Genomic DNA, 57671 nt, shown 5'->3' with positions numbered 1-57671 from the left:
GAAACCGTTCCATGAAATGAAGGATCAATTTACTTCCCCAAATGATGATTGGTACCGATACGAGTAAACCGATGATCACGAGTAAGATGTTCCCGTGAGCCGCACCTGCGATGGCAAGTACATTATCGAGACCCATTACGATATCCGCCACGACGATTGTCCTCACAGCCTCTCTTAATGTTGTCCCAGCCTGGATGTCTGCTTCGCCACTATCTTCAGCCAACAAATTATACGCGATGTAAACAAGAAGGATGCCTCCGACTAACATAAGGTAAGGTATTTTTAATAAGTAAACGGCCACAATGGTTAGTACAACCCTTACGGCAATCGCTAAGCCTGTTCCTAATAAAATCGCTTTATTCCGTTGGTGCACGGGTAAGTTACGGCTTGCTAATGCAATGACGATGGCATTATCCCCGCCAAGAACGATGTCAATGGCAATAATTGATAAAAGTGCAATGATAAATTCCGATTCAAACAAAAAAGTAAGCCCCTTTCTAATATGAAAAAACACTTGACGTTGGCTTATAATCCACGTACAATCAACCAAAATAGCTATATGTACAAGGTCGTGAACGTTGAAATTATAAAATAGTTCTTCAATAGCGTCAAGCTAGGAAGTATCGGTTATCGGCCTATTTATGGTAAAAAAGTAAAAATGGTCATGCATTTTTATTTCATTCCTCACTTATTTATCATAGAATAGAAGTACAAGAAACTCCAACACTTTATTATTGATTCAGCAGCGTACAATATGGGAACACTATGCGAAAGAAGGTAAATTTTAACGTACAGGGGTTCAAAATCTCTTCCAGGTGAGCAATCTGGATCGAAGGGAGAGAAACACCATGGAAATAGAACGTGTAAATGAGTATACAATAAAGTTTTTCATAACTTATAGCGATATAGAGACAAGAGGATTCGATAAAGAGGAAATTTGGCAAAACCGGGAACGGGGAGAAGAGCTGTTCTGGGAGATGATGGATGAAGCACATCAACAGGAACAATTTTCATTAGAAGGTCCGCTTTGGATTCAGGTCCAGGCTTTGGATAAAGGACTTGAGATTCTGGTGACACGGGCTTCGTTATCACAGGATGGTTCGAAATTGGAGCTTCCGATCTCAGATGACAAGCAGGTCGATGTTCCAGTTGACGAAAACATTGAAAAGATGCTTGACCATCAATTTAATTCAGATGTTGATAATGATGATGCTTCTGAACAGGATGATGAAGATTACTTATCTTTCATGATCCGTTTCGATGACATCGAGGATCTCATATCATTAAGTCACGATATTAATTGTGAGTCATTTGAAGATATCCTTTATCATTATGAGAATAAGTACTATTTGTACGTGACTTTCTATGATTCGTTCAGTGAATCTGAACAGGATGATGTGTTGAGCAGATTGCTGGAATTTGGTGACGAAACAGATCTTACCATTCATCGGATCGAAGAGTATGGGAAAGTGATTCTTGCAGAAAATGCGCTCGAACAATTGAACGAGTATTTTCCTAAGAAGTAGTGGGACGCCGATCTTCGTCAAGAATTTCGGCGTTTTCGTTTTCAAATTTAAATAAAGTATAAATACTTTATTCAATATAAGCGCACAGCTGGTTGCTTCGGAAGCAATGCACCGCACGAAGGAAAAGTAATTGCTTTTTCGAGGAACTAAGGCTCAGCCTACGCTAGGGCTTAGCTTTGCCAATTTTTCTTCATACCATTACATTGCCAATCAATGCCACATTGAATTCAGAGGGATGTAACCATGTTCAAAAAGACATTGCAGCTTATGATGTTTTTAGCAATCCTGATAAGTATATTCGTCATCACGAAACCGTACTGGGAGAATTGGATTGTCGGGGCAAATTGGATTCTTGGTGCTTTAAGTATCTTTTTCTCATTCTCTGCACTTTTCATCGGGATTGTCATCTTTTTAGAAAATCGGCATCCGTCCCAGACACTGACCTGGTTCGTTGTTTTAGCCGCGTTTCCTCTAGTCGGTTTCTTTTTCTATATGATATTTGGCCGGAATTATCGTAAAAAGAAAATGTTCGATCAAAAAGCGCTCACTGATGAAGAGGCTTTTTCACGCTTTGAACAGAATCGTGCCCTTGATGATGACAATATGAAAATGATGGGGGATCATCAACGGTTGTTGTTCCAGTTAGCTCAAAGGTTAGGAAAGAGTCCGATTTCATTCAACACCGATACGAAGGTCCTTACAAATGGGAAAGAAACCTATACATGTATTCTTGAAGCCTTACGTAATGCGGAAGAACATATACATATGGAATATTATATTGTGCGTCATGATAATATCGGCAGACAGATTAAGACGATCCTGATGGAAAAAGCGAAACAGGGAGTCGAAGTCCGTTTCTTGTATGATGCAGTCGGAAGCTGGAAGCTCTCTCGCGACTATATTGATCAACTTCGAAAGGCAGGCGTGGAGGCTGTACCTTTTTTACCTGTTAAACTCCCTTTATTCAATAACAAGATCAACTATCGGAACCATCGGAAAATTGTCGTGATTGACGGGAATGTCGGTTTTGTCGGCGGACTTAACATCGGTGATGAGTACTTAGGTTTGAATCCCACTTACGGTTACTGGCGGGATACACATCTGATGGTAAAGGGAGAAGCGGTTAGAAGCTTACAGATCATCTTTCTGCAGGATTGGTATTCGATGACTGGAGAGACACTATTGGAGCCAAATTATCTTTCTCCCGAAATTCCGAGTGCACAAGTGTATGGTGGCGTACAGATGATTGCCGGCGGACCGGATCACCAGTGGGACATCATCAAAAAGTTGTTTTTCTCGATGATCATCTCCGCAAAGAAATCAATTTGGATCACATCGCCTTATTTCATACCTGATGAGGACATTCTGAATGCATTGAGAGTCGCTGCTTTAAGCGGAATCGATGTTCGGCTATTATTCCCTGCAAGACCGGATAAGAAGCTGCCATTCCATGCGTCTAGATCTTATTTTCCAAGTCTTCTTGAAGCAGGTGTGAAGATCTACGAATATCGAAAGGGCTTTTTGCACAGTAAGATCATCATCGTCGACAATGAACTAGCTTCAATCGGTACAGCAAATATGGATATGAGAAGTTTCCATTTGAATTTCGAAGTGAACGCCTTTTTATATCGTACAAAGAGTACCTTGAGGTTGGTGGATGACTATATCCAGGATCTTGAAGATTCGACACCACTTGTGCTTGAATCCTTCAACAATCGGGCATTTTACTATAAAATTCTCGAATCTACATCAAGGCTCTTATCTCCATTACTATGATGAATACACAGAATCTTTTTCTCCAGCGAGAAGGGTTCTGTTTTTTTATATGGAATACTATTGAGGTGCGAAAAAATTCAATAGATAGAGGTGATTCAATGCTTTTAGCGAATTCCAGCAACGGGCAGTGTATCAATCTGGCCGAAATCTGGAAAAAAGACGAATTGGAAAGGATGAGAGATTTGGATGCTTTCCAATGTCCTATCTGTAATAAGGATGTTATCCTTAAGCTTGGCACAAAAAGAATCTGGCACTTTTCACACGTAAGCGGCACGGCATGCGGGGTGGACATCGAACCAGAATCCACCTACCATTTGTTAGGGAAAAGACAATTGTATCAATGGTTATCCGCGCAAAACGTTACCCCCGAATTAGAGCGATACTTCCCCTTGTTGAGGCAACGCCCTGATCTATACCTCCCTGGCTTATCGACCGCGATCGAATATCAATGTGCGACAATCCCCATCGAGATTTTCAAAAAACGTAATCGTACCCTTCAAAATGCAGGAATCGATCCTATCTGGATATTGGGATCAAAAAGGATATCCAGAATCAAGAATACCAGCTTCTATTGGTTGGACGAACTTGCCTTTCAATCCTTACAATTCAACGATAGCTGCGATTTTTCACCTTATATTATGTATTACTGCCCTCTAAGCTTATCCTTTACGTTTCTTCATTCCATCGTTCCATATACCTCAAGGATGATTCTTGCCTGTAAAAAGACCATCTCATCTAATCAAATCGTCTATCCATTTCACACCAATGAACTCGACCCGCCTTATTTGAAAGACTGCCATACTGAATGGATTGAAAAAAGCGTAACGACCCGCCTTTATATCCATGTGAACAAAGACCCCTCTGTCATAATGATGAAGAAACACCTCGTGAATAAAGGGATACCAGTAAGTCTTTTTCCAGTCGAAGCTGGACTTCCCTCTAAACACCTTTTCTGGTTCAACTCGCCTGCCTATGTGTGGCAAACCTGCTTCCTGATCGAAATCCTCCATCCGATGTCAGTTGATTCCACTTTTTCATTCCGTCAAATCTTCCGAAACTTCATTAAAACAATAAAGTTTTATAAAATCAGCACCCGTCCTATCCTTGCAGATGAAAAGAGTCATATTTCTTATGCATTGATGGATTATTTGCAATGGTTATGTAAATTCGGTGTGTTGAAAAGGGTTGATGTGAATCACTTTATAAAAAAGAAGGACCTCCAATTCCCAGAATCGATCACTGATGTTAGAAAAACGATGAAACAGTATTTTAAAATTCAGGTATAAAAAACCTTATTGCTTGCTTTTTCATTAAGAAATCCACGAGACTCCTGCGAGAACAGCGAGCCAGGCGAGACCCCGCAACGATTCACGTCTTATGGTGAACGTCGAAGCCACCACATCCTGTGGAAGTGAGTGAGTAGGCTCGCGGTTCGCCTACGGAAAGGGAGTGGATTTTGGGAAAGTATATAAATAATCCTGGATTTATCTGAAAAACATAGGGAAGAAAGAAAGGAAATCTGAACTGTCCCTCGAATTTTATACAGATGTAGGGATTGTTTTTATTAGGAAACAACCTATCTATACCAGTAATTCTGTTAGAGGAAATAAGGAGGATTTTAAATGGCAGAACAAGCAGTGAAATCATTACCAAAAAGAGACGAAATTCCGGTTGAAGATACTTGGGATTTAGAAGATATTTTCGAAACGGATGACGTATGGGAAGAAGAATTCAAGCAGGTAAAAGAATTGATTCCTCGGATTGATCAATATCAGGGGAAACTGGGTGAATCGTCAGCGACCCTATATGAAGCCCTGCAGCTTCAAGATGAAATTACCAAACAGCTTGGAAAGTTGTATACATATGCGCATATGAGAAATGACCAGGATACAACGAATTCCTTTTATCAGGGCCTGAATGATCGTGTGGCGACATTAGCGACTGAAACAAGCAGTCACCTTTCTTATATCGTTCCTGAAATTCTTTCTTTAGACGAAAGTCAGATCAAATCCTTTGTGGAAGAAAATGATGACTTGAAGCTTTACGATCACTTTCTAGATGAAATCAACAGAAGCCGTCCGCATGTGTTGTCTCAAAAAGAGGAAGCGCTGCTCGCGGGTGTAAGTGAAGTGACGAACAATGCGAGTAATACGTTTGGCATGTTGAATAATGCCGACCTCAAGTTCCCGACAGTCAAAGATGAAAATGGGGAAGAGGTTGAACTTACGCACGGTCGTTATATCCGCTTCTTGGAAAGTGATGATCAGGAAGTCCGCAAGAATGCTTTCAAGGCGATGTATGGAACGTATGATAAATTCAAAAATACTTTCGCAAGTACACTAAGCGGAACAGTGAAAAAAGACAATTTCAATGCAAGAGTAAGGAAGTATGATTCTGCACGTCAAGCTGCACTTGATGCAAACAATATCCCTGAGACAGTCTACGACAATCTCGTGAAGACGGTGAATGACAATCTTCATCTGATGCACCGTTATGTGAAACTTCGTAAAAAGGCTCTAGGCTTGGATGAACTACACATGTATGATCTCTATACACCGATTGTGAAGGACGTGAAAATGGAGATCCCTTATAATGAGGCGAAAGACCTTGTCGTAAAGAGCCTATCGCCACTTGGGGAAGAATATGTCAATATCGTTAAAGAAGGCTATGAGAAACGATGGATAGATGTCCAGGAGAACGTTGGAAAGAGAAGCGGAGCATATTCTTCGGGAGCTTACGGGACGATGCCGTATATTCTTATGAATTGGCAGGACAACGTAAACAACCTGTTTACATTGACGCATGAAATCGGACACTCTGTTCACAGCTACTATACGCGCGAGACACAACCATATCCATATGCGAACTATTCAATTTTTGTTGCTGAAGTAGCTTCTACCTGTAATGAAGCATTGTTGAACGAATATATGCTCAACATTACAGATGACAAGAAGAAGAAATTATACTTGTTGAACCATCTTCTTGAAGGATTCCGAGGCACCGTTTTCCGCCAGACGATGTTCGCCGAGTTCGAACAATTGATCCATGAACGTGCAGCGGCTGGTGAAGCGCTGACACCTGATTTGTTTACGAAGCTCTATTATGAACTTAATGAAAAATACTTTGGCGAAGATATCATCATTGATGAAGAAATCGGACTTGAATGGGCAAGGATTCCTCACTTCTATTACAATTACTATGTATATCAATATGCGACTGGCTTCAGTGCAGCCGCCTCGCTTTCTAAACAGATTTTAGAGGAGGGTGCGCCAGCAGTCGAACGATATCTTGAATTCTTGAAGGCTGGTAGTTCTGATTATCCAATCGAAGTCTTGAAGAAGGCAGGAGTGGATATGACAAGCAGTAAACCAATCGAGGAAGCTCTATCAGTATTCGAATCCGTATTGAGTGAAATGGAAGAGTTACTTTTCGAAACAGAATAATTAATACCGGGCTGGCTGCGAGGTCAGCCCGTTTAAATTTTAAAGCCCTTGAATCGGTTGCGGCTGTTGATGCGGACTAGAATATAGAATATGGATATGAATAGCAGTGGTGTTGCTATGAATAAGGGGAAAATGTGGAGGAAGCCGAAAACGACGAGGACGAAACTAACCATGACACCAATGACTCCGAGCATTATCCTTAATTGCATGATATCACTCTCCTTACACTAAAGTTTATGAATGAAAAAATAAAACATGCTTTCCGAATGGAGGCAGGATGTGAGAAAGCGGAGCAGGATCATCCTAATACAATCAGAACAAATCGCACTGATCAAACGTGTTAAAGAATCAGAAACCTATTATGTCATCCCTGGCGGCGGGATAGAAGATGGTGAAACACCAGAGGAAGCCGCATGTAGAGAGGCGAAGGAGGAATTGGGCGTCGATGTCATGATTAAAGGATTGGTTCATACAGAAAAATGGAACGGTCTGCACTATTATTTTCTGGCTGAGATCAGTGGTGGTGAATTTGGAAAGGGCAGTGGGGCAGAGATGAATGGCAAGAATGAAGCGAAAGGGAAGTATATCCCAATGTGGGTTAATGTCACGGGATTAACAGAGCTTCCGCTGCGTCCAAAATCAATCATTGATAAAATACTCAGTTTACCTTAAAGAAAACTTGGCAACGCCAAGCCTTAGCGCAGGCTGAGCCTTAGTTCCTCGAAAAAGCAATCGCTTTTCCTTCGTGCGGTGTATTGCTTACGAAGCCACCAGCTTGTGTGCTTATATTGGTTTAGACTTTCTTTAAATGAAAAGGCCCTTTTCTTAAAGAATGTTGCTTTGGGGTCAATTTGTAATGAACCACCTTGTGCAAGTTGATTGGAGAGCAAGGTGCGAGACTCCAGCGGGATCAGCGTGCCTACTACCTGAATAATCTCCTCGCAAGGCATGCGACGAGGAATCTCGCTTCGCCAGGACTTTCTTGTAGACGCAGGATCACAAATGCTTAATTGATAAGGAGACTCCTGAGGTCGCAAGGCGACGAGTGGGCTCACCGCACGCCCCGCGGAAAGCGAGCATCCTGGAGCGGAAATCAACGACTTTTAAAGAAAACTTGGCTAGACCATGCCTTTTATAGGTCGAGCCTTAGTTGCCCTTATACTGAAGAAAGTATTTTATACTTTCTTTAAGTGCAAGAGCAACAAAGTTTGCGAAACCATTCAATGAAAAAGGGGCCTGACTTATGCGTCAGCCCCTTCAATATAACGCCAAAAGGTACCGTGTTTTACTGGAACTCTTTCAACCTTTTGTTGTAAAACAAGTTCTTTAAGTTGTTTTTCCACTTCACGTTCACTGAGATTATAAACTTCTGAAATTTCTTTTGTAGCCACGAATTGATACTTTTGTAAAAAATACTCCATTGGCGGTGGGGGACATTTTTTCGGTAACTCCCCGAGAAGTTCTTCTAAAATATGAACATAAATCTCATATGAATACATTCCAGTAATTTTTATGCCTTCGTCTGAAGTATCACTGAAAAAAACAAGCGATGGCAATTGGTTGACTTCCATTTCCTGTGTCGTTTTTACGTCACACTGGAACGCCTTTACTGCGCTTTCTGAATGAAGGTCCTTTTGGAACTCCTTCACATCGAGTCCAGCTTCGTCTGCACATTGCACCAATACATCCAATTTCGTGATATTTTGCTTTTGCAGAAATAATTCTTCTCTTAATTTTCTCAAGAAGCGTACACCGTTCGATTTTCCTTGTAATTCAGCAGCCTTTACTGCAATCGAAGCGATATAAGGAGTTTGAATCGGGTCTTCATACCATACATCTCCATCACAAGACATCCCGGAGCGATTAGCGGTGATTTCCCATTTCTTTGCAACATCTTCTTTCGTACAAATCCCATTCCGTCTCTGTATCGCAGAATTCCAATAATCGAGTGTACCCCCCATCAAATGTCTAAGGCGGATGTGATTTCCGAACTCGATCTGTAACTTCTTTATGACAGGTTCAAGGCCCCAGCATTCTGGACATAGAGGATCTACGAATGAGTATATTTCAATGGGGCGATTCTTATATGAAGTTGGTAATTCGCACTCACATTGGATAGCATTGTTTGCTTCTGTTGATTCTGTATTGTGCTTCGTCAATGGTTATTCTCCTTTCTATCGCTCTTATTCAGGATTGTTAACCATGTGATGGGCTGTCATCGTCAAGCGGCTGTAAATTTGTTCTTTATAAGGGCTTTCCAGGTTGACTTCTTCCATCGCTTCCTTCATACAGGAAAGCCACGCTTCCGCACGTCGAGTTGTGATTGGAAACGGCATATGTCTTGCCCTTAACATCGGATGGCCATGTTCTTCACTATATAAAGGCGGCCCTCCTAAAAACTGGGTTAAAAATTGTTTCTGTTTTCTTATCGTTTCAGTTAAATCATCTGGAAATATCTGAGCGAGATCCGGGTGAGCTTGTACGCGAGGATAGAATGCCTCCACAAGCTTATCAACCATCTCTTTACCGCCGATAGCTTCAAATGGTGTATAATTTGAATTCATAATTCGTTACCTGCCTTATTTTGTTCCAACTTGAAAAAGTATAATCACACTTTATTCTTAGCAAGAAGTTATTACTTATTTTAGCAATGCAATTATTGTTTCGGCAAACATTCTGATTTACAGTTCATTTGACCTTGTACCACGCGCTTGTATACGAAGCCTTAAATCACTGAGGGGGGTCTCGCTTAACTTGCTGTTCCACAGGCGTCTCGTATATTTCCACTCCATTAGCAACAAACTTTTAAAAAGCCCTAAAAAAAAGAAACCCATCCGGAAATGAGTTTCTTTGTACGCTCTGTAGGTATGCCACAAGTTTTATTCAACTTATCTCAGGCACGTTGATAATTGGACATTACTTTTCTGACATAATTTTTTGTTTCGGTGAACGGCGGGATACCATTATATCGATCGACATTCCCAGGACCAGCATTGTAAGCGGCAAGGGCATTCTGGATATTGCCGTCATAGCGATCAAGCATTTGTCTCAAATATTTCGCTCCACCCATGATGTTCTCTTCAGGATTATAAGGATTTCTGACACCAAGACCCTCAGCGGTTTTCGGCATCAGCTGCATTAATCCCATCGCACCTGCTGGACTTGTACTCAAGGCATTGAAACTCGATTCTTGTTTGATGATAGCTTCTATCAAGTTAGGATCAAGATTGTACTTCGCAGCTGCTTTGTTTATATATGTACGATACTGATTGTCCGTTGATATAGTCGGAGTCGTTTCCATCAGCGGATTCGTCATCATGACAGGTAAATTCAATCCCATCGGCTTCGTGTCGTTACCGCTTAAAACAGCATCCTGTTTAATGAATGACTGGAGTGCTTCCTCCAACATCTTACTCCATGCTGAATCGACAGAAGAAGTTTTCGGTCCAATATGAAATTGACTCAGTGATTGTAGTTCTATTAATGATCGGATCAATTGACTGTTCAAACGTCATCCCTACTTTCATAAGCTATCTTCATCATAGCAAAGGGCATTCCCATAAACAACGAATTTTGACAAAAATTTCATATCACATTAATTCGCAATCATGTTGCTCTTGAAAGCCATTGATTTCCGCTCCAGGATGCTCGCTTTCCGCGGGGCGTACGGTGAGCCCGCAGGAGTCTCGCACCTTGCTCTCCAATAAACTTGCACAAGGTGAGTTTTTAAAAATGACTCAAAAGCAACAATCGAGCCTTAAAGATTTAATCCATAGATTCGGCTCAACCGCGTTTACGATTGAAGAAGCGCTCGATTTTATTCAGCGTGTTTCGTTGTGGAATGTTGTACGTTTCAAGAAGGTTGTGGAATTCTTGTTCGCCAGTCTTGCGATCAGCGACTTCGTATTCCAACTCAAAATCTTCTGTCCCAAGATAAGTGGAATGATCAAATACAAGTAAACCAGATTTATACGTTCTTTCAACTCTTGAAGTGACAAGAGACCCTAAGCATTTTAACTTGTTAGATTCGATTCCGAATGTTTCTTCAAGTAAATCCAGCATCTCACTTGAAGCTACTCTATGACCATTTATTAAGTCTAAGGCATTTGCTTCTGATAGTACTTCATGCGATTCAAGCAGTCCGTCATCATGAGGTCGTTTCAGAGTGAATGTATAGGTGTTCTTTTTATAACGGATACGGAGTGCACATCCTTTGTCTTTTAACGAAAAATCCTCAGTATCAAAATAATGATTCGTTTGCTCGATAAAAGAATCATCCGATATAGAGAAAGCAGAGATTAGAGCATTGAATTCTTCTTCAGTAACGAGATTCTTAAGTTCAATTTCGATTTCTTGTTTCATAATATGGATCACCTCATATGTCAATCATTTCCGTGTCATTATCTCATATGAGGATACGGGCTACAATTTTAATTTGAGATTTAAAATATGATACACTTAATAAGGAGTTTAAAAGACCAACAAAGCATATCGATTCATTTTTAGGAGGACCAATATGACTACAAGATTAGAAGTGACATCAAGTGAAATTTTTGAAGATAAGGTCGAGTTTGTGTGCAATAGCGAAAACCTGTCAGGGGAGGTTAGCCTGGCGCCTTCCGGACAAGTACTCGTGGACTCTGATTCTTTATCTTTCATTTATATATTGGAAACGACGGATAGCTTCATTTACGTTTCATTTCCAAAAGAACAATGGAATGGATTGAAAACAGTGATTACGGAAGAGAAAGATGCTTTTCTGAAATTATCTAACCATGAACTTCTAAATTTAAAAGGATTAAAAGGGGAATTAGAGTATTTGATCGAAAACATTTCTGGAAATGCAAATTACGGTAACGAAATGATGAAAAGTGTAGAGGAGATCTTTCAACCGATCAGTGGTTGATATAGAGAGCTTCCGAAAAAATAGATTCGGTGGTGGTTGGATGGAATGGGATGTTTTCTTGAATCCTTACAAACAAGCAGTTGATGAACTGAAGGTGAAACTGAAGGGGGTGCGGGATCAATATCTCATTGAGAATAAGCACTCTCCAATCGAGTTTGTCACTGGCAGAGTCAAACCTGTTGCAAGTATTATCGATAAAACGAAACGGAAGAACATTCCGCTGGATGACATTGAAACGGAAATCCAGGATATTGCAGGGATCAGGATCATGTGCCAGTTTGTAGATGATATCGAAACAGTCATCAATATGCTGAAGAAGCGTAAAGATCTTGAAGTAATTGAAGAAAGGGACTATGTCAATCATAAAAAGCCGAGTGGGTATCGTTCCTTCCACGTCGTCATATCCTATCCTGTACAAACTGTAGGCGGTGAAAAGAAACTCTTAGTTGAGGTCCAAATCCGGACACTTGCTATGAATTTTTGGGCGACAATAGAGCATTCTTTAAATTATAAATATGCAGGGGCGATCCCTACGAATATCGAAGAACGCCTTCAGCGTGCGGCAGAAGCTGCTTTCAGGCTGGATGAGGAAATGTCTCTTATAAAAGGGGAAATACAAGAGGCGCAAAAGATTTTCGAGCAAAAAGAACAACGATGATATACATAAAAAATGAATTTTGAAGGTAAGGAAGCGATGGTTAATGAATTTTTCGATAATCTCAAAAGGTGACGAGAAATCAGCTAAACTTGAAAAAAGGATCAAATCTTATTTACAAGACTTTGATTTGAAATGGAATGAGAAAGAGCCTGATATCGTTATTTCCATTGGTGGGGATGGCACACTTCTTCATGCGTTCCATCATTACATCGAACGTGTCGATCAGACTGCGTTCGTTGGTGTACATACAGGACATCTCGGTTTCTATGCGGATTGGACACCGAGCGAAGTGGAAAAGCTCGTTATCCATATTGCGAAAACACCTTTCCAAATCGTTGAATATCCTTTGCTTGAAGTGACTGTCCGTTATTTAGACGATGATAAGGAAAGCCGCTATTTGGCGATGAATGAATGTACAGTAAAAAGTGTAGATGGTTCACTGGTCATGAATGTTGAAATCAAAGGTGAAGAATTCGAAACCTTCAGAGGGGATGGGTTGTGCATCTCTACGCCTTCGGGGAGTACGGCATACAATAAAGCCCTCGGCGGAGCCATCATCCATCCTTCGCTTCCTTCGCTACAGTTGGCGGAAATGGCTTCGATCAACAACAGAGTGTTCCGAACAGTCGGCTCTCCGCTTGTTTTACCTCAGCACCATACATGCATGTTGAAACCGGTTAACGATGTTGATTTTCACATAACCATCGACCATCTTTTCTTATTGCATGAAAAAGTGAAGTCGATCCAGTGCCGAGTAGCTGAAGAGAAAGTAAGATTTGCGCGATTCCGACCGTTCCCATTCTGGAAACGTGTACGAGAATCATTCGTCAAAGAATGAATTTATAGGTAAAATTGTTAACCATTAGAGGAGAAGGTACTTCATGAAACCATTGCAATTCACCTGGACCGTTGGGAAAACTTCCAGCGGTAAACTCCTCAGGGAGTATCTTTTGCAAGAAAAATTCATATCAAGGCAGGCGCTCACTGACATCAAGTATGCCGGTGGCGCTCTTTTTGTAAACGATCAACCGGTCACAGTCCGTTATCAGCTGCAAGAAAATGATCAAGTAACGGTGTCCTTTCCTCCTGAAGAGGTAAGCGAGTCGATGGAACCAGTTGAAATTCCGTTGTCGGTCTTATTTGAGGATGAGCATTTTCTGGCTGTTGACAAGCAGGCGGGTATGCCGACAATTCCTTCTATGTTCAGGAACACGGACTCCCTGGCTCAAGCTGTCCTTTTCTACTATCAACAAGAAGGGATTTCCTCGACGATACATGCTGTCAATCGGCTAGATCGGGATACATCCGGTATTGTCATGTTCGCGAAACATCGCTATGGACATTCCTTATTATCCAGACTGCAAAAAAGTGGAGAGATGGACCGTACCTATCTCGCTCTAAGTCATGGTGTTCCAGTGGAAGCAAATGGAACGATGGAGAAACCGATCGGACGAAAAGAGGGGAGCATCATCGAGCGCTGTGTAAGAGAAGATGGGCAGCAGGCGAAAACGCATTTCGAAGTATTACAGTCTTTTGAAGAATTTGCGTTGGTGTGTTTGAAACTGGAGACAGGACGGACCCATCAGATACGGGTGCATATGGCTTCCATTGGTCACCCGTTATTAGGCGATGATCTTTATGGAGGGAATCATGCTTTGATTGGAAGGCAGGCGCTTCATAGTCAATACCTGCAATTCTATCACCCGTTCTTGGAAAAAAAGATAGAGGTTGAAGCACCGGTCCCTGATGATATGGCAAGGTTGATAGAGAACGAAACCTAATATGAACGTTTAGGTCTCTTTTACTAAGTTGCACGATTCCTGTCCAAAGTTGCACGATTCCTCACCCGAATATGCAGAATTCCAAAATGATGATCTCAAAGACGCGAAAGACATAGCCTGCGCTAAGGCTTGGCTTAGCCAAGTTTTCTTTATGACAAAACATAGTTAAATCTAAAAAGAAGTCTAAAACGCTAAAATAATCTCTAAAATACGCTCCTCAATCCTCAAACGTCCTGAACTTTTCCGCCACATATGGCATCGTGGATGGTACAGAAATCGTCTGGTCCTCAGGATATCGATAGGCAGTGAGTGCGCCACCGAAGACGCATCCCGTATCGATGTTGATCGTATTTCCGATCCGTCTTGGTTCCGGAACCGGAGTATGGCCGTACACGATGATTCGCTCCCCCTGATAGTTTTGAGCCCAGTCTCTGCGGACAGGCATTCCATTCTCATGTTTTTCTCCAGTTATATCGCCATATAACACAAATGTCTTCACCCGTTTATGTGTTTGTCCGATATAATCCTCACGGATCCCTGCATGAGCAACAATCAGCTTTGTGTCATCAAGCTGAAGGTAGAGCGGGGATTCCTCAAACAAGTCCTTGAACATTCTTGAAATCTCCACTTTTTCTTGCTGTTTCAAAGCTTTGAATTCAGCAACCGTAGTCTCGAGACCATGCCTGACCTGGACATCTCTTCCTTGAAAATAACGATAAAGCTTATCGCAATGATTACCGGGTGAATAGAGTGCTATCCCTTGTTTTACAAGATGGAATACGAGCCTGATCACTTTTATCGATTCAGGTCCGCGATCGGTCAAATCACCAAGGAAAACAAGCTTACGATTCTCTGGATGGTGGTATTCTCCGCGTGTATCCTTTGTATAATCCAATTCTTCGATCAGTTGAATGAGTTCGGTATAGCAGCCATGAATATCTCCGATTACATCAAATTTCATACTTTTCACTCCACATTATCGATCTGTATGTATTAAGTATCTTCTAAAATAACAAATATTAATGAAAAAAGCACCTTCAGAAGGCGCTTTTTAATCGAACATATATTTTCTTGTCCTTGATCGGACGTTAAGGACAAGTCCGATTGCAATCATACTTGCCAATATTGAACTTCCTCCATAACTGATGAACGGTAAGGGGATCCCTGTGATCGGAAGTAACCCGATGACCATTCCGATATTCTGGAAGACCTGGAATGTGATCATACCGATTACACCAGCACATAAATAGCTGCCAAATGGATCATTGCTTTCAAGTGCAGCATGGATGATTCGATAAACCAATAAGAAGAAGAGGGAAATCACAAAACTTGTTCCCATGAAACCGAATTCTTCACCGATGACAGAAAAAATGAAGTCAGTCTGGGCTTCAGGGAAATAGACATTCCCTTCTCCGAATCCTTTACCGTATAATTGTCCTGATCCTATAGCCAATAACGATTTTACAAGCTGGAAACCAAAGCCCTGTTCAAATTCGTAAGGCTGCAACCAGCCATAAAAACGATTTAGCTGGTATTCATCATGTAAGATATACTCGATTAGAAACTCAGGATTATAGATGTAAATGAGAACAAGACTAGTTACGAAAAGTGTTGAACTAAATAATAAGAGAAGGATAATTCGCCATCGTATACCAGAAACTAATAAAAGACTTGCTATGATTGCAAAAAATACGAGTGTCGTTCCGAGGTCAGGCTGAAGCATGACCAAAAATACTGGCGGAAGAGATATCAAAATGATTTTACCAAGCAACAAAAAATCTTCCCGCATTGAACGATGCAAATATTTTTCATTATGAAGAGTGATGGCATTCGCAATTGAGATGATCAAGGCGACTTTCATCAATTCAGATGGCTGAAAGGCGACCCCGCCATACCTGTACCAGCTCTGGGCACCATTGATGTATGGGACAATTGCTTCTTTCGTACCCGCATTCGGATCCACTAAAGGGATGAGCACGATTCCAAGTAATAGGAAGATGCCAAAGCCATATATGTACCACGAAAGCTTCAAGAACTGATCAAAATCAAGGATCATGACCACTGCAATCGCAACGAAACCAACGGCATACCATACCAACTGCTTTACTACAAAGTTCCCTTCATATTGTCCAACTGCACTATATATCGCAATACAACTTGAACAGATTAAAAGAAATAAAATAAAAAGTAAGTTATAATCGATTTGTTGAAAAGGTGTTTCTCTTTCTTGGTTCGTCATTAGCGCTACCTACCTTAAAGAAAACTGGTTCATTGAAATGATAACATCTTTTATAATAGCTTTGTTAATTTTTTCTGTTGATTTTTTAAATTGACATATTTAAAACCCTTTTTTACGATTAGTTAGTCATGTATAAATAAAGCTCTTTTCTAAAAGATTGTTGCTATTGAGTCATTTTAAAAAACTCACCTTGTGCAAGTTGATTGGAGAGCGAGGTGCGAGACTCCTCGAAAATGGGAATCGCATTTTCTTCGTACGATGTAACGCTGCCGGAGCTTTCCTTGTCCTGTGGGATCAGCGTGCCTACTACCTGAATAATCTCCTCGCAAGGCATGCGACGAGGAAGCTCGCTTCCACAGGACTTTCTTGTAGACGCAGGAGCACAAATGCTTCCTTGAAAAGGAGACTCCTGAGGTCGCAAGGCGACGAGTGGGCTCACCGCACGCCCCGTGGAAAGCGAGCATCCTGGAGCGGAAATCAACGACTTTTAAAGAAAACTTGGCGAGACCAAGCCTTTTGTAGGTCGAGCCTTAGTTGCCCTTATACTGAAGAAAGTATTTTATACTTTCTTTAAGTGCAAGAGCAACAAAGTTTGCGAAAACAGTCATAATCCAAACAAATAAAGAACCCTGGATGAGAGGGGGCCAACAACTATGGAACAAGAAGAATACTATGAATTCCAATCTGTAATCGATGCGTTGAAAAACGATGATATCGATTTGTTCAGAGAAAATTTCTTAGAGATGCACCCTTATGATCAAACACGTCTTTTCTCCGTTTTGGAAGAAGAGGAAAGAATGCGTCTTTATGGGTATCTTTCCCCTGAAGAAATGGCAGATATTTTTGAGAAAATCGACCTTGAAGATACAAAAGGCTATTTGTTTGAAATGGAGCCTTTCTATGCAGCAAAAATGCTTGGGGATATGTACGCCGATGATGCCGTCGACGTATTGAATGATTTAGAAGCTGAGCAGTTGGCTAGTTATTTGACGATCATGGATAACGAAGCTGCTCAGGAAATTAAAGAGCTTCTCCATTATGAAGAAAAAACGGCCGGAAGTATCATGACCACGGAATTCGTGGCGATCCGGGCGAATCAGACGGTGACACAGGCGATGGAGATCCTTAGGAAGGAAGCGCCGGATGCGGAAACAATCTATTATGTGTTTGTGGTGGATGAAAATAAAAAGCTGGTCGGTGTCATATCCTTAAGAGACTTGATCATCGCTGAAGAAAATACACCCGTAAATGAGGTCATGAACGAAAGAGTCGTTGCGATTTCTGTAGGAGAAGATCAGGAAGAAGCGGCACGGATGATGAAGGATTATGACTTCCTTGCCTTACCTGTTGTCGATTTCCAAAATCATCTCCTTGGAATCATCACGGTCGATGATATTGTCGATGTCATTGATGAAGAAGCATCTGAGGACTACTCGAAATTAGCCGCGGTTTCCGATATGGATTCCACCGACAGGAGTCCGATGCAAGCAGCTAAAAGAAGACTTCCATGGCTGATTATCTTATTATTCCTTGGCACCATCACGGCAAGCTTGATCGGCCAGTTTGAAGAAACATTGAATCAGGTTGCTATTTTGGCCGTATTCATTCCATTGATTGCTGGAATGGCAGGAAACACAGGTACCCAGGCGTTAGCGGTAGCTGTAAGGGGAATCGCAACCGGGGATACAGATAAACAGGATGTGAGAAGTCTCATTTTAAGGGAAGCAGGGACAGGAGTGATCACTGGTGCTTCCTGCGGGTTGGTCATCACAATCATCGTCTATTTATGGCAGGATTCCATCTACTTAGGATTATTGGTTGGTGCATCGATTTTGCTCACCTTGATTGTCGCTACCTTAGCGGGAGCTTTGATCCCTTTACTTATGCATAAAATGAAAATAGATCCCGCAGTAGCTTCAGGTCCTTTTATTACTACGATCAATGATATCATCAGCGTGTTGATCTATTTCGGCCTTGCTACGACATTCATCAATTATTTTACGTAAACGAAACAGGAGGAAAGTATGGAAGAGCATGTATCATTCACTTCACTCATCGTTGTCATAGTAACTGCTTTTCTCACACCGATTCTATTGAAGAAATTGAGACTCTCGATCATTCCTGTGGTTGTTGCTGAAATCATAGCCGGACTCATCATCGGGAAAACAGGTTTCAATTTGGTCCAGCCAGATGAATGGATCACCATTTTATCGAGCCTCGGCTTTATATTTCTCATGTTCTTAAGTGGTCTTGAAATAGATTTCAGTGTCTTTTCCAATAATAAAAACAGGGTGACGCTACCTTCAGGGAAGCTGGAGCCGAACCGTTTTCTCGTATCGACCATTGTATTCGTGTTCATTCTGATTCTTTCCTTTGGATTATCATGGTTATTAGTATTTATGGACTTTACAAACAACGCCTATTTCATGTGTTTGGTCATTTCGACGATCTCTCTAGGGGTCGTCGTTCCGACATTGAAGGAAACAGGAATCATGAAATCAGGGATTGGTCAAATTATCCTGATCGTAACGGTCATTGCCGATCTTGTGACGATGATCTTGTTAGCTGTCTTTGTATCCTTATATGAAGGCGGAGGCAACATGTGGCTCTTGTTATTGTTATTCTGTGCAGGGATTCTGCTCTATTTCATCGGTAAATTCTTTAAGCAGAGCACCTTTTTCGAGACATTATCAACAGGAACTGTACAGATTGGCATGAGAGCGGTGTTTGCCCTCATCATCCTTCTCGTCGGGTTATCAGAACAGGTCGGAGCAGAAAGTATCCTCGGGGCATTCCTTGCGGGCGTGCTCGTATCCTTGCTGGCACCTAATCGTGAAATGGTCCGCCAGTTGGATTCATTCGGTTACGGGTTCCTCATCCCTATTTTCTTCGTCATGGTCGGGGTGGAGCTGGATCTGTGGGCGTTATTCAGTGATCCGAGGATTGTGATTCTGATACCTTTGTTATTCATTGCACTGTTGATTTCCAAGCTGGTACCTGCTCTTTATTTGAAAAAGTGGTATGACTGGAATACAATCATCGGTTCAGGCTTTATACTGACAGCCACGCTGTCCTTAGTCGTAGCAGCAGCTAAGATCGGAGAGCGGATCGGTGTCATTGACAATCAGATGTCCTCAGCCCTGATCTTACTTGCTGTGATAACGTGTATCGTTACACCGATTGTGTTTAAAAAAGTCTTTCCTCTTAAGCAGATGGCTTCTAAGACAAAAAAGGTCAATGTCATTGGAGCGAATCAATTAACGTTAAGGCTGCCCTTAGAGCTTGACGAGAATATGTTCAATACGACCCTATACCATACAAAACAAGAAAAACTAGAGGAAAGTGTAGGCACCCATTTTGAAGTGAATGAAGTGGATGACTATGAAATTGAAAGGTTGTTACAAGACGATGTGTTCATCACGGATGTTCTGGTCGTCACGACAGGAAATGATTCAATCAACGCAAAAATCGCTTCCTATGCAAAAGAAAGTGGAATTGAACGTGTTATCACGAGGATTGAAACGTCAACATTAAGTTCCGAACTGAAAGAGAAAAACATTGAAGTATTTTCATCCTTGTTATCAGCTAAGACCATTTTAAGGTCGATGATTGAGACACCGGATGTCGCAAAACTGATCATTGGTCAAGACAATCGTTTATATCAAGTGAATGTCCAAAACACGAAGTATGTTGGAACGATGCTTCGGAATTTCCCATTTATGGGGAATGCAATTATCATCCGGATTTTCAGAGGAAATGAATCCATTGTGCCACATGGTGATACCGAACTGCAATTGCACGACCATCTTATTGTGACGGGAAGCAATGAAAGCATCCAAGAATTGAGGAACGTGTTGTCATAAAGACTTAAAGAAAAGCTTTCAGAAAAGTGTCAGCCACCCTTGTTATCTCATCATGAGTGAGATAAGGGATGGCTGGCACTTTTCTTTTTTCTTAGTGACTGCTATACTTTAATTAGGACTAGGTCATAATAACAAACAATAAAATTTCTCAAATATGTAAAAGGAGGCCCATTCATGAATTTATCATTAGAAGACCGTACATATGTGATCATGGGAGTAGCGAATAAGAGGAGTATTGCTTGGGGAATTGCTCGTTCATTGAGTAATGCTGGAGCACGACTGGTATTTACGTATGCTGGGGAACGTTTTGAGAAGGGTGTGCGTGATCTCGCGGAGTCGCTTGATCGTAAAGACTCGCTTGTCATTCCTTGTGATGTTACGGATGATGACCAAATCAAAGGCGCGTTCGCACGGATAAAAGAAGAAGTTGGCGTTATCCATGGGTTGGCCCACTGTATTGCATTTGCTAAAGTGGAAGAACTTAAAGGTGAATACTTGAACACGACAAGAGACGGGTTCCTTCTTGCTCATAATATCAGCTCATACTCGTTGACAGCAGTGGCAAAGGAAGCCCGCGAACTAATGACAGAAGGCGGCTCGATCGTTACGATGACGTACCTTGGTGGTGAACGTGTCGTTTCCAACTATAATGTCATGGGTGTAGCAAAAGCTTCTCTTGATGCAAGTGTGAAATACCTTGCCAATGATTTAGGGAAAGACGGTATCCGTGTCAATGCGATTTCTGCAGGACCGATCCGTACGCTAGCTGCCAAAGGAGTAGGCGACTTCAACAGCATCTTGAAAGATATTGAAGAGAGAGCGCCATTACGACGTACCACTACGACAGAAGAAGTCGGTGATACAGCACTATACTTGATGAGCGACTTATCACGAGGACTAACCGGGGAAATCCTCCATATCGATAGCGGTTTCCATCTATTAGCGAGATAATGATAGCGACCCATTCCTTGTCAGGAGTGGGTTTTTTTAACAATTGAAGAAAGTATTAAATACTTTCTTCAATATAAGCGCAACTATGTCTCAACCTTCGCCAAAGGCTTGGCTTTGCCAAGTTTTCTATATTGAAATAGTAAGAGAACGCCAGAAACCAGGATTCTAGGCGTTTTTTTATTGTTCTACTAGAGAGAGGCCTACACGGATAGTTGTTTGCGGAATACATTAAATTAACACGACGTGGTCTGAGGGGTGGGAATAGTGATTCGTAATGGAAATGAACGGATATTAGTGATTGCTCCACACGCTGATGATGAGGTGCTGGGATGTGGGGGGCTCATTGATAAAGCAAGGAAATACGATAATGAAGTAAAAGTGCTCATCGGCTCAGTTGGAGATATCCACTTCCAACATAAGGACGATGGCGTCATTCATTCTGAAACCAGAAAGATGGAATTGAAAGAAGCACTCGCACATTTAGGCTGCGAGGATTATGAAATCCTTTTTGAGGACAAAGAAAGTGCAATGGATACGATCCCGATGAATCAGATTGTGTCCAAATTGGATCGGGTTCTCAGAAAGATGGAACCGACGATAGTATTCATTCCATACCCGAGCTATCACCAGGACCACCAAGTCTTGTTTCAAGCCTCGATGGCCAGTCTAAGACCTGTTCCGAAACGAAGTCCGAAGCTGATCGCGATGTATGAATACCCTATGATCGTCTGGCAATACCCGAAAGTCAATGATGTGGGTGAACTTTATCTTGATATTACCGATTCTATTGATCGAAAAGTGGAAGCATTCTGTAAACATCAATCGCAAATCAGAACGGCGGACCACTTGATTTCCCCAGAGAATATCAAGAGGTGGGCTGCGAAAAGGGGAATGGAAACAGGTGTTGGGTACGCCGAAAAATATCATCTCATACGTGCACAACTGTTTTAAAAAGTTCAATCGATAAAAGAGGGATGGCAGTGAAGGTATTAATTACGGGTGAATGTGGATTCCTCGGTTCACATATTTCTGAATTACTTGCCGACAAAGGTTACGAGATGGTGGTGGTTGATAACTTGTGTACTGGAAACTACCGTTCACCTATCTATCCGATCCGTTATTATGAGTTGGATTATGCATCACCCAAGATGAAAGAGGTATTTGAAAAAGAAAAACCCGATTATGTAATCCATCTTGCCGCTCAAGTGGAAATAAAGACGTCGATGGAAAATCCAGTTTATGATGCTGAAATCAATCTTTTGGTACGGTAAAGTTATTGCAGTTATGCCGTATCTATGATGTGAAAAGATTCATATTTGCATCTACTTCCGCTGTTTACGGGGATCTTGGAAGGAAAACTGCTGATGAGGTTTCACCACTAAGTCCGATTTCCTTTTATGGCATTTCAAAATTAGCTTCAGAGATGTATGTCAAGCAGGTCCACGAACAGTTCCAGCTTCCATACACGATTTTCAGATATTCTAACGTTTTTGGTCCGCGTCAACGTTCAGATAATGAAGGGGGTGTCATCCCGATCTTTGTAAAACATCTGACTTCAGGTACGGCGATCCCACTGATTTATGGAGACGGTCAGCAAACAAGGGATTTCATTCATGTTAGGGATGTGGCCAGAGCCAATTTATTAGCAATCGAAAAGGAAATTGATGATGTAATGAATATAAGCAGTATGACTGCTACAACAATCAATCATTTATACGATCTGATTGCACAGTATTTCGAAACTGGAGTAGAACCTGATTATATTCAGAGAAGACAAGGAGATATTTTATTCAGCAGACTTGATAATAAAAAGGCTGAAAAATTGTTAGGATGGCGGCCTCAGTATCAGTTATATGAAGGGATCAAGGAGATGGTTCAGACGATTACGATAAAAAGCAAGGAGGGTGGCGACACATGAGAGACTTTTCGAAAAGACCAGTGAGCCGTCAATTTGGGTTTGATCGAGGACAACCAATCGATCGCTATTATATTGAGAAGTTTTTAGAAGAGAATCAGCATGTGATTAAAGGTAAAGTTCTGGAGATCGGGGAAAACAGGTATGCCTCGTTATTTGGAAAAGATATTGATAGTGTCGATATCCTGGACATCGATCGATATCCAGGGGTGACGATCATCGGTAATCTCGAAACAGGTGAAAATGTACCTGATGGTGAATTTGACTGTTTCATCCTGACACAGGTCATCCACATTATTTATGACTTTAAGGAAGCACTGAAAAACGCGATGAAGACGTTGAAACCTGGTGGGGTGCTTCTAGTTACCTTTCCAGGAGTCAGTCAGAACTGTAAGACAAAAGAGTATGGTGACTATTGGCGTTTTACAGGAATGGCCCTTCAGAGATGTTTTTCAGAAATCGATTCGGCTGGGGATTTACGAATTGTAAGTCATGGGAATGTAGGAATCGCTCAAGCCTTCCTTGAGGGAAGAGCTGTCCATGAAATACCAAAAAGTTTATTGGCTTTCAATGATCCACGTTATGAAGTCATCCATACAGTTGCCATTACCAAGAAGAATCCTACAGTTGAAGCAAAGGGTGCGGAAGATGAACAAAAGTGAAGTGACTGTCCTTACAGCTTCTTATAACCCCGGAGATTATCTGAGAATCGCTGTAGATAGCGTACGTAAACAATCCTATACAAATTGGAGGCACATCATTGTGGATGATGCCTCTGATGATGAAAGCTTGGCATCAATAGAAGATCACTTAATTGATTCCCGTGTCACCCTTATTAGAAATGATCAGAATTCCGGCCAATCAAAGTCCCAAAATAATGGCCTTTCACATGTTGAAACGCCATTCATCCTGATGCTGGATAGTGATGACTGGCTATTTGATCACGCGATTGAGAGATTACTAGAAGAGTCGAATAGCGTTCCGGATGATGTTGCCTTGATTTGTGGTAATAAAATCGTGCATTTTGATTACGGAGGAAAAATACTTGGGAAATATGAAGATACATGGGGAAACTCTTTCCATGACCGGTATGCGTTCTTACTAGCAAACTATGTGCCTTATCCAAGGTTTTATAGGACCTCTGCTCTTCGTAAGGTCGGCGGGTGGCCGACGGATGACCCGTACGAAGGCAGATACCTTGAAGATCGAAGAATGGATGTAAGGCTGATTGAGCATTATACGATCCATTGGATTGATGAAGTACTCTATCATTATCGGAAACATGCTGACAGCCTGACTAATAATTTTGACATTATGAATGAGATGATTGAGTGGAACATCCGTGACGCATTAGCGCGTTGGAAGAGTCCATTTGAACCGGTATTCAAAGTGAAAAACGGAACGAAGATACTTGAGTCATTACAATTGACAGAAGAATAGGAGGTTATCATGGAAGCCGATGTAACCGTCTTGATTCCATTTTATAATCCAGGAAAACGATTCTTGAGTGAAGCGGTTAAGAGTGTTTTCGAACAAACGTATGAATATTGGAAAATTGTAATGGTGGATGATGCGTCCACAGATGATGCGAAAGATGGGATAAAAGAATACCTTGAAGATCCCAGGGTCATCTTGTTGTGCAATGAAGTCAACAAAGGACAGTCACATGCGCAAAATGCTGGACTTCAAGTCATCGATACGCCCTATATCATCAAACTTGATAGCGATGATTGGTTTTTCCCGGATACGATTGAAAAAATGACGAAAGCTATGAAACAATCACCGAATGATGTTGCCCTTCTATGGGGGAGGAAGACAGATGTCTATGAAGACAGGGAAGGAAATACATGTCTAAAAGTTCCGCGAAAAGATGGGTCCTCTTATTCGGATAAGTATGAATTCCTTCTTTCGAATGATGTCCCTTTTCCAAGGTTTTATCGAACAGATGCATTGAAAAATGTTGGAGGTTGGCCGACAGATGACCCATGGGATGGGCGTGTCATGGAAGACAGAAGAATCGATGTTCGTCTGATTGAACGGTACCAAATCCATTGGATCGACGAGATGTTATATAACTATCGTCAACATCCGTTCAATGCTACGAAAAAGCTGGATCTGTACAATGAAGTTTTTGAATGGCATATTTACGATACTTTGCGGCGATGGGGAAACAAGTATAAACCTGAATTCAAATACCGCTGCGGTTGGAAACAACTCGCTGCACTTCATCCAGTAGAAAAAAGGAAAAATTTTTTTGATTAGGCATATAATACGTACAAACGATTGGGTGAGGGGATATACTTGAATATCGATTGGCTGATCGTGGGGGCGGGATTTAGTGGTTGCGTACTTGCCGAACAAATTGCGAGTAAGCTCGATCAAAAGGTATTGATCGTTGAGAAAAGGGACCATATTGGTGGAAATGCTTATGATTGTTTCGATAACAATGGCATACTAGTTCATCAATACGGTCCTCATCTGTTCCATACGAATTCCAAAAAGGTTTGGGATTACCTTTCGGATTTCACGGATTGGCATTATTACCAGCATCATGTTTTGGCTGCGATTGACGGAAAAAAAGTTCCTGTTCCCTTCAATCTTAACACTCTTCAAATATTGTTCCCAGAATGTTATGCAATGAAAATGGAAGAAAAATTGATTGAACGTTATGGCTTTGGGAAGAAAGTGCCCATCCTTGAGATGCTCGAGGACCTTGATCAGGATATTCAAGAATTAGCCGACTATGTATATAAAAAAGTATTTCTGGGATATACGATGAAACAATGGGGGATCGATCCTAAAAATTTGGATTCTTCTGTGACTGCAAGAGTTCCTATACATATAAGCAGGGATGACCGCTATTTTCAAGACAAGTATCAGGCTGTTCCAAAAAACGGTTATACAGCGATGTTCAAAAACCTTATCAACCATCCGAATATCAAATTACTTTTGAATACCGATTACAAAGAAATTAAAGATAGCTTTCCATCCACTAAAATGATCTATACTGGTCCTATCGATGCATTCTTTGATTACAAATTCGGTGAATTGCCATATCGAAGCCTTTCATTCAAATCGATTTACCATAGTGAGAAAGAGTTTTATCAGGAAGCGTCCCAGGTCAATTATCCGAACGATTATGATTTTACGAGAATAACGGAATACAAAAGAATAACCGGACAGAAAATTCCAGGAACGACAATCATGACGGAAGAGGCATGTCCTTATGAATCTCAAATAAATGATCCATATTATCCAATCCCGAAAAAAGAACATGGAGCCTTATACCGTAAATACCAATCAGAAGCAGAAGGATTAAAGGATAAGGTGCTTTTTATCGGCAGGTTGGCAGAGTATCGCTATTATAATATGGATCAAGTGGTCGCCAGAGCGCTTCATGTATTTGAAAAAGATATCTGTACATCTTGAAATGTGTATCATACAATGGCATGTTTTACCATCATCCTATATAAATGCTCCAGGGCAAACTTCTTACTCAGGTATTTTTCAGCGAATGTAGTTGTCTCTTCGGCAATCATCTTGTATGCTTTTTCATCATCATCAAGCCATTCAATGTGAGAAACCAAATCAGACAAATTCCTTTTTACAGGTATATAATGCTTGTATGGTTCCATATAAGGAAAGAAAAATTCTTGATTTTGCCGTTCGACAACAAAAACCGGTCGCTTCAAATGCATGAGGAGTTTCAACCTGGAACTATAGCCAATTCCCTGTAGGTCTATGAGATATTTATATTTGGCATGATCGGGAATAGGAATATAATTAGATGCTGCAACGAGACCATCTTGCACTTGGTATTTCGAATTTTTCTTGTTGTACTCCCATTCCATACCTAAAGCTTTCAAGTGATCTGGCTTTCTTTGGGCTAATTTCTGGAGCTTTTTTCGGATGCGATGGTTGTTGACATCCCCGATCCAAAAGCATTGTTTGTGTTCATACGGGTGATCGGCTTTTTCTTTGCATTGCTTAATAATCGTCTCCCAATCGTCCACACCGACTTCCTTTCCATGACTATAGTGGAAGTCAGGAATTGGAATGATCTTATTTTTAAACTTTTCGGTAGTACAATTTGCAAATACAGGACCGAGGTGAAGAAACTTAAGAGCAGTTGCTGCGCGATCACCAGAATAATACACAAAATTCAGTTTCTTTTGCATGAACGTTTTTTCATATCTTTGGAACATTTCATCTAAAAGGGAGAAGAAGGATTCATGTCGGTTCCCCCATCCCCCGTGATCCACAATGTCCAGTTTCGGATATGTTCCTGTAACTTCGATCAATTCCAGTGGTAAACCCATTCATTGTCCCTCCTTTCTTTAGAAGCATATGAATCGTTTTCCCCCATGAAATAATGTCTTACAGCATTGTTCTATACTCTGCAATTGACCTTTTTAACCCTTCTTGTAAATCAATTTCAGGTTCCCAATTCAAGATATGCCTCGCTTTGGAAATATCTGGACATCTTACCTGTGGATCGTCTTCTGGAAGATCTTTAAAGACAATTTTACTCGACGTATTCGTCATTTTTTTAATCAATTGTGCAACCTCGAGGATTGTATACTCTTTAGGATGACCGATATTGAAGACTTCGCCATTTGCATTATCGGTCGTTATCATCTTTTTGAAGGCGGCAATCGTATCCTCGATGTAACAAAAAGTTCGAGTCTGTTTCCCCGTGCCGTAGACCGTCAAATCTTCCCCTTTCAATGCCTGGGTGATGAAATTCGAAATGACACGTCCATCCCCCTGCCAAAGTCCGGAGGAGTATGTGTTGAAGATCCTCGCTACGGTCACTTTGGTGTTGTATAAGGTACTGTACAGATAACAATAAACTTCACCCAGCCGCTTTGATTCGTCATAACAAGCTCGCGGTCCCCATAGGTTCACATTTCCTTTGTAGTCCTCTGTCTGAGGATGGGATTCAGGATCTCCATATATTTCACTTGTGCTGGAATAAAGCATTTTTGCTCCGTTTCTTTTGGCCAATTCTAGCATGTTCCGTGTTCCGGTCGTATTGACGGCAATGGTATTGAACGGTGCAGCCTGGTACCATTTCGGGGAAGCAGGAGATGCAAGATGATAGATTTCATCAATGCCAGTCAATTTATCGTTAAGTAAAATCGAGGAATCATTGATATCTTCATTGAAAAAATGAAAGTCAGGGTATGTCTCGAGCTTCTCTAAATTTGTTTTCCTTCCAGTTGAGAGATTATCGATACCGATTACATCATATACTTCAGCAAGAAGGTCCCTTGCAAGATTCGATCCTAAAAATCCTGCAACACCAGTAATGACTGCTCTTTTCATTTTCTGCTCCTTACATTCTTTGTCTTTATCAAACTATGAGGTCTAACAAAGTTAAACTGAGCATTTTGCACAGATTTATTAAAACAGTAATACTCTATTTTTAAGGTATGAGTCTGGATATTTTTATGTATCAGGCATGCCATTGGTGAATAAAGTGAAAATCAAGGAACAGATCGGAAAGGCGGGGGAAAGATGATTCTTGTGAGCGGAGGTGCTGGGTATATCGGAAGTCATGTTGTGAAAGGACTTTTGGATAACCTTTATCAAGTCGTAGTCCTGGATGATCTTTCTACCGGGCATAAAGAGGCAGTTGACCGGCGGGCGCAGTTCATAATTGGGGATGTAAAAAAAAACAATGATGTGAATAATGTGTTGAACAGATATCCCATCAAAGCTGTGATGCACTTTGCCGCAAAGTGTTATGTAGGGGAGTCAGTCATTAATCCCAAGAAGTACTATGAGAATAATGTTTCGAGCATGATCTCCTTATTGGATGCGATGGTATCCCACGATGTGAAGAAGATCATCTTTTCTTCATCCTGTGCGGTTTATGGGATTCCCGATAATCAAGAGATCGATGAATCGACAGTCAAAAATCCGATATCACCATACGGGCGGACGAAATTGATAGCTGAAGAGATGATCAAGGATTATTCCATTGCCTACGGGATAGAGTATATCAATTTAAGGTATTTTAATGTGGCCGGGGCAGATCCGAACGGATTTCTTGGAGAAGATCATCATCCAGAAACGCATATTCTGCCAAATATCCTAATGCATTTAACAGGAAAAACTCCTCATATTACTGTGTATGGCAATGATTATGGAACATCGGATGGAACATGTATCCGAGACTACATCCATGTATCTGATCTTGCAGAGGGTCATATCCGTGCATTGGAACACCTGCTTGATGAAAAACTGAACAACACAACCTATAACCTCGGAAACGGAAATGGTTATTCCGTTAAACAATTAATAGATACATGCGAGCGTATTACAGGGGGAAAAGCCAAGGTCGTTTATGATCCACGCAGGAAAGGAGATCCACCGAGACTTATAGCAAATAGTGATAAAATTTCTCAAGAACTTGGATGGAAAGCGAAATACAGTATGGAAGACATGGTTCAGACAGCGTGGGAATGGTTTCAGAAAAATCCTGGTGGATATGCAGATGGAAAACGGAAAGGGGAGTGACCATGGTTTCGGTAATCACTTGTACGATGAGAGATTCCTGTTTGGAAAACGTATTCAGTAATTATATCCGGCAGGAGATGGAAAAGAAAGAGTTGATTATCGTGTTGACGGAAAAAGAGATGGATCTGGCTCGATGGAAAAAGGAAGCGGAAAAGCATAAAAATGTGACCGTTTTCCATGTGACTTACGGAACTTCATTAGGGGACTGTCTGAACTTTGCTGTAGAACAGACGCGCTATGAGGTTATCGCCAACTTAGAAGACGATGACTATTATGCTCCGGACTATCTTAAGAACTCCTTGCAGATCCTCAAAGACACGAATGCAGATGTGATCGGTAAAACCACCGTCTATTTGTTCATGCCAGAGCGAAAGGTTTTGACCATATTCAATTCGAATAATGAACACCAATACGTAAATGACCAAACACGTGTCGGAAAACAATATTTACAAGGCGGAACCCTTGTCATGAAACGGCATGTTTTTGAAAAAGTTACATTTCGGAATCAAATTAAGGAGCTTGACCGGCTTTTCTGTCAGGAGTGTGTTGAGAAAGGATTTAAAGTGTACTCAGCAGGAATAGAAGATTTCGTTTATATACGTAATGATTCTGGCAGTTGCCATACTTGGAAGGTTCCCAATGATATCATCCTCAATGTTTGTAAAGTAGTGGCTTACACCGATGATTTCGAGTCATATATCTCCAAAAGACAGGGAGGATAGTGCGTTGATCAGCGTCATTACATGTACCAATAAAGAACATACTCTCCCGTTCATTCTAGAAAACTACAAAAGACAGTCTTGGAAAGACAAGGAACTGATCATCGTACTGAATAAGGATTCTCTTCGCCTTGAAGATTGGAAATTGAAAGTAGCGGATGATCCGAAAATCAAAATCATCCAGATAAAAGAAAATACCACCCTCGGTGAATGTCTGAATCTAGCAGTAAAGGAAGCAACCTATGAATATATTGCAAAGTTCGATGATGATGATTATTACACGGAAGAGTATTTGATTCATAGTTTGGAAACCTTAAGACGGTCGAAAGCAAAGGTTGTAGGAAAAACGACGATTTATATGTATTTTGAAGAAGAACGGACCTTATATACGTTCAATCCTTATAAATTTGCTGGAGAGGCAGATCAAGATAGTGAAAATCGATATAGTCGGAAAGTATTAATGGGAGGGACACTCTTATTTGAAAAAAGCGTGATAAAATCAGTTCCCTTTCAGGCATGTAATACAGGTGAAGATGCAAAGCTTTGCGAAGAATGTATTGACCAGGGGATTCCGATCTATTCTGGTTCCAAAGACCATTATGTGTACATTCGAAGAGAGTTAGATGCTCACACCTGGAAGATCAAAAATCAAAAACTCAAAAGGTTCTGTACCCCGATCACCGAAACCGATGATTTCCGAACGTATCTTAAGAGTCATTAAAGGAAAAACCTGATTTGATTCTCAAATCAGGTTTTTGTGATCAAGGAATATGAGTTAGCTTAAGACGCGGATTGCATCAACTTTACGGCAATCTACGATGAATGGATAGTCATCATCTAAGAAAGTCGCACAGCATGATTTCTTATCAAAGCATGCGAAAACCAATTCTGCAAATTCTTCCCCATCAATAATCAAGTCTACTGTGTCTCCAGAACGAAGCTTTCTTAACTCGTCACAGACACAGCCGTCACATTTATCTTCCATTGCACCTGCCACGTCGTTATTACAACCGCAACCTTTATCGAATAAACTCATTTCTTTTCCTCCTTTTAAAAAAAGTGTGTATGCACCCCAAAATGCATATTAGAAAGGGTTACTATACTATATTGCAATAGATGTCCTTTTGAATGGGTCAAGACCTACTCCTGTCAAAAATGGTTGTTAGCCTTGTCCGCATCCGACCAATTTCTATTATTATACATGGTTGTCCATGCAACTTGTCCCACTCCTTCATATACATAAAGAAGCATCTCTGTGATGCTAATCAATAGACAGAAGGAGTGTAAATATGGCTAGTACCAAACTTGTGTATTTACGTTCATTAATCGGTACTCCGTTGACTGAGGTAGTTATTGAAGGAAACGGGACAATGATTCTCACAAACGTAATTCTTATCCAAGTAGGTAGAGACTGGAGCTTGTTCAGACAAGGTGGATCCGGCGGTGTCGGTGACTTTTGGGTACCGAACCGTAACATCGCAACAATCATCATCTAGGTTGAAATAATGAGTTGACTCATTTGGGTCAACTCAAATCTTATCTTTTTTCAGGTGGAATACATGAAAAAACTTAATGTCTTATTCATTACGAGATACATGCAATCTTTTATTGAAAAAAGTACTTATTATTTTGGGGAAGAACTGAAGAAATCTTGTAATCTGACATATTGGTACGAGGATGGAAATCTACCCGATATCATATCCCAGCTCCCCCAGCGTCCCGATTTCATCCTGTTCAATGATCAGAAGCCTGATTACTGCCCCTGGATCCGGAATATAGATCAAGTGAGTATCCCAAAAGGAACCTTGGTCCACGATCTTCATTATCGTATACCGAGAAGAAAGAAAATGTATAAGAAAAACTGTATTGAACATCTATTCGTTCAGTATCGAGATGCATTTTTGAAATGGTATCCAGAGTTTGAGACACAAATGATCTGGCTGCCACATCATGTACCAGGTGATATTTTCAGGGACCAGAAATCAAACAAAGATCTCAACCTTTTGATGCTGGGTAGTCTCATCGATCACCTTTATCCGTTGCGAGTCAAGATGTATAACGAACTCTCGGGAAGAGCTGATTTCACTTATATTCACCATCCTGGTTATCGGAACATAAACACCAATTCCAAGATCGTTACAGGAGAAACATACGCACAGTTGTTAAACAGATCAAAAATCTTTTTGACTTGTGACTCGATTTATAAGTTTCCTGTCTTGAAATACTTCGAGGCAGCAGGATGCGGCTCATTATTGCTTGCTTCAGGTTCCAGAGAACTTCAGGACTTAGGCTTCATCGATGGGGAGACCTATGTGGAAGTAAATGAAAACAATTTTCATGAGAAAGCGATGTATTATCTTCATAATGACAAAGAGCGGCAAAGAATCGCGGCAAACGGGATTAAGTTAGTCAAACAAAAACACACGACAGAAATCCGTGCAAAGCAATTACTTAAGCAGATCGAAAGGATTGTAAGGAAAGGAGGATAAATCAAATTAAACCGAAAGTCTCGATCATCATACCTTTTTATAACTGTCAGTACGTGGACAGGGCAATAGAAAGCGCATTAAAACAAACCTATAAAAATTGTGAAGTCATTGTTGTCGATGACGGCTCCATACAACATATTGAAAAGATCCAACCCTACAAGCGGAAAATCAAATATATCCGTAAACAAAATGGGGGTACAGCCACTGCTCTTAATCAAGGCATCATCCATGCGACAGGTGATTTTTTTTCATGGTTGAGCTCGGATGATCTGTATCAACCAGAAAAAGTCCAACGCCAGCTCGAGTTCATGTTGAAACACGATGCTGCAATTTGTTATGGAAACTATCATTTGATCAATGAACGGGACAGCATTACCAGTGACCCTGTAGGCGTGGGGTTACCAGATAAGTGGCATTTCATCCGAGCGATGAGGTCAGGGTGTATCATCAATGGATGTACTGTCATGGCAAGGATGAATGTAATAAAAGAAGCTGGAATGTTCGATGAGACCTTACCTTATACCCACGATTATGATTTATGGTTACGATTGATCCCATCCTATGATTTCTATTACTTCCCGGAACCTCTTGTTCATTACAGAGTTCATGGCAACATGGGTTCGAACGTCCACAAAGATGTAATTCCCAATGAAATACATCTTGTGAAAAGAAAACACCGTGACAAGATCAGCCGTGTCATCAATTCGATCACAAGAGAACGGAGAAAGCGGAATTATTTATAATTGGATTCGAAGTAAAATAGAGCCTCTCATATTTAAAAAAGGAGTTACTCCATAGAGGAACATCCCTCTTGGAGCCAACTCCTTTTTCTATTGCTGGCACTTAAAGAAAGTATAAAATACTTTCTTCAGTATAAGTGCAACTAATGGCTCAGCCTACGCCAAAGGCTTGGCTTTGCCAAGTTTTCTTTAAATGAGTGTTTTTTTATTTCCTCAACGTGTTGTACATTTTCATAAACTCAATCGCGTACTTATCTGGGGAAAACCGATTCTTGATATTCACACGTGCATTTCTTGTCAGTGTAACCCTGAGTGGTTCATTCGTAAGCAGCTGCTCCGCTTTATTGACTGCGTCAGCGATTTGGCCATTCTTCATATATAAACCTGTCTTGGAATCCTCCACGATGCTCTTCACTCCGTCAGAATCGCTTGTTAATACGGGACATCCGCAACTCATCGCTTCTACGAGTGTATATCCAAATCCCTCTACTGTCGAAGTTGAACATAATAATCCACCTGAATCCGCAATTTTAGAATAATAGTCTGCCATCACACCATTCCTGATATTTTTGAATATGGTCAGGTGATTCTTCAGGTTAGGATCTTCTATCCTCTTCAAAAAGAGTTGATACTGTGATTTTTCATATAATGTATCATCAATGAACATCCATAGTTTGATTGTATGCTTTTTTTGAAGCAGTCTTCTCCCAATTTCAAGATAGTACTGCCAATTTTTATTTTTTTCGATCCTTCCAACCCATCCAATGATCGGTGATGGGGACTTTTGAAAGGATTTATGTGTAAACGTGTTGCTATCAAAGCAGTTATGGAAGGAAAAGCGTAGCAACTCAGGCAGATAAGTTTGTGTAAGCTGGACCAGATGCTGTGTTTTTGGGAGCAAAATTGCATCTGCATAGCGGTTTATATGTCTGCCATTTTGAATAAAAAAGCGGTGTGCAGCCCTATGGTTTCCAAGTCCCTGCACCTCAAAGATCAAAATACCTTCAAATCCGCTCCTTCTGATCAGTTCAAGCATTTTATCATCCGAACAAACGACGATCATGTCGTATTTTTCCCTTTTCATAAGGTTTGAAATTTCGACAGGGTTATTCATTACAAATGTATGGATTCCATCAAGATTCTGATGTCCAGTTCCTTGCATTTTGTATAAAAAGTGACATTCAACTCCAGCTTGAGTAAGAGCTGCGTTTCTATGGCGATTCAACGTTTCGACACCTCCACTGGAGATGTAATAGATGAACAAAACCTTCATGTATTTAATCCTCTTTCTGAGCAATTTTAAGAATCATTATTATTATACGCTTCATCAAAGAGAATTGTTTGTACATATGAATACGGTGATAAAGGCTAAAAAAGTTCAAAAGATGAGGAAAGTTGTCCAATCATCAGTCCAGGATTCTTCATATGATGTAAAGGACTTTACTTCCTATTGAAAGAGAGGAGATTCATATGAAGACACTTGATAATCAAGGTTTGCCACCCTTTTTGTTGAATTCGATCCCAAAAAGCGGCACCCATTTATTAAAACAGTTGCTTCTTGGCATACCTGACATGAAACATGACCCGAACAAAGGGATGTTCGGGCATATGCACTACCAGACGGAAGCTAAACTTAATGCGGTGGACAGCCTTTCAATCAACGAATTCGTGAATGGGCATCTTTACTATACTTCAGAATGGGAGACATTTTTCAATAAAAGGAACATGAAACAGATTTTTGTTTATCGTGATCCAAGAGATGTTGTCGTTTCCTATGCCTATTTTATTCCCACGCTGAAAATCCACCCACTATATGATACTTTCACACAAGAAAATTTCACCCATCGAGATCGAATTGAATTCCTGATACAAGGTGGACAACCTACAGAAAAGAAATGGGGTTATCAACCTGATGTGGCTGAATGGTTCAAAAGTTTTTCTGCATGGATGTCGAAGCCGGACGTCTTTTCAGTCCGATTCGAAGACTTGACTTCATCGGATAAAAGCAGAATCCAAGCTGTCCATAGAATTGTGAAATTCTTGTGGGGTGAAAATTCTGTCCCCTCTACAAGACCTATAATAGCAGGGAAAATGATCCAGAACATAAATCCTCAAACTTCGCCCACTTTCCGTAAAGGTAAAATCGGAGGCTGGAGAAATGAGTTTGATGATGAACTAAAAGATTTATTCAAACTAAAGGCCGGTCAATTACTGGTGGACCTCAATTATGAAAAAGATGAGAACTGGTAGATTGGCTTTAAGCCTATTTTCATTTTTTTCGACTTATATAGGGGCATGTCTATGCTCGTCTTATGATAGCTTCATAGGTTATTAAGTAAGAAAGCAGAAGGAAAGGGGTTTTGTATGAAAGTCGTGACAATCCTGGGAACCAGACCAGAAATCATACGTCTCAGTTTGATATTGAAGAAACTTGACCAGTGGGCAGAAAAGCACGTATTGGTCCATACGGGTCAAAACTTCGTCTACAATCTGAGTGAAATCTTTTTTAAAGAACTAGAATTACGAATGCCAGATTATATTTTACAGTCGCAGCAACAGTCATTAGGGAATCAATTAGCATCCATGTTCGGCAAGATTGAAGAAATATTATTGAAAGAAAAGCCTGACAAGGTTCTCGTTTTGGGTGATACGAATAGTGCTTTAAGTGCCATCCTTTCAGAAAGGATGGACATCCCCGTCGTTCATATGGAAGCAGGAAACCGCTGTTTTGACTTATCCGTTCCAGAAGAAAAGAACAGGAAAGTGATCGATTCCATCTCGACATATAATCTCCCATATACACCTAACAGCCGCGATAATCTGATAAAGGAAGGTGTTCCCTCTAACCGGATCATGCTATTCGGAAATCCGATTTACGAGGTACTTGAGCATTATCGAGAGAATATCGACAACAGTATGATCATGGCCAAATTAGGTCTCGAACCGATGAATTATTTCCTTGTGACAACACATCGTGCTGAAAATGTAGACAATGACGAGCATCTCATAGAAATCTTCGAAGGCCTCAATTTGATTGCTGAAACCTTCGACAAGCCGATCATCTGCAGCATCCATCCTCGCACAAAATCCAAGCTTGAAAAACAATCCAATTTGACCCACCATCCGAACATCCGATTTTTCGATCCTTTTGGATTCTTTGATTTTGTCTCTCTTGAAAAAAATGCTTTCTGTGTATTGACTGATAGTGGAACGGTGCAAGAGGAATGTTGTATTTTCCAAGTTCCGACCGTAACGATCCGAAACAGTACAGAACGTCCTGAAACCGTTGATTGCGGAAGTAATGTCATTTCAGGCTTAGATCGAAAAAGAATTCTAGATGCTGTCACGATCATGGTAAACCATAAATCCAACTGGGAATGTCCTGTTGGTTATCTTGAGAAACAAGTTTCACAAAAAGTAGTTCAATTCATATTAGGAGGTCGTTAACTATTGCGTAACAAAACGATATTGATTACAGGAGGAACGGGCTCATGGGGGCATGAACTTGTCAAACAATTGCTAGAAAAAGACCCGAAAGAAATCCGGATCTTTTCACGTAACGAAGCAAGTCAAGTCCACATGCAGCATGAATTCGAGTATAATCCCAAACTGAATTTCATAATCGGAGATATCCGCGAGTATCAGGGATTGGCCAAAGCATCGGAAGGTGTGGATTACATTTATCATCTGGCTGCGCTTAAACACGTACCGATTTGTGAACATCAGCCATATGAAGCGCTTAAAACGAATGTGTTGGGTACACAACATGTTATTGAAGCAGCTATCCAAAATAATGTTGAAAAAGTCATCTATATTTCTACAGATAAAGCAGCGAACCCATCAAATTTCTACGGAATGACGAAAGCGATTGGCGAAAAGCTGATCATTTATGCGAATGTCCTCAGTCCATCCACAAAGTTCGTCTGTGTCAGAGGCGGAAACGTTCTAGGTACGAACGGAAGTGTGATTCATGTTTTCAAACGTCAAATTCAACAGAAGGGTGAAATCGGCATTACCGATAAAAGGATGACCCGATTTTTCCTCACATTACAGGATGCAATAAAACTATTATTCAAAGCAACAGATGAAAGCAGGGGTGGAGAGATCTTTGTAATGAAGATGCCAACATGCAAAATCATGGATTTGGCGGAGGTGTTGATTGAGTTTTCAGGGAAAAAAGGGGTTGCGATTAAAGAGTCTGGTATTCGACCAGGGGAGAAATTGCATGAAATCCTACTCTCTGAATATGAGAGCAATACGACTGTTTACTTTGATGAAGAATACTTCGTCATCCTGCCTACTATCGAAATCAAAGATCTTAAAGAGCATTACCAGCATTTCAAAAAGATTGATCTCCACAGTTATAGTTCCCATGAGATGTTGATGTCCAAAAATGAAATCAAGGAAATGCTGCAAAAAGGTGGATTTTTGTCATGAACGTGCTCGTTTTGGGCGGTCATGGGATGGCAGGGCATATGATCGTCAACTATTTCAAGAGTTTGAAAGAGTATGAGATAACTTTCACTCATCGAAGCCCGGCAGAACAAGAGGGGATCTACCTTGACGTTAGAAAGGAAGAAAATCTTAGAAATGTGCTCAGGAAGGTACAACCCGATGTTGTCATCAATTGCGTCGGTATTTTGAATCAAAGCGCCGCTGAGTATCCGATTGATGCCATTAAGGTCAATAGCCTCTTGCCGCACATCCTGAAAAGTGAGCTTTCAACGATTGGTGGAAAGCTGATCCATATCAGTACGGATTGTGTGTTTGATGGTATGAAAGGTAATTATTCAGAATCAGCGCAACCAGATGGTTCAAGTATGTATGCAAAGACAAAAGCACTGGGTGAGGTAACGGAAGATCCGCACTTGACGATCAGAACATCCATCATCGGTCCCGAGTTGAAGGATGGAATCGGATTATTCAACTGGTTCATGAAACAAAAAGGAGAGGTGAATGGTTACACAAACGTACTCTGGAATGGTGTAACCACATTGGAATTAGCGAAAACGATCCAAACATTCATCCAACAAGATATTAATGGTCTTTATCACCTTACAGCTCCAGAATCCATCTCCAAATATGCACTACTCCTCAAATTCCAAAAAATCTTCAATAAAACAGATATCGTCATCCACCCTTTTGAAAATGCGGTTTGTGATCGCACTTTATTGAACACACGGAAGGAACTTGATCACAGAGTTCCACATTATGATGAAATGCTTTTGGAGTTGCGAGATTGGATGAAAGTGAATGCGTATCGATGAGAAACGTATTCTCATAACTGGTGCTTCAGGTTTTACAGGGATACATGCAGTAAATTCTGCAGCCCGAATGGGGATGCAAGTGACTTGTATCAGCAGGAAACCGATTCTACAACCATTTTCTAAAAACATCGCCTGTGATCTGACTAAATACAGTGAGATTGATAAAACCGTAAAGGAAATCAAACCTGATTATGTGTTGCATCTGGCTGGATTCAATAATGCTAACTCCTCCTGGGAATCACCCCTTCAATGTATGGAGAGTAACGTTTTAGGAACCCTCAATCTGTTAGAGGCGATTCGGAAACATGTACCTGACTCCCGCACCTTGATTATCGGTTCTGCTCTCCAATATTCCCTCTGTGAAAATGAAAGACCACAGCACCCTTATAGTCTCAGCAAAACGTTCCAGATTTTATTATCAAAAGAGTGGAAAACGCTTTTTTCTATGGATATAGCGTTGGCTAAGCCGACCAACCTGATTGGACCTGGAAATTCAGCAGGGATTTGTGCGAAGGTTGCCCGAAAAATCGTCGATGCAGAACAACAGGAAGAATCAGTTCATGTCCACCTTCACAATAGCAAAGCACAATGTGATTTCGTCGATGTCCGGGATGCAGTCGATGCCTATATGATGATTTTATCATCGAAAAGCAATATCGATCAGTTTGATATCGGATCAGGTCATAGCAGGACACTAGAAGAATTAATGAGTCACTTCACAAAAGCAACCCCACAACGGATGCAGTTTACAAAAGATCATTCAATCGAGTCTCCACCTATCAAGATCAATAGTGACCCAATCCGTTCATTAGGATGGAGGCCGAAATACACACTTCAAAATTCTTTGGAGGACACCATCCGCTTCTATAAATCCAAACAATAATTGTAAGAAATGAGGGAAGTAAGTTGGAAAATTCACACCCGTTAATCAGTGTTGTTATACCTTTTTATAACTGTGCTTATGTCGATCAGGCTATACAAAGTGTCCTTCGACAAACCTATCGGAAATTCGAAATCATCGTCGTTGACGATGGTTCCTCTGAACATAAAACAATACTCAACCCCTTTTTAAACCAGATCCGTTATATTTCCAAAGAAAATGGCGGGACAGCTACTGCCCTGAATACTGGTATACAGTCTGCAAGGGGGGAATTGGTTGCATGGTTGAGCTCGGATGATATTTTCCTTCCCGAAAAGCTGTACAAACAAGTAACGTTCATGCGAACGACTGGAGCCGATATGGTATATTCCAACTTCAACCTGATCGATGAAACCAGTCAAGTTTATAAAAAAGATGTTGGATTGATCCTTGACCACAGAATCGATTTCTTGAAACAACTTCAAAAGAGCTGTCCTGTGAATGGGAGTACTGTCCTTTTAAAAAGAGACCTTTTTACAACGGTTGGCTGGTTCGATGAAACATTGAAGTACACCCAGGATTACGATATGTGGATCAGGATGGCAGCAAAATTTAAAATGAACGTCTTGAATGAATCTTTATTGAATTATCGTATCCATGACAAAATGGGATCGAAAAAATATCTAAAAGAGCAATGGGAAGAAATTCGTATGATCCAACAAAAGTATAAAGGAATGTTAGCGCGATTGATCCATTGTGAAGAAAATGGAATAAACGGAGATTGTGAGTGATTGAAAATGAAATCGAATTCTTTTGGAGTGAGTCTATGCCCATAAATACACCTGAACGGAAAGATAATGATATTGAAATCAGCATCATCATTCCCACCTACAATAAATTTCCGCAAAATCTTTTAACTTTGTATTCCATTGAAAATCAACATTTCGACCTTTCCAAAATCGAAGTGATCATGATTGATGATTGTTCCACGGATCAAACGAAAACACTCGTAAATCGGAATTTTCCTTTTCGATTCATACTATTGCAGAATATGAAAAATAGAGGAAGACCAGCATCTCGAAATAGGGGAATCAAAGCTGCCAGTGGAAAGGTACTTCTTTTCTTGGATGCTGAAATCCTTGTCCCGCCTGATTTTCTCAATATCCATTACAACTATCATCAGCAACATCCCCAACTTGTTCTGACAGGAATCATGTGTATAAGGAAATTATATTCTGTCTTTTATCCGGATTTTTCACAAGCACAACTTATGGAATGCAAACAGGTTGCAGGAAAATTATCGGAATTCAAAATGAAATTCGCTCGTTTCGAAAAGAACCCTGCTGTCATAAACTTGATTGATAAAAAGCATATTTCAAGCGGAATGTATACGTCATTATCAATTCAAAGTCCTTACGAACGGTTTTATCGGAGGACGATTATCGCCAACTATGGCTTTGAGCTTGATGGATATCAGATACCCTGGCAATTGTTTGGAACTGGTCATGTATCTGTATCTCGGCAAGCAATCGAACAAGTCGGAATGTTTGCAGAATATCCGGGGTACGGATGGGACGATTTGGAGATGGGATACCGGCTATATAAAAATGGAGCGGTATACCTAAGTGACAAGAATCTGATCAGTTATCATCAGGAGCATCCTGTTTCAAGTGCGATATCGGATGAGTCGAAACGAAATTATTATAAATTCCAAGAAACGTACAGGGAGATCGATCAGATGATCATTAGTCTTACCTTCCTGCCCAAGCCCTTCAATTTGCATGAAGTCAACCAAATCCTGATCAATTACCAAGATTTTTGTAAACAATATCCAGATCGCTTCCATCTAGTCAAACGTACTTTTCAAAACATGCTAGTCCAAATCGGACTTTTGGTGAGGGATAATCGACCAGTCTCCAACCTTATTCAGCCAATATTGGGGCAAAATGAATTTTCTGCATTAGTAAATGAAAAAAATGAGTTGAAGAAATTTGAGAAGTATCGAACCTTCATGCGATGTTTTAATCGATTATGGCATTTAAAGAAAACCTAGACAACTCAAGAGAGGAGGATTCATTTATGAAAATAACGTTTATCGCTATTACCCTCTGTAAAGGAGGGGCACAAAGAATGTTAGTGGAACTTGCTAACGGTCTTTCAGGAAAAGGACATGATGTTTCTGTGGTAATGCCGCAAAACACGCAAATTGAATACCCGCTCCATGTCAACGTAATAAGGTCGAAAGGTCCCCATCTCGTTTTAGAAGATATCCCTGTAAGCGACGTAATCGTTTCAAACTTTTATACGATGACTGCACTTTGTGAAGAGGCTAGCCGAGCGGGGAAAGGAATTCACGTCCGAATCAGTCTGTGTTATGAACCTGTCTTCCTTCCTGATCATGAAGCTTCCTTTAAGAGCTATCATACTAGTAAAAACCTGGTCGTCCTCTCTGAGTGGCAGCAACAGATCATCCAATTGAATCATGGTATAAAAGGAGAAATCGTTCCCGTTGGTATCAGCAGCACGTTCAGGAATTTAGGCTTGAGGAGAACCCGTTCTAAACGGCTTCAAGTGAGTGGAATCTTGAGAATTCAAGAAGAAGGGTTCTCATGGCATAGGGAGCAAGAGTATCTATTGCAAACGTTCACCGTACTGAAACAGAAATACCCCCGGCTTTTGTTCAATCTCATTTCTCCCCCAAATGAGATCAAGGTTTCGCCTACACTTCAGAAATATCATGCAAACAGATTGTTTAATTCGATCACTCCAGTCGACGACAAGCAGTTGAATGATATTTTGAATAAAACAGATATATTTGTAAGTTCTTCAACTTATGATACAGCATCTTTACCTGGCCTCGAAGCGATGAAGTGCGGTGCGGCTCTTGCAACGGTCTATTCAGGAGGTAATATGGATTATTGCAGGAATGGTGAGAATTGTTTATTGTCCTACCGGCATGAAAACAGACTCACCGAACATGTTTCCACACTTATTGACAATCCAGAACTCAGGCAAAAGCTAGCTGAAGAAGGTGAAAAAGAAGCAACAAAATGGACTTGGATGAGAAGTATAAACAAATTTGAAATCGCGATCAACAAATTCATGAAAAGGAGGTAATGGAGATGGCAAGTGTTCCCCACGGCGGGAAGTTGATTAATAGAGTTGATAAATTGCAAGGATACTCGATGGGAGACTTAAAGAGAGTCCCGATCACAGAGGCTGAACTGACTGATTTGGAGTGTATTTCGACTGGCGTATACAGTCCATTAAAGGGTTTCATGCTAAAAGAAGATTATGAATCTGTTTTAACTGATATGCGCTTGAAAACGGGAGAGATTTGGACGATACCGATTACGCTATCAATTACAACTGAGCTGGTCGCTGAATTAAAGGGAGAAAAAAAGCTAGCACTTGAGTATGACGGTGAAGTTTACGGCTTCATAGAGATTCAAGAAATGTATCAAGTTGATTTGAAACGAGAAGCTGAACTCATATACGGGACTACAGATCCCGACCATCCTGGTGTAGCAAATCTTTTTGAACGCCCGTCGAATTATATCGGTGGTCCGGTAACGATGGTCAAGAGGATATCTGCTGATTTCCCAGCCTATTCATTTACACCTGAAGAGTCAAGGGCTTTGTTCAAGCAAAAAGGCTGGAAGACAATTGTTGGATTTCAAACGAGAAATCCTATTCATCGGGCCCATGAGTATCTTCAAAAAACTGCATTAGAGCATGTGGATGGCCTGTTCCTGCACCCGCTAGTTGGTAAAACGAAAGCAGACGATATACCAGCGGAGATTCGGATGAAGTGCTATGAAGTCTTATTATCTAACTATTACCCGAAAGAACGTTACATCCTGGGTGTTTTCACAAGTTCCATGCGATACGCGGGGCCAAGGGAAGCTATTTTCCACGCTATTGTTCGCAAAAACTTCGGCTGTACCCATTTCATTGTTGGAAGAGACCATGCTGGTGTGGGTGATTATTATGGAACGTATGATGCTCAACGTTTATTTGATCGATTCGATATGAACGAACTAGGAATTACGCCGATCCGCTTAGAACACAGTTTTTATTGTAAGAAGTGTGAGCAAATGACATCGCTTAAAACTTGTCCTCATTCAAAGCAAGACCACATCCATCTCTCCGGTACGAAAGTAAGGGAAATGTTGAAAGAAGGTACAACCCCACCTCCGTATTTCAGTAGAAAAGAAGTAGTAGAGATCTTGATTGAGTATTATAAGAAGCTAAAGGACTGACTGGCTTGATTGTTGGGGATATTTGGATCACTTTCATTGTTATTGGCATCATGTTTCTATTCCTATTGACCAATTGGTATAGTACCGAAATTATCATCCTTTGCGCAGTGTTGATTCTAATGTGGAGCGGAGTCATAACCCTATCTGAGGCATTTGCAGGATTCATCAATGAAGGCGTGCTGACAATCGCTTCCCTATTCATCATCATGAATACGATACAGACACATCCTTCTTTTTCAAAAATAACAACAATTGTATTTGGAGGTAAACAGACACTGAGAAGAGGTATGTCACGTATGATGGTCGTGACAGGTGGGTTATCGAGTTTCATGAACAATACACCACTCGTTGTACTTTTTACACCGATTGTAAAGAAGTGGGCTGAAAGAAATTCAATCTATCCATCAAAATTATTGATCCCGCTTTCCTATGCCGCAATCGTTGGTGGGATGTGTACACTTATAGGAACTTCTACGAATCTTGTCATCCATACATTATTACAAAAGGAAGGATATGAAGGATTTTCTTTATTTGAATTAGCTTATGTAGGGATCCCCTTTTTTGTAGTTGCAATCCTATACATGTTGTTTATTGGTTATAAATTACTTCCCGAAAATAATACAGATTATATTGCAAAAATCAAAAGTCCTCAGTTCATCGTCGAAGTAAAGGTGACTGACCAATTCAGGGGTATTGGCAAGACACTTCAAGACGCTGGATTACGACATCTTAGTAAATGTTATGTAATGGCGATTTTGAGACAAGGAGAATGGTTGTTTCCGATTTCTCCGAGACAGAAGGTGAATCTAGGCGATCGATTATTATTTGTGGGTGATGCGAATTGTTCAACAGAAATAGAACAGTTGTTAGGGCTTGCAATTGAACATTCGAGATACGATTTTGCTGAACATCATGATGATTTCAAATTGATAGAGGCGACAGTTCCACAGCACTCTTCTTATATTTCCTCCAAGATCAGTGATATAAAATTCCGAACTAGACATGGTAGAGTGGTTGTGGCTGTATACCGGAACGGAAAAAGAATCAATGAAAAAATCGGTTCGATTCGTCTGAAAGCAGGGGATATGTTAGTTATACTCACACCAAGAGATTCCCTTGAACCGGACCGGAATTCGAAAAACCTTCTAATCATGGATTTCAACACGAATAATAAGGAAGTGAATTACCGTGATTGGATCCCTGTTTGGTTATTCGGATTGATGATCACAACAGTCACATTGGGGCTTGTACCGATTACCCATGCAGCGATTACAACCGCCATCCTTCTTGTTCTTTTAAGATTGACTACATTTGATGCCTCGATGGGTTCGATCAAATGGGATATTCTTTTTGTCATTGGAGGAGCATTTGGGATCGCTACTGCGATGACAAATTCAGGTGCAGCTGATTATCTAGTCAGCCTTGTCTTTTCACACGTGGATCGGATGACTCCAATTATTCTGTTGATCGTCGTCTATGTAATTACGAATCTATTGACTGAAATCATTACAAATAACGCTGCAGCAGTGATAATGTTCCCGATTGTCTTATCCTTTGTGAATGAATTGGCTTTAAATCCAGAGCCTTATGCCATTGTTCTTGCAATAGCGGCTTCCGCAAGTTTTTCAACGCCGATTGGATATCAGACAAATTTACTTGTATATAGTTCTGGACAATATCGTTTCAGTGATTTTATCAAGGTAGGAGTTCCGCTGAATATCATTGGTTTATTTACAACAATACTCATCGTCCCGGTCATATGGCCATTAAGTTAAGGAGGTGCATATCTATGACTTCAAATTTATTTTGGCATCATCAGGATGTACCTAAGAAGGCAAGGCAATTATTGCATGGTCATAAAAGTTTCATTATTTGGTTCACCGGATTATCAGGCTCTGGTAAGTCAACGATTGCGAATCGATTGGATCGTGCGTTATATCGACATAATATCTCAACCTATATACTAGACGGCGATAATATAAGAATGGGATTGAATAAAGACCTCAGTTTCAAACAAGAGGATCGGGAAGAGAACATACGGCGGGTCGGTGAGGTAGCTCGGTTGTTCGTAGATGCCGGTATCGTTGTTCTAGCTACCTTCGTGTCCCCATTTCGAAAAGATAGGGAATTTGTCAGGAAGTTAGTTAACAAAGATGAATTCATCGAGGTGTACGTAAAATGTAATTTCGACACTTTGAAAGCACGTGATCCAAAAGGACTTTACGAAAAAGCGCTGAAAGGTGAAATCAAGAATTTCACAGGGATTTCGGATCCGTATGAACATCCTGAAAATCCAGAGATCATAGTAGATACCACAATGATGACACCTAATATTTGTGTAAAGCAAATCATGAACTATTTATATAATAATGGCTATTTGAAGAAATAAATCACAAAAAGTAAAAAACCAACATTCCCTTTGAAAAGGTGTTGGTTTTTAAAAGCGGATCATCGGTTTGGTTTCCAAGTAACTTTACCGCATGTACTGCAACCTGACTTTTTCGTTTTTGTAAACATATTTGAATTATTTTCTCTTGATCTTTTCTTTTTAACGTGATGATATAATTCGATGACATCTTTTTTATTCAAGTCGCTCACCTCGGTGTTCAGATAATGTATTTTATTCGTACAAGGCGGGAAGGTGTTTTATTTTTTGAAAAATGGATTAATGACGTCGTTTTTCTTTTTGCTTGAATGGATTGATCGTTGAGGGAGGCGCTGATGGTTTTTCTTTAAACGGATTGATTTGTGATGATGCTCCATTCTTCATGTTTTTAAACGGATCGATCGGTTTCTCATTTCCATGCCCCAGTGAATGTCCAGGGGAGGGCATATCAGGCCAGTAATGCCTGAGTTGATAAGATGATAAAAACGGATTGATTGGAACTAAGACCTCTCTAACAAGTTTTTCATACATCTTCTGTTCCACATCATATAGCGTATCTGTAGTTTCATGATGGGATGTTTGTAAAATTAAATAAGATAGCCATTCACTGATATTTATGCCACTGCCAGGGTTCCAATATACCTTTATTTCATCCGAATGCATCTCCGGTGCAAATCGTTTATACACCATATCTGGTACTGAAATGAATGGTTCCATGACAGGATCGAACTTATAAACTTCATTTTTACACTCTAGTCTCATACTAAGCTCCCGTTTGGATTCTTGGAAAATCGACAATGTCAGATCTGCATGGCAAGGTTGTGTCGTTACAGAAACTTGGGTATGTTCCAAGGCGCGGATCAACCGATTCAACTCTTTCTTATTTAATCCTATTATGCGGATCGTAATGTCTGCTAAACTACCAGTTAATTCATTTCTAGCGTCATCCCAGCCCAAACCCCAGAAAATAGCTGTTTGTTTCAGGACCTGTAAAGCTTCTAAAGAGAGTTTACATATTTCTTTTCTATTAAATGAAACGCTGTACACAGCATCCCCTCCTTTAAAAATAGGCATTAATCTTTGTGTCATTGGCCGTCGTATTCCCATAGTATGTATTGAATCTTCAGTTCATGATGAAGAAAGGAAGGGAAACTATGAGTAAGAAAAAACACGACATACCTAAAGCTGCCAACAGCCTACAGGATGAGTGTATTCGCGTACAGAAAGTGTACGACTGGGTAACCGATGCACTTACCGTTAAAAAGACGGTCTTATTCACTAAAGATCAGCTCAGAGATATAGAAGAAGCAATGGAAGACCCTAGTCGCCGCCCTTTGCGTCTTATCTGTGAACCGCCGAAAACACATTCTTTATTCCCTCTTAACAGTAGTGGAAATGAAAATCACGACCACGACCACGACTTAGGATTCATTTGCGAACAAGTGGGGGAAACACGTGATGTTACGATTTCTACCAATGGCGGTTTCATTGATGCGCAGCTAGTTGAGCTGTTAATTAGTACAGATGTTAAAATACTGGTTGTGGATCGACATGGCTGTGTGGTTACAAAAGCCATCGTCAATGCATCAGTTTTTGAATCTTTTGTGCTTTGCTTCCCTGAAGGAACAGATCTATTCTGTAAAGTATCGAAGATTTTCTGTCGCATTCCATCAGGTACAGTACTTCTTAACACACCAGCACCAGATAGGTTTAATGTAGAGATTACATTTTGTCTCGATATCCAAGTGGAAGCAGAAGTCAAACTCGAAGTACTGGCTAAATTCTGTTCCCCAAGAGACAACGATCTTGTTGCAGAAGAAGATGTAATAAAGGATCAATGTCCGAGAGTGGAATTTCCTCCACAATGTCCAGGGATCTTCCCAAGACCGAACTGTGATTGTCATGCAGAAGGAGAAGCGAGTGGAGAGACTGGTCCTGATGCTACAGAAGAAGGCCGTTTATCAGTTCGGGTAGACATATGTCCAGACTGCAGTCTTGTGGATAGTGAATTGAGGGCTAGCTTCCGGGACATAGATAACGAAGATGGCACACAGAGCTTCGACTTCGTAGCAAAAACATTCGATCAAGAAACATTATGCTGTGAAGAAACGAAGGATGGTCTGAAACTGATCATCAGCGGCACAGGTAAAGTTGACGGTAAAACGGTTGATTATAATTTCGCTGTAGTCGATAGTGATACAGCTACACTGTTCCAGCTTCAATTGATCAATCATAAGGGTAAAACAATCTTTGATTCTGATGTTGTATGTTCTGATGAAGGTGACATCGAGGTAGAGGATTGTGTAACATTCGACGATATCAAAATGAAGCGAATTTAACAACTTAGAAAAGAGCGAAGAGCGAGATTTCTCGCTCTTTTTGTTTTGCCGCGGACTTTTGAAACGGCTCTTCGCAATTTCGCGTGCAACTTGAGCAATTTCATGTGTACCTTGAGCAAATTCGAAGACATCTTGAACAAAAATGATGCCATCTTGAACAATTTGGTAAAATAGACCCACTCCATAACATGCAAATAAGAGATGAAATACTAAAAAAGGCTGACCAAAAACATCAACGTAAAAATTGATGTTTCCGGTCCAGCCACATTTTATATGTCTAATTGGATTTGTTCCTGTACAGTGTCTACGTCAACCTCTTCCAAGCGCTATATAATCCAATCCTGCCGATCTGACATCAGAAGGTTTTAAACAGTTCCTCGCATCCAAAATGATTGAACCATTCATCTCCACTTTGACTTTGGGCCAATCAGCTTCAATGAAATCCACCCATTCTGTCGCAATGATCAGGATATCTGCATCCTTGATAGACTTATATTGATCCCCAGAAGTACGTGTACTACTCGATGTATTGCTCGCAGCAGGATCGTAAGAGGTTAATCTTGCTCCTCTTTCATTCAACCTTTCTATTAACCGATAGGAAGGAGAATCGCGTGTGTCATCAGTATTTGGTTTGAAAGCGAGTCCCCAGACAGTAATGTTACGATTACTCAGGTCACCTGCTTCTTTTTCCAATAAATCGACATACATATCAACTTGAGAATTATTCACCCGTTCAACCGAATGCAACAGAGAGGGAACGACTCCTTTATCAATTGCAGCATAACTCAGCGACTGGATATCTTTGGGTAAACAGTATCCTCCATAACCTAGCCCGGCTTTTAAAAAATGGGGGCCAATTCTTGGATCACATCCGAGTGCCTCTGCTACAACGGATATATCTCCGTTGTACGCCTGACAAATTCGCTGCAGTTCATTGATGAAAGAAATTTTTGTGGCAAGGAATGCATTTGATGCATATTTGATCAGTTCAGCTGTCACTGGTGAAGTGAAAAAATATTCTGAGGGAAGGTAGGCATACATTTTTCGGATGAATTCAAGATCAAGCGGATTTCTGCCCCCGACAACAATTTTATCTGGATTCAACAAATCATGCAGAGCGGTTCCTTCACGTAAAAATTCAGGATTCGACAGGACAGTGAAACGCCCTTTCCCGTTTCCGGATTCCATAAGCCGAGTCCGAATATACTCGTTTGTTCCAGGTGGAACCGTACTTTTAATGATAATTGTCTTCTCCTCATTGTTCTTTGTTGTTAAAACAACACTATCAATGACTTGATCGATATATGTGAGATCGGTTTTGCCTGTAGCACTTGCTGGAGTCCCAACCGCAACAAGAATCACTTCATTACGTTGCAAATGCTTATGAATATCAGTGGAAAATTCAAGTGTACCGTTCTGAAGCTGCTTTTGAAGCATAGATTCCAATCCATCTTCATGAATAATACAGTCCCCGTTATTCAGAGCTTCGACTTTCTTAGGATCAATATCTACACAGGTAACCTTATGTCCGAAATGGGAGAGCACTGTTCCTGTTGTTAGCCCAACATAGCCACATCCTATTACACAAATGTTCAATTTATATCACCCCGTGCTCAGCTCAATCACTTTATATTGTATTTGCCTAAGGCACATTAGGTGATGAAGGAGGGCTTGAATTTCGATGTTGACAAGCCTTATTTTCTTATTCATTTACACTTCATAGTCAACAATCGAATAAGCTATTATATGAAGATTGAGGAGGAGTAAGCTTTGATCAAAAAAGCAATCGTTCCAGCTGCAGGATATGGTACCAGAAGTCTTCCTATAACGAAAGTTCTTCCTAAAGAAATGTTCCCGATCAAGGGGAAACCTTCCATCCATTATATTGTTGAAGAAGCAGTAGAAGCAGGTATTGAAGAAATTCTTATCATCGTTTCAAAATATAAAAACCTCATCGTCGATTATTTTGATGTTTCCCTTGAACTCGAGGCATTCCTTGAATCCAGGAATAAAGTAGAACTGCTTGATAAGTTGACACTTCCGAAGGTCCATATACAATATACCCGACAACCCTATGCTCGTGGACTTGGAGATGCAATCCGATTAGGAAGGTCTTTTGCAGGGAACGACCCATTTGTTGTGCTGCTACCTGATGACATCATACTCACACGAGGAGCGAACGCAACCAAGCAGCTTGTTGATCTTTATCAAACAGTCGAAGCGCCTGTGATTGCACTGAAGTATATAAAAGATGAGCTGCTTCACAAATATGGGGTCGTGGATGTCATAACCCAAAAAGACCAACTCCATTCCATCAAATCGATCGTTGAAAAGCCGAAAGTTTCACCACCATCTAACTTAGCTGTTGTAGGGAGATATGTAATGACTCCTGATATTTTTGATTGCATTTCAACGAAACAAGATAGATTTGATGGTGAAATTCAGTTTACTGATGCAATAAAAGAACTGATATCGTTGCGAACATGTTATGGCTATGAAATTGAGGGTGACCGTTTTGATATTGGGATTGAGGAAGAATACGTCAACTTGATCCAGTACGTACACCATTTACACGAACAAAATCAAACTAACTAGGGGGATCGCCTCGGAGCGCCCCCTTTGTTAATTTTGATGTTCTTGTAAAGTCTACACTTTCATGAACATAAGATATATGTAAATGCCCTGTCAGGAGGGAGTCTAATGAATTCACAAAAAGAACTGAGCTATGACCGTTTAGCTTCCAGAACAAAGTTTTACCAGGAAAAATCATTAGAATTGGAAAAGAAACTTCTGTTTGCTGAGGACAAAATAGACCAACTTGAACAACAATTGAAAGAGGCTTTGGAGAATGATGAGTTAGAACGGAATCTGGAATTGAAAGAAATTGAAGTGGATCAATTACAACAAGAGATCACTACATTAAAGCAGCAATTATCCGAATCCAATCTCCAATCAATGGAAAAGAAAGTGAAAGGATTCGAGGATTTATTAGAAACAATTGAAAAAGAAATCAATGAAAAAGAAAAACAGATTGAAAGCTACAAATCAAAAATCAAAAGTCTTGATAAACGAGTGAAGGTACAAAAATATACACCAGAAGATATCAGTACGGAAGCAGAAGAAATAAAACAAGCAGAATATCAGCTTTCCGCTTTTTTCAATTATAGTGTGATTTGCAAAAGTGAAGATTCATTCGTCATCCATGGGAGTTTCCATATGACGAATACAGGTGTAAAACCTTTGGAAAACCCTTTGTTATGTTTCAGATTTAAGCCAGCTGATTATACGAATTTGAAAGGAAAAATCAGTTCATTAGAACAAAGCAACATCAACTCTGAATCGAAAGAATCGATCCAATGGGTATATTTAGATAACGATTGGGCTAAAGAAGCAAGATCTAGAGGGGAAATTTGGGTAGCTTCAATGTATGATTTGCAAATTCCAGTCAACCATACGATTTCACTAACAGACTTTCAGATTCCCATCCAAAAACAGTTTGAAGACAGTGTCATAGTAGAAGCCTTCGTTTATTTCCAGAATGAAGACTATAGAGCGAGGGCAATGAACCAAATTTCCATAAATTTCTGATCCTCTGCCCATAAAAACATAATCACCTGCGAATATTTTGAAAATTATAAAGAAAACTTGGCAAAGCCAATCCTTAGGCGCAGGCTGAGCTATAGTTGCGCTTATATTGAAGAAAGTATTTTATACTTTCTTTAAATGTAAATTCAGATGTTATTTCTATGGTAACAAGGTTTATTGATTCAATGATTGGGTATTGTAATAAAATATAATGTACTTTTTAAATTTGTAGAAAAAAGTAAGCAGGTGATAAGATGGGGTATGTACCACCATATGTAGCAGATCAGAAACTGATTTACGGTAGTCGTACAAAGTCTTCCTACGTGACAAGGAAAATTCGGTTACAGCCTGTTGAAAAGATCCCCTTCAAAAATGTAACGGATAAAAACCAGGACTTTTCTAATCAATACAAGCAAATCAGTAGTTCACATGAACCCTTCCAAAAAATTTTATCTGATTTAACAGGAAAAGGACAAAATATAAACGAAGTAATATAGGAAATGAGCTGGCTCACATAGAGTCATCACTCATTTCCTATTTTTAGTTATGTGATACCGCGTATTTCGCATAAAGAAAGTATAATAATTAACATTGAAGTATCCATAGACAAACCAGTAGATTGAAATTAGTGATTGCTAAGTTATATAGATTGGTGTGATGGACGATGGAATTAATCCAAATTAACCACAAATGCTACTATTTTCAAGGACCAGTCAATGTCGGCTATATCAATCAAGGGGATTTCGGTGTTTTGATTGATACCGGCATCGATAAACAAGTGATGAAACATATTATCAGGCAATTAGATGACAAATCATTACCGCTTACACATTTGTTCATTACACACGCGCATGCGGATCATTATGGAGGTGCGAAATTTCTCCAAACCCAAACGACCATATTGACTTATGCTCCTCAAATTGAAGAAGCAATCCTGCGAAATCCTGTGTTGGAGCCGATGTATCTCTTGCAAGGGAACCGTCCGTTAGACGAGATGCGCAACAAGTTTCTGGAAGCCCCACCGATCAATATCGATCACATCGTATCCGAAGGGTTATTGCTTTTCGAATCGATTCAGGTTGAGTTGATTGCATTGCCAGGACATAGCATCAATCAACTTGGTGTTAAAGTTGGAAATATCCTGTATGCAGCAGATGGATACTTTGGTTCAGAGCAGCTGACTAAACATAAGATTCCATTCATCATTGATGCCGATGCGACACTGGCGACGATTGAAAAACTCTTATCAATGAGTGGTGTCGGAATGGTTCCAGGCCATGGAACTTACGAAGAAAACCCTGCTAAAACCCTTATCGAAAACTATGATCATCATGTCTCCATCGTAGCTACCATGTATGAAATACTTCAACAGTTCAAGGATGGGTGTAACTTTGAAACCTTCATGAAAGAAATGTGTAGAAATTGGGAGGTCACCTTACCTTCCTTATCCGTTTGGTCGCTGTATCGGACCGCTCTGTATGCGTATCTGATCAAAGGGATTGAAGATAAGCGAATATCCTATACCATTAAAGATTACTCTCCCTGTTTCATACTTAATGATTAATCGCTGATACAATCAGACGGATATAAAACTTGGCATTCGATTTCTAGATCAATCGAATGCTTTTTTCTATTTTAGTTCATACTAAAAGGACATTGTATCTAGGGGGAGAATGTGGATATGCATCCTATTTCAATAACTGTTGAACTCATGGTAGGTTTTCTTGCATTATTCATCATGACAAAATTATTAGGGAAAGTATCTCTCGCTCAGATTACGATTTTCGATTTCATTTCTGCAGTCGTACTTGGAGAACTTGTCGGAAATGCAATTTATGATAATGAGGTAAAACTCGGTTCGATTCTTTATGCTGTTATGTTATGGGGTGCCTTGATTTTCATCATGGAATTTTTCACACAAAAGTTCCGTGGTTCGAGGAAACTTCTTGAAGGTAAACCGACCATCGTCATCCGTAATGGCCAGTGCGATAAAAAAGAAATGAAGAAAAACAAACTCGATATGAACCAACTGCAAAACCTGTTACGGCAAAAAGACGTATTTTCAGTTAGAGAAGTAGCTTATGCCATCGTTGAGACAGACGGATCTGTCAGCGTTCTTAAAAAACCAGAATACGCAACCCCTACGACCGCAGATATGCAATTACCTCAAAAGCCTGTTTTTCTTTCAGTCACACTCATAAATGATGGAAAAGTAGATTGGGAAAACTTGAAAAAAGCCGGATTTGATGAAGCGTGGTTGAAGAAAACCCTTCATAAGAACCAAATCGATCGTTATGAAGATGTTTTTTATATGGAATGGAAACAAGATGAAGGTGTTCATATCAATAAAATGCCACCAAAGGCTGAATGAATAGCCATTAAAAAAACGACCTTTAGAGGTCGTTTTCAATTTCTTTTTTCATCGCTACATGCGGAATTCCGGCATCCATAAAGATATCGGAATAGGTGTGATATCCTAGTGATTTGTAGAAATTTTCCGCGTGTGTCTGAGCATAGAGGACGAATTTTCTACAGTTCTTATCGGCAGCAGTACGTTCTAACCCTTGCATCAGCTGTCTCCCAGCGCCTGTACCTCTGTACTCCTTCAAGACACAAACTCGTTCCACCTTACCATAATCCTCTACAAACCTTAAACGTGCAGCACCTACCGCCTTTTGGTCATCATCATAGAGGACAAAGTGAATGGATTCGGATTCAAACTCGTCTATCTCTTCTTCCACTGGCACATTCTGCTCGAGGATGAATACTTTTTTCCGTACAGAAAAGGCATCCTCCATTTGTTGGTCATTTTTCACAACTTCCATTTTCAATTTGATCAGCGGACCTTTCCTAGATGAAAGGTTTCATAGACGGTCCAGGAACCGTTTTCGAGTTGATATAACAATTGAAAACGATCAACCTCTTCAGTATGATCGATATCCATCATTTTAAGCGATTCAAGAACATCATGATGCTCTTCGTCTGAAAGCTTTTGAGCAAGTGTAATATGAGGTACGAAGTTATACGGGCGTTCGCTGTATAATTCTTCTTTATGCAATTGTTCATGCAGCTTTGTCAACCTCTCATCTTCTTTTACTTTAAAATAGATGACATTATTGACAGGATGGAATGACCCTACTTTATATACATGTAAAGTGAAAGGTTGGATATTATCAGAGATTTCATGGATTTGTTGAGCTAATTCTTTCATTTCATTTTCGTCCTCGACATGGAAAGGTTCTTTTAATGTCAAGTGAGGAGCGATCAATGCATAGTGAGGATCATAACGCTTACGATATGAATTTACCAGATCTTGTAGTTTTTTCGATGGGAAAATCGCAATGCCGTATTTCATAATTACCCTCCTCTTACTAGATAACAATCATGTTGTTTGTCGAACTTAATCTATTATAGCAAATTTTCTTACTATTTCATACTAATACAAAGACTCATTTTTCCGGTGGTATTAGTCTGAAAACATGAATGTCAACGCTTTTGGAATGTCCGGTTGCCAAAACTTCCAGCTATGCCCGCCTTCAAATTCTTCATAATGGTAGTCAAAAGCCCGTTCTGAAAACAACTGATTCAATTCTCGATTCGGTTCGATGAAATTTTTTACCTGTCCATTAGTCGTTTCGACATCCGTTTCTTGCTTTCCTGCCACATGATAAACGGAGAGAAGGGAAGGGTCTTTCATATCTGAAACATCCTTTAGGACTACGTCATCAACATATGGTGACTGCAAAATGACTTTACCAAATGTCCTCGGATAAGCTGCTGCTGTCTGTAAAGAAACAGTAGCCCCGAGAGAATCGCCGATCAGCACTCTGGCACTTGCAAGTTCAAGAGTTGAATACTCAGCTTCGATAAATGGAACCAGTTCATTCACCAGAAAACGGACATATTGAGATTGCTGTTCACCTGAAGGATGATATTTCTTCCTGCGGTCTTGTACGTCCTTATATGGAATTCCAACGATGATAAATTCATCGATTTCACCATCTTCAAACAATTCTTCAGAAGATCGTGCCAGCCTGCCTAATCTAAAGTAGTCATCTCCATCCTGTGCAATCAACACCGGGTATCTTAACAACGGGGTATAGGAAGGAGGAAGATAGACAAGCAATTTTATTTCTTCATCTAGAACTTCACTTTTGATGAATCTATCTTCTGTCGTTCCTTTTTGTTTCATATCCAATCATCCTCCATATACGTTAAGCACATTTTTAACATTTAAAAGAAAGTATAAATACTTTCTTATATATAAGGGCAACTAAGGCTAAGCCTGCGCTAAGGCTTGGTTTAGCCAAGTTTTCTTTATGAGATACATTCTATCATAAATGATATAATGAATATAAGGGTATGAAAAGGAAGTCATAGAGAGAGGAGACCGACTATGAAAAAACGGATTCACAGTAACGAAGTGAAAGCTGCAACAATGAACCTTTTAAAGGAACGAGGGGTCAGTATGATGGATGTTGCAGAAATCGTTTATGATATGCAGAGTCCATATGCTCCTGGATTGAAAATGGATGATTGCATTGAAAGCGTTGAAGCTGTACTTGAGAAAAGGGAAATGCAACATGCCCTGTTAGTCGGAATTGAATTAGATAAACTAGCCGAACAAAACAAATTATCTGAGCCGCTTCAATCGATTGTCGAAACGGATGAAGGATTGTTTGGTATTGATGAAACCATTGCGATGGGAGCGGTCTTCGGGTATGGAAGTATTGCGATTACGACGTTCGGCCATCTTGATAAGCAAAAGGTTGGTATCATTGAGAAATTGGATACGAAACGCGGGAAGGGCGTCCATACCTTCTTAGATGATCTGGTCGCAAGTTTAGCTGCTAATGCTTCCAGCCGACTCGCCCACCGTATAAGAGATCGTGAAGAAAATCTGAAAGAAGAAGAAATTCGTAAGAGAGACGAAGAAGAGAGAATCGGTTGATAAATAGAGGTTGGCCTCAGCCATAATTCAGGTCAACCTTCCCTTTACATTTAAAGAAAGTATAAATACTTTCTTCAATATAAGTGCAACTAAGGATCAGCCTGCGCTAAGGCTTGACTTTGCCAAGTCTTCTTTAAAACATTTTAAAAAGCCATTGACAAAATATTTGATTATACGTATAGTAATACTTGTCCGTAAAAAAAGTTCCAACACAAAACGATCCGTTAGCTCAGTTGGGAGAGCGCCACCTTGACAGGGTGGAGGTCACTGGTTCGAGCCCAGTACGGGTCACCATACATACGATAACAAAACCACGAAGCACAAAAATGTGTTCCGTGGTTTTTTATATAGGCTTTTCTAAAAGGGCTCTACAATATTTGTTGGGGTATGAGAAAAATTCACGTAAAAAAACACACAAGCTCCTATAACCTGTACACTTGAATTGACGAGAAACAAGAGTGGGGATAGGAGTTGTGTGTACGTGCATTTTA

60 protein-coding genes, 1 tRNA gene and 1 pseudogene (1 of these 62 running past the window's edge) are annotated in these 57671 nt (G+C 40.3%); 43 read left to right on the top strand and 19 right to left on the bottom strand.

Annotated features, from left to right (window positions below; translation table 11 throughout):
- A protein-coding gene (locus ACTWQL_RS21485) for a TerC family protein (protein WP_443144449.1) crosses the window boundary here: on the bottom strand, positions 1–481 show its 5' portion. 194 nt of this gene lie to the left of the window's left edge; 481 of the gene's 675 nt are visible here — the first part of the coding sequence; its start codon is at positions 479–481; the stop codon falls past the left edge of the window.
- A 367-nt stretch (positions 482–848) separates the two neighbouring features.
- Here ACTWQL_RS21485 and mecA point away from each other — a divergent pair, with 367 nt between their 5' ends.
- The 4 genes from mecA to pepF all read left to right on the top strand — a co-directional run bounded on the left by mecA (position 849) and on the right by pepF (position 6745).
- The gene (gene mecA, locus ACTWQL_RS21480; RefSeq protein ID WP_443144448.1) at positions 849–1526 is read left to right on the top strand and encodes an adaptor protein MecA; all 678 of its coding nucleotides are present in this window, start codon (positions 849–851) and stop codon (positions 1524–1526) included.
- 243 nt (positions 1527–1769) lie between these two features.
- The gene (gene cls / locus ACTWQL_RS21475; protein ID WP_443144447.1) at positions 1770–3302 is read left to right on the top strand and encodes a cardiolipin synthase; all 1533 of its coding nucleotides are present in this window, start codon (positions 1770–1772) and stop codon (positions 3300–3302) included.
- 98 nt (positions 3303–3400) lie between these two features.
- Positions 3401–4588, top strand: a complete 1188-nt coding sequence (locus ACTWQL_RS21470; protein WP_443144446.1) for a competence protein CoiA — start codon at positions 3401–3403, stop codon at positions 4586–4588.
- Between the two features lie 336 nt (positions 4589–4924).
- Entirely contained in the window at positions 4925–6745 is a 1821-nt protein-coding gene (pepF, locus tag ACTWQL_RS21465; RefSeq protein WP_443144445.1) for an oligoendopeptidase F, read from the top strand.
- Between the two features lie 32 nt (positions 6746–6777).
- On the opposite strand, the gene ACTWQL_RS21460 is transcribed toward pepF, so the two are convergent.
- Entirely contained in the window at positions 6778–6954 is a 177-nt protein-coding gene (locus ACTWQL_RS21460) for a hypothetical protein (RefSeq protein ID WP_443144444.1), read from the bottom strand.
- A gap of 70 nt (positions 6955–7024) precedes the next feature.
- On the opposite strand from ACTWQL_RS21460, the gene ACTWQL_RS21455 reads away from it, so the two are divergent.
- Entirely contained in the window at positions 7025–7417 is a 393-nt protein-coding gene (locus ACTWQL_RS21455) for an NUDIX hydrolase (protein ID WP_443144443.1), read from the top strand.
- 23 nt (positions 7418–7440) lie between these two features.
- Here ACTWQL_RS21455 and ACTWQL_RS21450 read toward each other — a convergent pair whose 3' ends face one another.
- The 5 genes from ACTWQL_RS21450 to ACTWQL_RS21430 all read right to left on the bottom strand — a co-directional run bounded on the left by ACTWQL_RS21450 (position 7441) and on the right by ACTWQL_RS21430 (position 11107).
- Complete coding sequence (locus tag ACTWQL_RS21450; RefSeq protein WP_443144442.1) at positions 7441–7695, bottom strand: hypothetical protein; 255 nt, start codon at positions 7693–7695, stop codon at positions 7441–7443.
- Between the two features lie 291 nt (positions 7696–7986).
- Positions 7987–8862 (bottom strand): ClpXP adapter SpxH family protein, encoded by an 876-nt coding sequence (locus ACTWQL_RS21445; protein ID WP_443144457.1) that lies wholly within the window; start codon positions 8860–8862, stop codon positions 7987–7989.
- Between the two features lie 66 nt (positions 8863–8928).
- Positions 8929–9309: a globin domain-containing protein gene (locus tag ACTWQL_RS21440; RefSeq protein WP_443144441.1), complete on the bottom strand. Its 381-nt coding sequence runs from the start codon at positions 9307–9309 to the stop codon at positions 8929–8931.
- 329 nt (positions 9310–9638) lie between these two features.
- A complete protein-coding gene (locus ACTWQL_RS21435) occupies positions 9639–10253 on the bottom strand; it encodes a lytic transglycosylase domain-containing protein (RefSeq protein ID WP_443144440.1) in 615 nt (204 codons plus the stop codon).
- 275 nt (positions 10254–10528) lie between these two features.
- On the bottom strand, positions 10529–11107 hold the full coding sequence (locus ACTWQL_RS21430; protein WP_443144439.1) for a CYTH domain-containing protein: 579 nt from the start codon (positions 11105–11107) through the stop codon (positions 10529–10531).
- A gap of 154 nt (positions 11108–11261) precedes the next feature.
- Here ACTWQL_RS21430 and ACTWQL_RS21425 point away from each other — a divergent pair, with 154 nt between their 5' ends.
- Genes ACTWQL_RS21425 through ACTWQL_RS21410 form a run of 4 tightly spaced genes read left to right on the top strand, consistent with a single transcriptional unit; the run spans position 11262 to position 14090 of the window.
- The gene (locus tag ACTWQL_RS21425; protein WP_443144438.1) at positions 11262–11651 is read left to right on the top strand and encodes a UPF0738 family protein; all 390 of its coding nucleotides are present in this window, start codon (positions 11262–11264) and stop codon (positions 11649–11651) included.
- Between the two features lie 40 nt (positions 11652–11691).
- Positions 11692–12309, top strand: coding sequence for a GTP pyrophosphokinase (locus tag ACTWQL_RS21420; protein ID WP_443144437.1), 618 nt, complete (start codon positions 11692–11694; stop codon positions 12307–12309).
- A 43-nt stretch (positions 12310–12352) separates the two neighbouring features.
- The gene (locus tag ACTWQL_RS21415) at positions 12353–13147 is read left to right on the top strand and encodes an NAD kinase (protein WP_443144436.1); all 795 of its coding nucleotides are present in this window, start codon (positions 12353–12355) and stop codon (positions 13145–13147) included.
- A 43-nt stretch (positions 13148–13190) separates the two neighbouring features.
- Positions 13191–14090, top strand: a complete 900-nt coding sequence (locus tag ACTWQL_RS21410; protein ID WP_443144435.1) for an RluA family pseudouridine synthase — start codon at positions 13191–13193, stop codon at positions 14088–14090.
- Between the two features lie 217 nt (positions 14091–14307).
- Here the strand turns inward: ACTWQL_RS21410 and prpE are convergent, their stop codons facing one another.
- The 3 genes from prpE to ACTWQL_RS21395 form a co-directional block, all read right to left on the bottom strand.
- Positions 14308–15051, bottom strand: a complete 744-nt coding sequence (prpE, locus tag ACTWQL_RS21405; RefSeq protein WP_443144434.1) for a bis(5'-nucleosyl)-tetraphosphatase PrpE — start codon at positions 15049–15051, stop codon at positions 14308–14310.
- A 90-nt stretch (positions 15052–15141) separates the two neighbouring features.
- A complete protein-coding gene (locus ACTWQL_RS21400) occupies positions 15142–16329 on the bottom strand; it encodes an FtsW/RodA/SpoVE family cell cycle protein (RefSeq protein WP_443144433.1) in 1188 nt (395 codons plus the stop codon).
- 163 nt (positions 16330–16492) lie between these two features.
- Complete coding sequence (locus ACTWQL_RS21395; protein ID WP_443144432.1) at positions 16493–16663, bottom strand: hypothetical protein; 171 nt, start codon at positions 16661–16663, stop codon at positions 16493–16495.
- 319 nt (positions 16664–16982) lie between these two features.
- Here ACTWQL_RS21395 and mgtE point away from each other — a divergent pair, with 319 nt between their 5' ends.
- The 9 genes and pseudogenes from mgtE (at position 16983) to glf (ending at position 26487) form a co-directional block, all read left to right on the top strand.
- The gene (mgtE, locus tag ACTWQL_RS21390) at positions 16983–18335 is read left to right on the top strand and encodes a magnesium transporter (protein WP_443144431.1); all 1353 of its coding nucleotides are present in this window, start codon (positions 16983–16985) and stop codon (positions 18333–18335) included.
- An 18-nt stretch (positions 18336–18353) separates the two neighbouring features.
- Positions 18354–20192, top strand: coding sequence for a monovalent cation:proton antiporter family protein (locus ACTWQL_RS21385; RefSeq protein WP_443144430.1), 1839 nt, complete (start codon positions 18354–18356; stop codon positions 20190–20192).
- Between the two features lie 174 nt (positions 20193–20366).
- The gene (gene fabI, locus ACTWQL_RS21380; protein WP_443144429.1) at positions 20367–21143 is read left to right on the top strand and encodes an enoyl-ACP reductase FabI; all 777 of its coding nucleotides are present in this window, start codon (positions 20367–20369) and stop codon (positions 21141–21143) included.
- 264 nt (positions 21144–21407) lie between these two features.
- Positions 21408–22094 (top strand): PIG-L deacetylase family protein, encoded by a 687-nt coding sequence (locus ACTWQL_RS21375; RefSeq protein WP_443144428.1) that lies wholly within the window; start codon positions 21408–21410, stop codon positions 22092–22094.
- A 23-nt stretch (positions 22095–22117) separates the two neighbouring features.
- Positions 22118–23061 (top strand): annotated as a pseudogene (locus ACTWQL_RS21370) (NAD-dependent epimerase/dehydratase family protein).
- Complete coding sequence (locus ACTWQL_RS21365) at positions 23058–23720, top strand: class I SAM-dependent methyltransferase (RefSeq protein WP_443144427.1); 663 nt, start codon at positions 23058–23060, stop codon at positions 23718–23720. Before ACTWQL_RS21370 ends, ACTWQL_RS21365 begins: the two are co-directional and overlap by 4 nt.
- The gene (locus ACTWQL_RS21360; protein ID WP_443144426.1) at positions 23707–24498 is read left to right on the top strand and encodes a glycosyltransferase family 2 protein; all 792 of its coding nucleotides are present in this window, start codon (positions 23707–23709) and stop codon (positions 24496–24498) included. The genes ACTWQL_RS21365 and ACTWQL_RS21360 overlap by 14 nt, the downstream gene beginning before the upstream one ends.
- Before the next feature lie 9 nt (positions 24499–24507).
- Complete coding sequence (locus tag ACTWQL_RS21355) at positions 24508–25320, top strand: glycosyltransferase family 2 protein (protein ID WP_443144425.1); 813 nt, start codon at positions 24508–24510, stop codon at positions 25318–25320.
- Positions 25321–25359: 39 nt separating this feature from the next.
- Positions 25360–26487, top strand: a complete 1128-nt coding sequence (gene glf / locus ACTWQL_RS21350; protein WP_443144424.1) for a UDP-galactopyranose mutase — start codon at positions 25360–25362, stop codon at positions 26485–26487.
- A gap of 8 nt (positions 26488–26495) precedes the next feature.
- Here the strand turns inward: glf and ACTWQL_RS21345 are convergent, their stop codons facing one another.
- The gene (locus tag ACTWQL_RS21345; RefSeq protein ID WP_443144423.1) at positions 26496–27377 is read right to left on the bottom strand and encodes a glycosyl transferase family 90; all 882 of its coding nucleotides are present in this window, start codon (positions 27375–27377) and stop codon (positions 26496–26498) included.
- Positions 27378–27435: 58 nt separating this feature from the next.
- Positions 27436–28386: an NAD-dependent epimerase/dehydratase family protein gene (locus tag ACTWQL_RS21340; RefSeq protein ID WP_443144422.1), complete on the bottom strand. Its 951-nt coding sequence runs from the start codon at positions 28384–28386 to the stop codon at positions 27436–27438.
- A gap of 192 nt (positions 28387–28578) precedes the next feature.
- Between ACTWQL_RS21340 and galE the strand changes: the two genes are divergently transcribed.
- Genes galE through ACTWQL_RS21325 form a run of 3 tightly spaced genes read left to right on the top strand, consistent with a single transcriptional unit; the run spans position 28579 to position 31023 of the window.
- Positions 28579–29583 carry a UDP-glucose 4-epimerase GalE gene (galE, locus tag ACTWQL_RS21335; protein WP_443144421.1) on the top strand — a complete coding sequence of 335 codons (1005 nt, stop codon included), beginning with the start codon at positions 28579–28581 and terminating at the stop codon, positions 29581–29583.
- Between the two features lie 2 nt (positions 29584–29585).
- Complete coding sequence (locus ACTWQL_RS21330; protein ID WP_443144420.1) at positions 29586–30305, top strand: glycosyltransferase; 720 nt, start codon at positions 29586–29588, stop codon at positions 30303–30305.
- A 4-nt stretch (positions 30306–30309) separates the two neighbouring features.
- Positions 30310–31023: a glycosyltransferase family 2 protein gene (locus ACTWQL_RS21325; RefSeq protein ID WP_443144419.1), complete on the top strand. Its 714-nt coding sequence runs from the start codon at positions 30310–30312 to the stop codon at positions 31021–31023.
- Between the two features lie 54 nt (positions 31024–31077).
- On the opposite strand, the gene ACTWQL_RS21320 is transcribed toward ACTWQL_RS21325, so the two are convergent.
- Positions 31078–31338 carry a hydrolase gene (locus ACTWQL_RS21320; protein ID WP_443144418.1) on the bottom strand — a complete coding sequence of 87 codons (261 nt, stop codon included), beginning with the start codon at positions 31336–31338 and terminating at the stop codon, positions 31078–31080.
- A 253-nt stretch (positions 31339–31591) separates the two neighbouring features.
- Here ACTWQL_RS21320 and ACTWQL_RS21315 point away from each other — a divergent pair, with 253 nt between their 5' ends.
- From ACTWQL_RS21315 to ACTWQL_RS21305, 3 genes are all read left to right on the top strand, one after another.
- Entirely contained in the window at positions 31592–31798 is a 207-nt protein-coding gene (locus ACTWQL_RS21315) for a hypothetical protein (RefSeq protein ID WP_443144417.1), read from the top strand.
- A gap of 63 nt (positions 31799–31861) precedes the next feature.
- A complete protein-coding gene (locus tag ACTWQL_RS21310; protein ID WP_443144416.1) occupies positions 31862–32791 on the top strand; it encodes a glycosyltransferase family protein in 930 nt (309 codons plus the stop codon).
- On the top strand, positions 32788–33534 hold the full coding sequence (locus ACTWQL_RS21305; RefSeq protein WP_443144456.1) for a glycosyltransferase: 747 nt from the start codon (positions 32788–32790) through the stop codon (positions 33532–33534). Before ACTWQL_RS21310 ends, ACTWQL_RS21305 begins: the two co-directional genes overlap by 4 nt.
- 202 nt (positions 33535–33736) lie before the next feature.
- Here ACTWQL_RS21305 and ACTWQL_RS21300 read toward each other — a convergent pair whose 3' ends face one another.
- A complete protein-coding gene (locus ACTWQL_RS21300; RefSeq protein ID WP_443144415.1) occupies positions 33737–34804 on the bottom strand; it encodes a glycosyltransferase family 4 protein in 1068 nt (355 codons plus the stop codon).
- 197 nt (positions 34805–35001) lie between these two features.
- Here ACTWQL_RS21300 and ACTWQL_RS21295 point away from each other — a divergent pair, with 197 nt between their 5' ends.
- The 11 genes from ACTWQL_RS21295 (at position 35002) to cysC (ending at position 46308) form a co-directional block, all read left to right on the top strand.
- Positions 35002–35781, top strand: a complete 780-nt coding sequence (locus ACTWQL_RS21295; protein WP_443144414.1) for a sulfotransferase domain-containing protein — start codon at positions 35002–35004, stop codon at positions 35779–35781.
- A gap of 114 nt (positions 35782–35895) precedes the next feature.
- Positions 35896–36978, top strand: a complete 1083-nt coding sequence (wecB, locus tag ACTWQL_RS21290) for a non-hydrolyzing UDP-N-acetylglucosamine 2-epimerase (protein ID WP_443144413.1) — start codon at positions 35896–35898, stop codon at positions 36976–36978.
- 3 nt (positions 36979–36981) lie between these two features.
- Entirely contained in the window at positions 36982–37968 is a 987-nt protein-coding gene (locus ACTWQL_RS21285) for a polysaccharide biosynthesis protein (RefSeq protein WP_443144412.1), read from the top strand.
- Positions 37965–38798, top strand: a complete 834-nt coding sequence (locus ACTWQL_RS21280; RefSeq protein WP_443144411.1) for a dTDP-4-dehydrorhamnose reductase family protein — start codon at positions 37965–37967, stop codon at positions 38796–38798. Before ACTWQL_RS21285 ends, ACTWQL_RS21280 begins: the two co-directional genes overlap by 4 nt.
- A complete protein-coding gene (locus ACTWQL_RS21275) occupies positions 38785–39681 on the top strand; it encodes an NAD-dependent epimerase/dehydratase family protein (RefSeq protein WP_443144410.1) in 897 nt (298 codons plus the stop codon). Before ACTWQL_RS21280 ends, ACTWQL_RS21275 begins: the two co-directional genes overlap by 14 nt.
- Before the next feature lie 23 nt (positions 39682–39704).
- Positions 39705–40448: a glycosyltransferase gene (locus ACTWQL_RS21270; protein WP_443144409.1), complete on the top strand. Its 744-nt coding sequence runs from the start codon at positions 39705–39707 to the stop codon at positions 40446–40448.
- Positions 40449–40483: 35 nt separating this feature from the next.
- On the top strand, positions 40484–41710 hold the full coding sequence (locus tag ACTWQL_RS21265) for a glycosyltransferase family A protein (protein WP_443144408.1): 1227 nt from the start codon (positions 40484–40486) through the stop codon (positions 41708–41710).
- 26 nt (positions 41711–41736) lie between these two features.
- Positions 41737–42774 carry a glycosyltransferase family 4 protein gene (locus ACTWQL_RS21260; protein WP_443144407.1) on the top strand — a complete coding sequence of 346 codons (1038 nt, stop codon included), beginning with the start codon at positions 41737–41739 and terminating at the stop codon, positions 42772–42774.
- A gap of 5 nt (positions 42775–42779) precedes the next feature.
- Positions 42780–43919, top strand: a complete 1140-nt coding sequence (gene sat / locus ACTWQL_RS21255) for a sulfate adenylyltransferase (protein ID WP_443144406.1) — start codon at positions 42780–42782, stop codon at positions 43917–43919.
- 5 nt (positions 43920–43924) lie between these two features.
- Positions 43925–45694: an SLC13 family permease gene (locus ACTWQL_RS21250; protein ID WP_443144405.1), complete on the top strand. Its 1770-nt coding sequence runs from the start codon at positions 43925–43927 to the stop codon at positions 45692–45694.
- 14 nt (positions 45695–45708) lie between these two features.
- The gene (cysC, locus tag ACTWQL_RS21245; protein WP_443144404.1) at positions 45709–46308 is read left to right on the top strand and encodes an adenylyl-sulfate kinase; all 600 of its coding nucleotides are present in this window, start codon (positions 45709–45711) and stop codon (positions 46306–46308) included.
- A gap of 276 nt (positions 46309–46584) precedes the next feature.
- Here the strand turns inward: cysC and ACTWQL_RS21240 are convergent, their stop codons facing one another.
- Positions 46585–47352, bottom strand: coding sequence for a hypothetical protein (locus tag ACTWQL_RS21240; protein WP_443144403.1), 768 nt, complete (start codon positions 47350–47352; stop codon positions 46585–46587).
- A gap of 107 nt (positions 47353–47459) precedes the next feature.
- Between ACTWQL_RS21240 and ACTWQL_RS21235 the strand changes: the two genes are divergently transcribed.
- The gene (locus ACTWQL_RS21235) at positions 47460–48644 is read left to right on the top strand and encodes a hypothetical protein (RefSeq protein ID WP_443144402.1); all 1185 of its coding nucleotides are present in this window, start codon (positions 47460–47462) and stop codon (positions 48642–48644) included.
- A gap of 309 nt (positions 48645–48953) precedes the next feature.
- Here ACTWQL_RS21235 and ACTWQL_RS21230 read toward each other — a convergent pair whose 3' ends face one another.
- Entirely contained in the window at positions 48954–50240 is a 1287-nt protein-coding gene (locus ACTWQL_RS21230; RefSeq protein ID WP_443144401.1) for a UDP-glucose dehydrogenase family protein, read from the bottom strand.
- 174 nt (positions 50241–50414) lie between these two features.
- Between ACTWQL_RS21230 and ACTWQL_RS21225 the strand changes: the two genes are divergently transcribed.
- From ACTWQL_RS21225 to ACTWQL_RS21205, 5 genes are all read left to right on the top strand, one after another.
- Positions 50415–51239: a UTP--glucose-1-phosphate uridylyltransferase gene (locus tag ACTWQL_RS21225; protein ID WP_443144400.1), complete on the top strand. Its 825-nt coding sequence runs from the start codon at positions 50415–50417 to the stop codon at positions 51237–51239.
- Between the two features lie 105 nt (positions 51240–51344).
- Complete coding sequence (locus ACTWQL_RS21220) at positions 51345–52232, top strand: hypothetical protein (protein WP_443144399.1); 888 nt, start codon at positions 51345–51347, stop codon at positions 52230–52232.
- Positions 52233–52483: 251 nt separating this feature from the next.
- Positions 52484–52726: a hypothetical protein gene (locus ACTWQL_RS21215; RefSeq protein ID WP_443144398.1), complete on the top strand. Its 243-nt coding sequence runs from the start codon at positions 52484–52486 to the stop codon at positions 52724–52726.
- Between the two features lie 167 nt (positions 52727–52893).
- On the top strand, positions 52894–53793 hold the full coding sequence (locus ACTWQL_RS21210; RefSeq protein WP_443144397.1) for an MBL fold metallo-hydrolase: 900 nt from the start codon (positions 52894–52896) through the stop codon (positions 53791–53793).
- A 117-nt stretch (positions 53794–53910) separates the two neighbouring features.
- Positions 53911–54600, top strand: coding sequence for a DUF421 domain-containing protein (locus ACTWQL_RS21205; protein WP_443144455.1), 690 nt, complete (start codon positions 53911–53913; stop codon positions 54598–54600).
- A gap of 22 nt (positions 54601–54622) precedes the next feature.
- Here ACTWQL_RS21205 and ACTWQL_RS21200 read toward each other — a convergent pair whose 3' ends face one another.
- The 3 genes from ACTWQL_RS21200 to ACTWQL_RS21190 form a co-directional block, all read right to left on the bottom strand.
- Positions 54623–55054, bottom strand: coding sequence for a GNAT family N-acetyltransferase (locus tag ACTWQL_RS21200; protein ID WP_443144396.1), 432 nt, complete (start codon positions 55052–55054; stop codon positions 54623–54625).
- An 11-nt stretch (positions 55055–55065) separates the two neighbouring features.
- Positions 55066–55584, bottom strand: coding sequence for a YjcG family protein (locus tag ACTWQL_RS21195; RefSeq protein WP_443144395.1), 519 nt, complete (start codon positions 55582–55584; stop codon positions 55066–55068).
- 111 nt (positions 55585–55695) lie between these two features.
- Positions 55696–56421 carry an alpha/beta hydrolase gene (locus ACTWQL_RS21190; protein WP_443144394.1) on the bottom strand — a complete coding sequence of 242 codons (726 nt, stop codon included), beginning with the start codon at positions 56419–56421 and terminating at the stop codon, positions 55696–55698.
- A 204-nt stretch (positions 56422–56625) separates the two neighbouring features.
- Between ACTWQL_RS21190 and ACTWQL_RS21185 the strand changes: the two genes are divergently transcribed.
- Both ACTWQL_RS21185 and ACTWQL_RS21180 read left to right on the top strand, forming a co-directional pair.
- Positions 56626–57180 carry a phosphatidylglycerophosphatase A family protein gene (locus ACTWQL_RS21185; protein ID WP_443144393.1) on the top strand — a complete coding sequence of 185 codons (555 nt, stop codon included), beginning with the start codon at positions 56626–56628 and terminating at the stop codon, positions 57178–57180.
- Positions 57181–57398: 218 nt separating this feature from the next.
- A tRNA-Val gene (locus ACTWQL_RS21180) sits at positions 57399–57474 on the top strand.
- Positions 57475–57671: the final 197 nt, after the last annotated feature.

It is taken from the genome of Pseudalkalibacillus sp. R45 (genome assembly GCF_052246725.1).
Classification (GTDB): Bacteria; Bacillota; Bacilli; order Bacillales; family Fictibacillaceae; genus Pseudalkalibacillus.
Note: the sequence above shows the minus strand (reverse complement) of the source record. Positions and strands in the feature narration are given on the sequence as shown.

What these genes read in the sequence shown, in the direction of transcription:
- ACTWQL_RS21385 (WP_443144430.1), top strand. Translation starts at nt 18,354, where the DNA reads ATGGAAGAGCATGTATCATTCACTTCACTCATCGTTGTCATAGTAACT.
- ACTWQL_RS21275 (WP_443144410.1), top strand. Translation starts at nt 38,785, where the DNA reads ATGCGTATCGATGAGAAACGTATTCTCATAACTGGTGCTTCAGGTTTT.
- ACTWQL_RS21220 (WP_443144399.1), top strand. Translation starts at nt 51,345, where the DNA reads ATGAATTCACAAAAAGAACTGAGCTATGACCGTTTAGCTTCCAGAACA.
- ACTWQL_RS21310 (WP_443144416.1), top strand. Translation starts at nt 31,862, where the DNA reads ATGAAAAAACTTAATGTCTTATTCATTACGAGATACATGCAATCTTTT.
- ACTWQL_RS21460 (WP_443144444.1), bottom strand. Translation starts at nt 6,954, where the DNA reads ATGCAATTAAGGATAATGCTCGGAGTCATTGGTGTCATGGTTAGTTTC.
- sat (WP_443144406.1), top strand. Translation starts at nt 42,780, where the DNA reads ATGGCAAGTGTTCCCCACGGCGGGAAGTTGATTAATAGAGTTGATAAA.
- ACTWQL_RS21280 (WP_443144411.1), top strand. Translation starts at nt 37,965, where the DNA reads ATGAACGTGCTCGTTTTGGGCGGTCATGGGATGGCAGGGCATATGATC.
- ACTWQL_RS21295 (WP_443144414.1), top strand. Translation starts at nt 35,002, where the DNA reads ATGAAGACACTTGATAATCAAGGTTTGCCACCCTTTTTGTTGAATTCG.
- ACTWQL_RS21195 (WP_443144395.1), bottom strand. Translation starts at nt 55,584, where the DNA reads ATGAAATACGGCATTGCGATTTTCCCATCGAAAAAACTACAAGATCTG.
- galE (WP_443144421.1), top strand. Translation starts at nt 28,579, where the DNA reads ATGATTCTTGTGAGCGGAGGTGCTGGGTATATCGGAAGTCATGTTGTG.
- ACTWQL_RS21190 (WP_443144394.1), bottom strand. Translation starts at nt 56,421, where the DNA reads ATGAAACAAAAAGGAACGACAGAAGATAGATTCATCAAAAGTGAAGTT.
- ACTWQL_RS21415 (WP_443144436.1), top strand. Translation starts at nt 12,353, where the DNA reads ATGAATTTTTCGATAATCTCAAAAGGTGACGAGAAATCAGCTAAACTT.
- wecB (WP_443144413.1), top strand. Translation starts at nt 35,896, where the DNA reads ATGAAAGTCGTGACAATCCTGGGAACCAGACCAGAAATCATACGTCTC.
- ACTWQL_RS21320 (WP_443144418.1), bottom strand. Translation starts at nt 31,338, where the DNA reads ATGAGTTTATTCGATAAAGGTTGCGGTTGTAATAACGACGTGGCAGGT.
- ACTWQL_RS21300 (WP_443144415.1), bottom strand. Translation starts at nt 34,804, where the DNA reads ATGAAGGTTTTGTTCATCTATTACATCTCCAGTGGAGGTGTCGAAACG.
- fabI (WP_443144429.1), top strand. Translation starts at nt 20,367, where the DNA reads ATGAATTTATCATTAGAAGACCGTACATATGTGATCATGGGAGTAGCG.
- ACTWQL_RS21260 (WP_443144407.1), top strand. Translation starts at nt 41,737, where the DNA reads ATGAAAATAACGTTTATCGCTATTACCCTCTGTAAAGGAGGGGCACAA.
- ACTWQL_RS21265 (WP_443144408.1), top strand. Translation starts at nt 40,484, where the DNA reads ATGCCCATAAATACACCTGAACGGAAAGATAATGATATTGAAATCAGC.
- ACTWQL_RS21315 (WP_443144417.1), top strand. Translation starts at nt 31,592, where the DNA reads ATGGCTAGTACCAAACTTGTGTATTTACGTTCATTAATCGGTACTCCG.
- ACTWQL_RS21450 (WP_443144442.1), bottom strand. Translation starts at nt 7,695, where the DNA reads ATGCCTTGCGAGGAGATTATTCAGGTAGTAGGCACGCTGATCCCGCTG.
- ACTWQL_RS21400 (WP_443144433.1), bottom strand. Translation starts at nt 16,329, where the DNA reads ATGACGAACCAAGAAAGAGAAACACCTTTTCAACAAATCGATTATAAC.
- ACTWQL_RS21410 (WP_443144435.1), top strand. Translation starts at nt 13,191, where the DNA reads ATGAAACCATTGCAATTCACCTGGACCGTTGGGAAAACTTCCAGCGGT.
- ACTWQL_RS21330 (WP_443144420.1), top strand. Translation starts at nt 29,586, where the DNA reads ATGGTTTCGGTAATCACTTGTACGATGAGAGATTCCTGTTTGGAAAAC.
- ACTWQL_RS21365 (WP_443144427.1), top strand. Translation starts at nt 23,058, where the DNA reads ATGAGAGACTTTTCGAAAAGACCAGTGAGCCGTCAATTTGGGTTTGAT.
- pepF (WP_443144445.1), top strand. Translation starts at nt 4,925, where the DNA reads ATGGCAGAACAAGCAGTGAAATCATTACCAAAAAGAGACGAAATTCCG.
- cysC (WP_443144404.1), top strand. Translation starts at nt 45,709, where the DNA reads ATGACTTCAAATTTATTTTGGCATCATCAGGATGTACCTAAGAAGGCA.
- ACTWQL_RS21425 (WP_443144438.1), top strand. Translation starts at nt 11,262, where the DNA reads ATGACTACAAGATTAGAAGTGACATCAAGTGAAATTTTTGAAGATAAG.
- ACTWQL_RS21185 (WP_443144393.1), top strand. Translation starts at nt 56,626, where the DNA reads ATGAAAAAACGGATTCACAGTAACGAAGTGAAAGCTGCAACAATGAAC.
- ACTWQL_RS21340 (WP_443144422.1), bottom strand. Translation starts at nt 28,386, where the DNA reads ATGAAAAGAGCAGTCATTACTGGTGTTGCAGGATTTTTAGGATCGAAT.
- ACTWQL_RS21355 (WP_443144425.1), top strand. Translation starts at nt 24,508, where the DNA reads ATGGAAGCCGATGTAACCGTCTTGATTCCATTTTATAATCCAGGAAAA.
- ACTWQL_RS21395 (WP_443144432.1), bottom strand. Translation starts at nt 16,663, where the DNA reads ATGCCTTGCGAGGAGATTATTCAGGTAGTAGGCACGCTGATCCCACAG.
- ACTWQL_RS21420 (WP_443144437.1), top strand. Translation starts at nt 11,692, where the DNA reads ATGGAATGGGATGTTTTCTTGAATCCTTACAAACAAGCAGTTGATGAA.
- mecA (WP_443144448.1), top strand. Translation starts at nt 849, where the DNA reads ATGGAAATAGAACGTGTAAATGAGTATACAATAAAGTTTTTCATAACT.
- ACTWQL_RS21360 (WP_443144426.1), top strand. Translation starts at nt 23,707, where the DNA reads ATGAACAAAAGTGAAGTGACTGTCCTTACAGCTTCTTATAACCCCGGA.
- ACTWQL_RS21440 (WP_443144441.1), bottom strand. Translation starts at nt 9,309, where the DNA reads ATGAATTCAAATTATACACCATTTGAAGCTATCGGCGGTAAAGAGATG.
- ACTWQL_RS21215 (WP_443144398.1), top strand. Translation starts at nt 52,484, where the DNA reads ATGGGGTATGTACCACCATATGTAGCAGATCAGAAACTGATTTACGGT.
- cls (WP_443144447.1), top strand. Translation starts at nt 1,770, where the DNA reads ATGTTCAAAAAGACATTGCAGCTTATGATGTTTTTAGCAATCCTGATA.
- ACTWQL_RS21345 (WP_443144423.1), bottom strand. Translation starts at nt 27,377, where the DNA reads ATGGGTTTACCACTGGAATTGATCGAAGTTACAGGAACATATCCGAAA.
- ACTWQL_RS21205 (WP_443144455.1), top strand. Translation starts at nt 53,911, where the DNA reads ATGCATCCTATTTCAATAACTGTTGAACTCATGGTAGGTTTTCTTGCA.
- ACTWQL_RS21430 (WP_443144439.1), bottom strand. Translation starts at nt 11,107, where the DNA reads ATGAAACAAGAAATCGAAATTGAACTTAAGAATCTCGTTACTGAAGAA.
- ACTWQL_RS21210 (WP_443144397.1), top strand. Translation starts at nt 52,894, where the DNA reads ATGGAATTAATCCAAATTAACCACAAATGCTACTATTTTCAAGGACCA.
- mgtE (WP_443144431.1), top strand. Translation starts at nt 16,983, where the DNA reads ATGGAACAAGAAGAATACTATGAATTCCAATCTGTAATCGATGCGTTG.
- ACTWQL_RS21470 (WP_443144446.1), top strand. Translation starts at nt 3,401, where the DNA reads ATGCTTTTAGCGAATTCCAGCAACGGGCAGTGTATCAATCTGGCCGAA.
- ACTWQL_RS21235 (WP_443144402.1), top strand. Translation starts at nt 47,460, where the DNA reads ATGAGTAAGAAAAAACACGACATACCTAAAGCTGCCAACAGCCTACAG.
- ACTWQL_RS21200 (WP_443144396.1), bottom strand. Translation starts at nt 55,054, where the DNA reads ATGGAAGTTGTGAAAAATGACCAACAAATGGAGGATGCCTTTTCTGTA.
- prpE (WP_443144434.1), bottom strand. Translation starts at nt 15,051, where the DNA reads ATGAAATTTGATGTAATCGGAGATATTCATGGCTGCTATACCGAACTC.